Below are 57671 nucleotides of genomic sequence, written 5' to 3' on the forward strand. Positions count from 1 at the left end.
GTGGTTTATGCCTCCCACGCTGTTGCCGACTATTTAATCAACGAAGAATCTCACGGTTTGTTGGCTGAGTTGGAAGTCTTTATTGGTAAACAAATCCAAGTAAAAACCGAACCGTTTTACACCCAAGAGCAGTTTGATGTGGTGGTGATGTAAAAGTATCAGTAGTATTAGGATGAATACATTACAGGGGAATAAGATGAAACCTCTTTGTGTCGTATTAAGCGGCGCAGGCATTAGCGCTGAAAGCGGTATTCCGACATATCGCGCGGTGGATGGCTTATGGGCAGGGCATAAAATCGAAGAAGTTTGTACACCGGAAGCCCTGCAACGCAACCGTAAAAAAGTGTTGGATTTTTATAATGAACGCCGCCGTAATTGTGCTGTAGCCCAACCTAACGCAGCACATAAGGCCTTGGTAGAATTGGAGCGAGGCTACAACGTGCAAATCATTACGCAAAACGTAGATGATCTGCACGAACGCGCCGGTAGTGCTAATGTGTTGCACCTGCACGGCGAATTAAACAAAGTGCGCAGCAGTTTTGACCCCGGTTACATCGTGCCTTGCTTTGGTGAACAATCCGTGGCTGATAAAGACCCTAATGGACACCCCATGCGCCCCCATATCGTCTTTTTCGGCGAAAACGTCCCCATGTTAGAACCGGCAATTGACTTTGTTTCGAAAGCGGACGTTGTTTTGGTTATTGGCACCTCATTACAGGTGTACCCCGCCAACGGCTTGGTCAACGAAGCGCCGAAAAATGCCCCAATTTACCTCATCGACCCTAATCCAAATACGGGCTTTATCCCACGCTCGGTGGAAACAGTAAAAATGAAAGCCGGTGAAGGCGTACCGAAAGTAGTGGCGGAGTTATTAGGAAAAGTAAAAAACATTTAGAAAAACGATCGCACTTTTCCTGGAAAATAAGAATGTATTTCTATTCCATCTGTGTAGATGATGAGCCACGTGCAGTTACCTTTGCAAAAGTCTATTGATATGTTTCTAGATTTGCTGGTGGCGTTGCCGTCATTGGTGATTGACTTGAATTTGTTTGTTGTTTAACTCGCAAAGTCTATTGAGCCAATTGATTCTGAATGTTAATTAGCAGATTTTTGGTCGAAAGGCAGCTTCGATTGCATTTAGGACAATTTATTTAAGGAGAACACATGATTTATTTTTCAGATAAAGAATTAGACGATTTTTTATTGGAGGATATTTATCGTGGCGATTTGACGACGCGTGCGCTCGGTTTGGACAATGTGCCGGCGAGAATTTTATTTAAACGCAAAAATGCCGGTATTGTGGCGGGAATTAGCGTGGCAGAAAAATTGCTAGGAAAATTGGATATTGAACCGCAGGTTTATGTGCAGGAAGGCGAAGCCGTTGACGCCGGCACGGTGCTGTTAAGTGCGGTGGCTTCCGGCGATAAATTACATCAGGCATGGAAAGTGGTTCAGTTGGTGTTGGAGTGGTCTTGTGGCGTGGCGCAATACACGGCGGATATGATCGCTAATGCCAAAGCCATCAATCCCCATGCGGTGGTCGCCTGCACCCGTAAAAGCATTCCGAATACCCGAAAGTTAGCGACCAATGCGGTGTTGGCGGCGGGCGGGCATATTCATCGGCAAGGTATTAGTGAAACGCTGCTGGTGTTTACCAATCATCGCAACTTGCTTGCGGAACCCGATAATTGGACAGCAATCGTGGAACGTTTAAGACGGGAAGCTCCGGAAAATAAAATTACCTTGGAAGCGGATAATTTCAGTCAATTTGAACAAATGTTGGATGCCGAACCGGATATTATTCAGTTGGATAAGTGGTCGGTGGATAACGTGAAGCGGGCATCGTCTTTGGTGGCGGCAAGCGGTAAAAAAATCATTCTGTCTGTTGCCGGTGGTGTGAATAAAAATAATGTTGCTGATTATGCTAAGTTAGGCATTCATTTATTTATCACCTCTGCGCCTTATTATGCCCCGCCGGAAGATATTAAAGTGGTGATTGAACGGCAACCTTAAAAACACCGCAAAAAACGACCGCACTTTTCGATTAAAAGTCTCATTCTGTATTCACGATGTGGCGGTTAAATGCAACCGCCACAACTGCCACAACGCCAGTCTTCCGGATTCACCGCTTGATAAAACGCCCGCATGTAGTCTTCTTCCAAGGGAATGTCGTATTGAATAAATAAATCTGACAGCCAATCCATATTGGCTAAAATCCAGTCGCTTTCATCTAAGCCTTCTAAATAAAGCTCATCTTCGGGATCAATAAAATTATAGATATTTCTGGTACCCATATCTTTATCACGGCGTTCAGCGGGGAGGACGAGAGGAATGTCGTTATAGTGAATATCCCAATGTCCTAAGCAGAGCGTATGCCCTTTTGCCGTCCATTCGGCTTTAAATGGATTTTGCATAATTTGTTACTTAATTGGAAAAATAAGGGGTTCAGTATAATCCCCTATAAAAAATGAGCCATACTACAAAGAAGGTAATCCGGCTGTTCTGGTGAAAAACAGATCTACACCAATCATATCAAAAAGTGATTAGCCTTTCCCCGAGAGCGCGAATTCGCTATAATTTGCGCATTTTTTATCAATCTATTTTTCGATGTAAGTAAATATTTCATGTTAAAACAAGTTACCGAGTCTTTATTAACTCAAAGTCATTTGGTTTTATCCGATTTATCCAACGTATTTGATACGTTAGCGCAACGCAACGTGGATTATGGCGATTTATATTTTCAGCTAAGTCAGGATGAAAACTGGGTATTGGAAGACGGGATTATTAAAGAAGGCGGATTTCATATTGATCGCGGCGTGGGCGTGCGTGCGGTAAGCGGTGAGAAAACCGGTTTTGCCTATTCTGACCAAATTAATTTAGCCAATTTGCAACAATGCGCACAGGCAGTGCGTGGTATTGCGCAACCTTCTCAGTGTAATTTTATTCTGCCGGTGAGATTTAATCCGGTGGACGCACCGTTGCGTTATCAGCCAATTAATCCGCTATACAGTTTAAGCCAAGAGCAAAAAATTGAATTATTGCGCTTAGTGGACAAAACTGCCCGCGCGGAAGACCCGCGAGTGGTGCAGGTGAATGCCGGCTTGAGCATGGTGTATGAAGAAATGTTGGTGGCAGCCACTGACGGCACTTTGGCGGCAGATATTCGCCCACTCATTCGTTTATCGGTTTCCGTGTTGGTAGAACAAGACGGTAAGCGTGAGCGTGGCAGTGCGGGCGCAGGCGGTCGTTTCGGTTTGGAATGGTTCTTTGAAAGCTATCAAGGCGAACAAAGAGCGGTCTATTTTGCGAAAGAATCGGTGCGTCAAGCATTGGTGAATTTAGGCGCGGTGGCGGCACCGGCAGGATTGATGCCGGTGGTGTTGGGCGCAGGTTGGCCTGGCGTGTTATTACACGAAGCAGTAGGGCACGGCTTGGAAGGCGATTTTAATCGTAAAGAAAGCTCCTTATTTACCGGTAAAATCGGTGAATTAGTCACATCGCCTTTATGCACGATCGTGGATGACGGCACTTTAATGGATCGCCGAGGCTCGGTCAGCGTGGATGACGAGGGCGTGCCAGGTCAATATAACATATTGATTAAAGACGGTATTTTGCAGAAATACATGCAAGATAAAATGAATGCCCGTTTGATGGGCGTGCAACCGACAGGCAATGGACGTCGTGAATCCTATGCCCATTTGCCAATGCCACGCATGACCAATACTTATATGCTGGCGGGTAAAGATAAATTTGAGGATTTGGTGGCGTCCGTAGAACACGGCATTTTTGCACCGCACTTTGGTGGCGGCCAAGTGGATATTACCTCCGGCAAATTCGTGTTTTCTACTTCAGAGGCTTATTTGATCGAAAAAGGTAAAATCACCAAGCCGGTGAAGGGCGCAACGTTAATCGGCAGCGGTATTGAAGTGATGCAAAATGTGTCCATGGTTGCTGATGAAGTGGCATTGGATCATGGTGTCGGTACTTGCGGTAAAGAAGGACAAAGCGTGCCGGTGGGCGTAGGGCAACCGGCATTGAAAATCGATCAAATTACAGTAGGCGGAACGAATTAATGATAATGGTAAATAACAGCGTCAATTTTAAAGTTAATCAAGGGAGCATCTGATGCAAGACAAAACCAAATTTTCAGTGCTTGGTGCACTCGTATTAGCCATAGCAGCCGGTGGTGGCAGTTATTGGTATCAGCAGCAAAAGGGAAATGAAAACAATGCGGTTCATGTGAAATTTAATCCCATTGAACCAACTTATTACGGGGAAGAGGGGACATCAAATACCGTTTATCCACTGAACATTGAATTTAATGGCGCCGCCGCACCGATTGATAAACTGAAAACTGAGATCACGCAAGGCATTAAAATGGAACCTGCCCTTGAAGGGAGATGGGTTTGGTCGAGTGATAATTTACTGAGTTTTACGCCCGCACAGGATTGGCCAACAGGGCAAGAATATAAAATCACGTTAGATAAAACGGCATTAAACCCAGGGTTAACCTATGCGAAATCGGTCACCACGCCTCATTCTGTAAAAACCCAGCCTTTTAGTGTTGTCGACTCCGATGCGGACTTTTATCAGGATCCGAATGTCTTTCATGTTCGTCATGCGTTAACGCATTTGGTGTTTTCCAATCCGGTTGATCCGAAGGCATTAGAAAGTGCGGTTGAAGTAAATTTAGTTCGCAAAAATCAGGATCAATCGCTCAATTTGATTAATCCGTTGAAATTTAAGATTCGTTATTCCGACAATAAATTGGAAGCGTGGATCAGCTCGGATGACCTGTCTTTATCGACCCAACCGAATCAATTTGTGCAAACCAAAATTAGCCAAACGTTGCGTGCGAAGACCGGTGTGAATACCTTAGATAAAGACATCACTAAGCTCGTGCCAGTGCCGACGAAATACAGTCTGCAAAACGAGGATAATAGTTTTAAGGTTATTAACAATCAGCAAAATGAAGCAGAACAGGTTCTAACCTTTAATTTCAACTATGGCGTGAAAGGCAAAGACATTGCCGAGAATCTTATTGCGATCTTATTACCGGCATTACCTGAAGGACAAAGTTGGGAATCGGAAAAATTAACGGAAGCGGCTGTTAGACGTGGCGAACGCGTTCAACCGGAATTAATTCCAAGCGAACATCCTTACTCGGCGCAACAATCTTTTCGTTTTGATATTCCGGAAGGCCGTTGCCTTTATTTGCAACTGAATAATAAATTCACTGCCTTGGGCGGTTATCAACTGAAAAAACCGATTGGCAGCTTAGAATGTGCGCCAAATTACCCGACCTATGTCGGCTTTGTGGGCAAAGGTTCTTTATTGTCTCAATATGGCGACGGCAAATTAACCCTTGCTGTACGTAACGCTGACAGTGTGCAACTGGATATTGGCCGCGTACAGGCTGAGCAACTTCGTCATGTGGCAAATTTAAATAGCAACAGCTTCCAAAAACCGGATTTAGGCAATTTGAAATTTGATGATATTGCTACGTTTAAAACGGAAACCCTTACCGTAGCTAACGATAATCCACGTAAATCAGATTATCTCAGTGTAGATTTATCGCAAAAAGGTTTGCCAAAACAAGGGATCTTTTGGGTGAAAGCAAGTGCGGTCTCTTCTGGCAGTGAATCTGATGGCGATAATTTAAAAGATAGCAAAGATGAAGATGGCTATTATTATTGGAATTCCGATCCGGATTCGCAAACCAGTGATTACCGTTTAATCGTGTTGACGGATTTAGGCATTATTGCGAAAAAAGCTGCGGATGGTACGCAATCTGTTTTCGTGCAATCCATTGCCAGTGGGGCGCCGGTATCAAATGCGTTAGTGAAAGTGATTTCTCGCAATAACACAGTGATTGCCAGCCAATTTACTAACAAACTCGGGGTGGCTCAGCTTCCGTCTTTAGAAAACTTCAAGCAAGAACTTGAGCCGGTTATGTATTTGGTGACACGCGGGCAAGATCAGTCTTTCTTACCTATTGATAAATCAGACCGCACTTTAGATTTCTCCCGTTTTGATATTCGCGGTCAGGAAATTTCGCCGGAACAAAACGCCATTAAGACCTTCTTGTTTAATGATCGAGGTATTTATCGTCCGGGTGAGTCCGTGTATATCGGCATGATCAGCAAGGCGTTGGATTGGAAAAAATCCTTGGCAAATGTGCCACTCACTTTAGAAATCACGTCACCGTCCGGTAAAACACAATGGCAAAAAACGATCCGAGTGAGTGAAAGTGGTTTTAATGATTTGACTTATCCGTTGTCGGAAAATGCAGAAACCGGTGAATGGACGGCACATATTTCTATTGGTCAACAGCAAGAACAAATTGATGTTGGCTCTATGACGTTCCAAGTGCAGGAATTTGAACCGGATACGTTGAAAATCAATACGATGTTTAATCGTAGCCAACAAGCCGGTTGGGTTTCTCCGCAGGATTTAAAGGCGACCATCCATTTAACGAATTTATTTGGTACGCCGGCGCAAAAACGCCGAGTGAGTGCAAACATCATGTTGCATTCTCTCTTCCCGAGCTTTCCTGAATACAAGAACTATCAGTTCTATGATAATCAACGCAATAAAAATGCGATTTTGTTGGAAACCGAATTACAGGATCAAACCACGGATAATAACGGTGATGCCGTTTTTGCCTTGAATTTAGCGCAAGAAGCGGAAAATACCGTACAGATGTTGTATTTCACGGCGGACGGCTATGAAAATAACAGCGGTCGTGGCGTATCTAAAGTGCAATCGGTGTTGGTTTCTGCGCAACCTTGGTTAGTGGGCTACAGCAGTGCGCAAGACTTGAGTTATTTAAGAGAAAACGGCGTAAGCCAGGTGAACTTAATTGCGATTAATCCAAGTCTGCAAAAAATTTCCGTGCAAGGGCTAAGTGCGGTCTTAATGGAACGTAAATATGTTTCCGTGCTGACCGAACAACGCTCCGGTGCTTATAAGTACGAATCTAAACTGGTGGAAAATCAAATTGATGAAAAACCGTTGGATATCGATCAAAGCGGGTCTGATTTTGTTTTGAATACCGAGCATAGTGGTGATTTTGTATTGGTCATTAATAACCAATACGGTGAAACCGTCAATCGCATACCTTATACGGTGATTGGCAACAGCAACGTCTCTGTCGCCATGGATAAAAACACCGAACTTAAATTGAACTTGAACAAAAAACAATTTATGCCGGGTGAAGAAATCGAGGTGGCAATTAATGCACCTTATGCGGGGAGTGGATTAATCACCATTGAACGTGATCGTGTATATGCCCATCAATGGTTTAAATCCACGACTAACCGTTCTGTACAAAAAATCAGAATTCCTGAGAATTTTGAGGGAAGTGGTTATATTAACGTGCAATTCTCTCGTGATATGCAATCCGATGATATTTTCACCAGTCCGCTAAGTTATGGCGTTGCGCCGTTTAGCGTCAATGTGGATAACCATCGTTTGAATGTGACGTTAAATGTACCGCAGCAAGTGAAGTCCGGTGATAAAGTGCAGTTTACGTTATCTTCCGATAAACCAAGTAAAGCAGTAATTTATGCGGTAAATGAAGGCATCTTGCAAGTGGCTGGTCATAAACAAGAAGATCCGTTGAAGTTTTTCTTCCCGAAATATGCCCTTCAAGTGGAAACCTTGCAGATTTTGGATTTGATTTTGCCGGAATTTCGTAAAGTATTGCAGTTTGCACAAACCGGTGGTGACTCGGAAGAAATGGCAATGTTGGAAAAAGCCTTGGCGGCGAATACCAATCCATTTAAACGTAAAACCGATAAACCGGCGGTGTTCTGGTCAAATATTGTGGATGTGGACGGAAGCAAAACGGTAACTTACCAAATTCCATCGGGCTTTAATGGTAATTTGAAAGTCATGGCGGTTGCCGTAACAAATGACGGTTCACAAATGAATATCGCACAAGCGGAAACTTTGGTGCGTGACGACATGATTTTATCGCCAAGTGCACCGATAACCTTGGCACCGAATGATGAAAGTAAAGTCAGTTTGACCGTTTCGAATAATACGAAGAGTAAACAAAATGTGCTTGTTCAGCTCAATGTTGCACCGCAGTTCCAAGTATTAAGCAATGCGCAAACCTCCATTGTATTAGCTCCGATGAGTGAAGGCGTGGTGGATTTCCAATTAAAAGCAACTGATTTGCTTGGTAGCGGTATTTTATATTTCACCGCGGCTTACTTAGATGAACTGCAACAACCGGCACAGGTTGAACGCAAATACGGTATTTCCGTGCGTCCACTGACGGCGAAACAGCAATTCATCAAAGTGGGTGATGTGGCGGCAAATCAACAGGTACAAGGCGAATTACCGAATCTGTTGTTCCCACAACGCCGTGAGCAATACGCGCTGATCTCTTCCGCTCCGTTAGTCTTAGCGAAAGGTATCACAAGTTATTTAGGCAACTATGACAACTTCTGTACGGAGCAAATTATTAGTGCGGCAATGCCTAATCTGTTATTGGCGAATAATCCTGAGTATCAAAGTTTACTTGGCGTTTTATCACAAGCGGGCGACAAGCAAGCTATTGAAGCCACTAAACAGCAGTTACACAATAATTTGAATCGTGTCTTTAATTTATTACCGGCACGCCAAACTGAGAACGAAGGCTTTGGCGTATGGTCCGGTTTAGATGAAGATGATGCCTTCTTAACGGCTTATGTGGCGCATTTCCTCATTGAAGCGCAAGAGCACAACGTGCAATTACCGGCAGCATGGATTGCACCAAACGGCTTGTTTAATCAAACAATTGCGGCATTAGAACGTTTAAGTCGTCCGGAAAGTGAAGATAATTTAGCCATGCTGCGTCAACGCGCTTATGCGACGTACTTATTGGCGCGTTTAGGTCAAGTGCCAAGCGACAGCTTAATGTCTATCCGTAGTTTATTGGAGCGTCATTTCAAAGCGGAAGAATGGCAATCTGATTTAGCCGCGGCTTGGTTGGCTGGTGCCTATCAGTTGGTGAAACAGGACGAGGATGCAAACACGCTGATGAACAATCTAATGGCAAACTTTGCTCATCCGCAGGCGAAAAGCGAATGGTTCTATCGCGATTATTTAGATCCGTTGATTGAGAAAAGTTCGGTGTTGTATGTGTTGTCACGTCATTTCCCGAAACAGGCAGCGCTATTATCTAACGGATTGTTTGAAGGCATTGTGCAAGATTTAAACGACGACCGTTATAACAGCTTGTCTTCCGCAATGGTGCTTTTAGCCTTAGAGGCTTACGGTAAGCAATACCCTGACCAACTTGAAAAATTACATATTCAGCAAGAAGGTCAAAATATCGGCGGTGTACAAGGTTCTTTTGTGTTAGCCAATATCAATGCAGACAAAGCTGCACTTAACTTTGTTAACCAAAGTACGCAAAGAGCCTGGTATGCCATTAGCCAATCCGGCTATGTACAACAGCCGTCTGCTGAGGCGATTAAAAACGGCGTGGAAATCGACCGCACTTACTTAGATAAAGACGGAAAACCGGTGTCTTCTGTGAAACTTGGCGACATCATTAACGTACAAGTCAATGTGCGTTCATTGCAAAATGTGCAAGACAACATGGTGATTACCGACCTTTATCCGGCTGGATTTGAAGTAGTAACGGGGAATGGTGACATGAGCGCCCAAGAGGAAACTCAACAACGTTTTAACTGGGTACACCGTGATTTGCGTGAAGACCGTATGTTGAGCTACGGTTCCGTGGGTGAGACCACCACCGTCATTCAATATCAATTAAAAGCAGTGAACGTGGGTAAATTCAAAATTCCACAAGCTTATGCAGAAAACATGTATAACCGTGCGGTTAATGCGCAATCTGCTGCGAAAGGGGATATTGAAGTGATTCAATAATCGCTTAAAAAATAAAAAACTCTCCCTCGTTTGATGGAGAGTTTTTTATTGTTAACGGTTTACAAGCCTAAAGTGCGGTCAGAATCAACTCCATTTTTCGCTGTTCTCAGCGTATAATGAAGCCTCATTTCCCTTTCATGACAAACCAAATGAAAAATCGATCATTCTATTTCGGGCTTATTTGTGTGGCGTTTTTAGCATTTATTGCACAACAAATAAGTCAAACACCATTTGCTCAGCAGGCGCATTTTAGCGCGCTCATTATTGCCATTTTGCTGGGGATGCTCTTTGGTAATAGTGTTTATAAACGTTATGAAAGCCATATTGAAAAAGGCGTTTTATTTGCTAAAGGGCCGGTTTTACGTGCTGGGATCGTGTTGTATGGTTTTCGACTCACCTTGCAAGATATTACTGACGTGGGAATAAACGCAATTCTGACCGATGCCCTGATGTTACTTTCCACTTTTTTGCTGACCTGTTTTATTGGCATTCGGTATCTCAAAATAGATAAACAGCTTGTTTATCTCACGGCTTCCGGTTGTAGTATTTGTGGGGCGGCTGCGGTAATGGCGGCTGCACCCGTGACAAAGGCAGAATCACATAAAGTGTCGGTGGCGATTGCGGTGGTGGTGATCTTCGGCACGCTGTCCATTTTTTTGTATCCGCTTTTTTATCCTTGGGCCACCACATTAATGACACCACACCAATTCGGTATTTATGTGGGCTCCAGCGTGCATGAAGTGGCGCAGGTTTATGCCATTGGCGGCAACATTAGCCCTGTTGTCGCAGATACAGCGGTGATCACGAAAATGATTCGGGTCATGATGTTGGCCCCTTTCTTATTGGGGCTGTCTTGGCTGTTGACTAAAGAGGCGCAAGCAGGAGAACAACGGAAAATTACTATTCCCTGGTTTGCTCTTTGGTTTATTGCTGTTGCGGTGTTCAATTCGTTTAATTTGTTGCCGCAAACGCTAGTAAAAAGTTTGGTTGAGCTTGATACATTTCTGCTTGTTTCTGCGATGGCGGCCTTGGGGTTAACAACACATATCGGCGCCATTAAACAGGCGGGTTTTAAACCGCTGATCCTCGGCACTTTGGTTTACCTTTGGTTAATTGTGGGTGGTTTGTTAGTCAATTATGAAGCAGGTCTCTTTTTGTCATAGGTAGAAAAGGAATTTAATTCGTAAGTTAAGTAAAAAGGGCGGAGGTGTTTTGGCGATAAAACACATTGAAAATCTACCGCACTTTTTGTTTTTAATCATGTTTGATGGTTATGTCACAGAAATTTCGTCAATGCTTGTATGTTGTTTTATGCGGTTTACTGCTTACGGCCGTAGTGGTTCATTTTTTACCTCATGAACCCTTGAAGCAACGCTTTCCCTATTCTGTTGCCGTGTATGACGAACAGCAGAATTTATTACGCCTAACCACAGCAAAAGATCAGAAATATCGTCTTTGGACGCCATTAGAAGAACTCTCGCCACAATTAGTGGATGCCGTGCTTTTTCAGGAAGATGAATGGTTTTATTACCATTTTGGGGTGAACCCTTACGGTTTGTTGCGTGGCGCGGCACAAACCTATCTTTTAGGTGGCTCAGCGCAGGGCGGTTCTACCATCACCATGCAATTGGCGCGGATTCTATGGAATATTGACAGCCGCACTATCCACGGGAAAATCGAGCAAATTTTCCGTGCCGTTCAATTAGAATTGCAATATTCCAAACAGGATATTTTAGAGGCCTATTTCAACTTTGCGCCTTATGGTCGGAACATTGAAGGTGCCGGGACGGCAAGCCTGATTTATTTTAACCGAGCCAACAAAAACTTGAATTTAGCGGAAGCCATGACCTTAGCGATTTTGCCAAAAAATCCAAACGGCTACATTCAACAGAATAATCAGCAACTGAATCCGCAACTGTTCAATGCGCGTAATAAACTGTATGCCCGTTGGATGGAAAGTCGTCCGCAAGATCGCCAATGGCAATCCCATTTCAAATTAAATTATCCTTTACGCCCCATTGAAAAACTTCCTTTTTTCGCACCGCACTTTACCGACCAAGTGTTGCAACAATATGCGGAAAAAGAGGAGGCTAAAAATGGGCGTCTTATCACCAGTTTAAACAGCGGCTTACAACGTTTGGTTGAGCGAATCAGCCAACGCTATTTGCAACAACAAAAAACCTATGGCGTGAATAATCTGGCGGTATTGTTGGTGGATAATCGCACCATGCAAATTAAAGCCTTGGTAGGTTCCGCTGATTATTTTAATCCGCAAATCAGCGGGCAAATTAACGGCACATTGGCAAAACGTTCTTATGGTTCGACCTTGAAACCGTTTATTTATGGCTTAGCCTTTGATCAAGGGCTAGCCCATCCTAAAACGATATTAAAAGATTTGCCGACGAATTTTGCCGATTATCAACCGGAGAATTATGAAGGTAATTTTCTCGGACCGGTCAGCGTGACGCAGGCGTTATTGCAAAGCCGCAATATTCCTGCCGTCGAGATGGCACAACGTCTGAAATATCCTGATCTTTACGATTTGCTGAAACAAGCGGAAATTGTTTTGCCGAAGGAAAAAGCCCATTATGGCTTGTCGTTGGTGTTAGGCGGTGCAGAGCTTTCCATGCAACAGCTGGCCGGTTTATATACTGCCCTTGCCAATGGGGGAAAATGGCAACCGTTGCAATCCCTGAAAGAGATTTCAGCGGAACAACGTGTCTCGCTATTAAGCCCGGAAAGCAGTTATATGTTGGGTGACATTTTAGCGCAAAATATTCGCACCGATATTTATAACAAAGCCATCAAAACCAAGTTACCAATTTATTGGAAAACCGGCACGTCTAACGGATTGCGCGATGCTTGGACAGCCGGCTACTTCGGCAATTACACGTTGGTCGTGTGGTTTGGCAATTTTAACAATAAAAGCAACCCGCACTTTATCGGGCGTCGCCTGGCGGCACCGTTATTTTTACAGCTAGCAGATGCTATTATTGCGCAATCTCCGACGATGCAAGATCCACTTAGTCGTGAAAAGTTAACTTTAAAAGATGTACCGGTATGTGCCGCTGACGGCAACTTACCGAATAAATACTGTCAACAACTCACCAATACCCTGTTTATTCCTGGTAAATCGCCGATTCAAGTAAGCAATATCTATCAGCAGTTACGCGTACGTAAAGGCACGGATGTTTTAGCTTGTGCAACAGATCCGATAGAGGAAACGGAACAAAAAATTTATGAGATCTGGAGCAGTGACTATCAAAAATTGTTTGCTCAAGCCGGAATCATGAAACGTAGCCCGATGGTCAATGCCGAATGCCCTTATGAACAGCAAACTCAGTCTTTACAACAGATTACGCATAATCCGCTGAAAATTACCTCACCACTGGAAAATCGGACTTATTTTATTAATGCGAATAGCGTAGAAGACCATATTCCGTTAATTGCCACGACCTCAGGCGAGGTTCAGCATCTTTATTGGTTTGTGAATAACGCGTATTTAGGTGAGAGCAGAGCAGACGAAACATTTTTATGGAAACCGGCAGGCATCGGCACCTATCAAATAACGGTTGTTGATGAAGCCGGCTATCGGACAACCATTAATGTGACAGTGAAAATCACCCGTTAAGGAAATGAAAGTGCGGTCGAAAAAATAGGTAAATTTTCTACCGCACTTTGAGATTTGAGATAGGGTTTGGGGATTAATTATTAATACCCAGTGTTTTAGTATTTTTATCGAATTTTAAACCGGAGTGAGAACCTTCGGAGCCATTAAAATAAATATCTTTTGGCTGAGAACAGGCGGTGATGGTTAAAATTGCCGTAAAGACTAAAATAAGTTTTTTCATGCGATACCTCTATGTGTCAAAAATATGGTTGTAATTATAGCATAGGGAAGGCAGATTTAAGGTGGCGAAACAAGGAAACCAATAATTAAAAGTGGGAATATTGATTTGATATAAAAAAACAAAAGGCTTAGTTTTCTAAGCCTTTTGTCATTTAAAGTGCGGTTGATTTTATATGTATTTTCGCTTATTCATCAAACATTGCAGAGATGGATTCTTCGTTGCTGATACGGCGAATCGCTTCTGCAAGCATTTTGGATAATGTTAATGAGCGAACTTTACCTAATGCGATAATTTCGTCCGTCAACGGAATGGTGTCTGTTACGACAACTTCATCTAACGCATCGCTGGCAAGGTTTTTCGCGGCAGAACCTGAGAATACCGCATGTGTAGCGTAAGCGAAGACGCGTTTAGCACCACGTTCTTTTAAGGCTTCAGCCGCTTTGCATAAGGTGCCGCCGGTGTCGATCATGTCATCAACTAAGATACAATCACGATCTGCTACATCACCAATGATGTGCATTACTTGAGAAACGTTAGCACGTGGACGGCGTTTGTCGATAATCGCCATGTCGGTGTCATTTAATAATTTAGCCACAGCACGGGCACGTACGACACCACCGATATCCGGAGACACAACGATTGGATTCACTAAGTCGGTTTTTTTCAAAATGTCATCGATTAACACCGGGGAACCGAATACGTTATCTACCGGCACATCAAAGAAACCTTGGATTTGTTCTGCGTGTAAATCGCAGGTTAACACACGGTCAACGCCAACGCCGGATAAGAAGTCTGCCACGACTTTTGCTGTAATCGGTACACGAGCAGAACGAACACGGCGGTCTTGGCGGGCGTAACCGAAATAAGGGATTACGGCAGTAATACGACCGGCAGAAGCGCGACGTAATGCATCAACCATAACCAATAATTCCATTAAGTTGTCATTTGTTGGTGCGCAGGTTGATTGAATGATAAATACATCGCTACCGCGAACATTTTCATTGATTTGCACTTGTACTTCACCATCGCTGAAACGACCAACGGTTGCATCGCTTAATTTCGTTTTTAAGCATATTGAAATGCGTTTGGCGAGTTCCGGTGTAGCGTTACCGGCGAAGAGTTTAATATCTGGCATTGTAAGTTTGACCTCAGGTGTTAGATGATAAAATTAGGGGGTTAACGGAGAAACCGGGTTTTCACTTTTAAGCTGTTTCAACATCGTGCGTAACGGTGAAACGTTTAATCCTTTGGCGACAAATCCAAAATACGCTTTTGGCATGTCGTCGAGCACGGATCGCGCGGATCTTTCATCGTCAAATTCCGCAAAAACACAAGCGCCGGTTCCTGTTAATCTTGCTGGAGCATATTCTACCAACCAGTTCAGTATTTCTTCAACCTCTGAATAGTGATCTCGTACAACTTTTTCGCAATCGTTTACATATTCTTCGGACAATAATTGTTGTAGTGATTTTTTCGGGGTATTTCGCGGCAAATCGGGTGAGGAAAAAACCACGGCGGTAGAAATAGACACATTTGGCTTGATCACGAGATACCACTTCTCCGGTGGTTCGCAATAGGTGATTTTTTCGCCTACGCCTTCGGCAAATGCGGCTTTGCCATGCACGAAAATGGGAACATCTGCACCTAAGCTTAAACCAAGAGCGGCAAGTTGCTCGGTGTCTAAATGGGTTTGCCATAAATGATTTAAGGCAACGAGAGCCGTTGCCGCGTTAGAGGAGCCGCCACCCACGCCCCCACCGATAGGCAGAATTTTATCTAATTGCAAGTCTGCGCCGAGTGAGCAACCGGTTTTTTGTTGTAATAAATGTGCCGCACGATAAATCAAATTATCTTCAGGTGCCAAATCAGCGATTGGCGAAATTAAATTGATTTTGCCGTCATTTCTTACCTTAATCGATAGCCAATCGCCAAAATCCACAAATTGAAACAGCGTTTGTAATTCGTGATAACCATCCGGGCGTTTTCCGTTGATATACAAGAACAGATTTAATTTCGCCGGGCAAGGGAAACGCAGGCCGGCTTCATTATTTAAGCTTTCTGGCACTAAAAGTGCGGTGGAAAATTGGTATGTTTTCATTTTAAGTTCCATTCATCCACACGAATCTTCAGGGTTTGCCCTTCGGTTTTCAGCAAGATATTTTCCGGCATTGGTGGCTGTCGATTGAGGTGATAGGACAAATAATCTGCCGTCCATGTTTTGCCGTCAACGAGATGAGTAAAAGAACCGAGGAAATGATTTTCCGCCACTAAATAGTCGCTGTTATCTTTCGGTTGGCCTTTTAGCCAAAAGACAAATTCATCCAATGGGAAATCCATGCCGATAATTTCTCTGAGTAACATTTTTGCATCGGCTGCAGAACGTTGACGACCTTTATTGTCGGAAATCGTCATGCCTTGTGGGTGCATTTGAATTTGCAGGGTTTCGCTGCTGAGCGTGGAATAAAGTTTCAACGTGTAATTTTGTTGATTTTGGTATTGCCAGTCAAAACGGGTAGAGAAACGTTCTTTCGTGCTGATATAGCCCAGTTGGCCTAAAGCTTGGTAACTTTTGATTTGTTGTAACTGTTTTAAATGCTGTTGCCATGTGGGATCTGTTTTTTCGATGTATTTTACATCGGTAGGGCGTTGCTGATCGACGGTACAGCCGCACAATAACAGTCCGGCGAAGAGAATCCAAAGAGAAAATTTAATGGTTTTCATACATGACCTGTTTGATAAAAAATAACGCTGATTTTACGGCTCGATTTTTATGGCGTAAAGCATTCAACGCCGGTTTAGGGTTTAAAGTGCGGTAGGATTTCTTGGCGTTTTTGTTTGACGGCAAAAATACGTCCGCGATTAAGTTGATCACGAATGGCTTTGTTTTCAAAACCGGCAGCAATAATAGATTGAATATCTACTTTTAATGCGGCTTGATACAAGGCGATGGCAAATTCCTGTTGAGGGTATTGAATGTGTTCAAATCCTTTACGGCCTCGTGTATCGGCAAAACAAACAAGAAGAAACTCCATAAAACGCAATGGCTTACGCCATACATCAAAAGTATTAAACAGTTTTACAATGGTTTCCGGGCGTAGCTCAAACACTTTGTGAACATGTGAATGATATTCGCAGGTGAGTTCTGCCAGTTGTTGATAATATGTTGGTACTTTTAAACGTTTACACAGGCTTTTTGTCGGTACAACGCCTAATTTTTCGTGGCCGTGGTGATGGGGCCAGTTTTGTTTTGGGGTACAGGCTTTGCCTAAATCATGACAAATGGCGGCAAAACGGACCGCACTTTTATGGCAATCGACCTGTTCTGAAAGCAGAGTTGCTTGTTGTAATACCATCATCGTATGCACGAAGCTGTCGATTTCCGGATGATATTTTGCCGGATTTGGCACGCCATAAAGGGCATCCAATTCGGGAAAGAGCACTTTGAGTGCACCAACTTGACGTAAGGTTTCAAAGTAAATTTCAGGATTTTTTTCATTTAAGGCTTTTTCAGTTTCAGCCCAAACGCGCTCGGCTGTCAGATGTTGCAGCTCGCCTTGCGCACTAAGTGCGGTCATTAATTGTAGAGTTTCATCAGCGATGTTGAAGCCTAAGTAATGATAGCGAGCAGCAAAACGGGCGACCCGCAAAACGCGTAAAGGATCTTCCGAAAATGCGGGGGAAACATGGCGCAAAACACGTTTTTCTAGATCTTCCACGCCATGATATGGATCGTATAAATTGCCGGCTAAATCTTGCGCAATAGCGTTAATGGTAAGATCGCGACGAACTAAATCTTGTTCTAACGTGATGTCAGCAGAAAAATCGCAAATAAAGCCGGTATAACCGTTGCCCGCTTTGCGTTCAGTACGCGCCAAAGCATACTCTTCTTTGTTTTGTGGATGGAGAAAAACCGGGAAATCTTTACCGACTTGTTGATAGCCTTGATTCAGCAAATCTTGTGGCGTGGCGCCCACAATCACCCAATCCCGATCTTTGACGGGAAGGTTGAGGAGCTGATCGCGAACTGCGCCTCCGACTAAATAGACGTGAAATTTTTCCGCCATTATGACCAACTATCGCGACGACGGCGTTTAGGCATAATAAACGGTAATACTAAGCCGAGAACCAATCCCACGCCCAGTACCGAACCGCCGTAGATAAACCATTGAATGGCAATTTCGCGTTTGCCGGCATCTAACATGGCTTCTAAATCACGATTTTTATTTTTGGTCATTTCCAATTCCCGTTTTAGTTGGGAGTTTTGTTCCAATAATTCGCTGCTTTGTTGCTCCGCCTGTTTGGTACGACGTTGCATTTCTACGGTGCGTTTTTGCCAATCTCCGTCTAAACGATTGAGTTTTAGACTCAACTCTTGAATTTGATTTTTTAATCTCGGATTTTCATCTTTGCTACTGGCGTTAGTACTGAGTTCACTGCTTAAAATCCAGGCTTCACGGTTTTTACTGTCGCGAACCAGCGTGTAACGATCTTTTTTATCTAATACGGTAACGGCTTCGCCTGCTTGAATGGTGCCGGCAATTTTAAATTGTTCACCGGCGCCTTTGCGTAAAAACGTGGAGAGGTTTTCTGTGACGTATTTTGTTTCTCCTTGTGCGGCAGACATGCCAACGGTGAAGCAAAATAGTGCAAGCAGTGTAGATAAAGCTTTTTGCATAGGGAAATCCTTTATAAAAAAACGAAAAGTGCGGTGAAATTTTAATGTAAATATTGACCGCACTTTTCAGACAGGATTAATGGAAAATAGTTGTTAAGAGGTAATAAATAATAATAGCGAAGAACGCACCGGCCGGTAGCGTAACCACCCAAGAAACAACAATATTACGAATAACGTTTAAGTTAATGGCCGCGATACCGCGCGCAAAACCGATACCTAACACCGCACCAACAAGGGTTTGCGTAGTGGAAATCGGTAATCCGGTACCTGAGGCGATAACCACCGTGGTCGCGGTAGCAAACTGGGCTGCAAAACCACGGCTTGGTGTGAGATCCGTAATGCCGGTGCCGATGGTTGCCATCACTTTATAACCCATAACAATTAAACCAACAACAATCCCTGCGGCGCCTAAAGGTAGAATCCACCAAGCAAGGGGAACGTTGTTAACAATCTGACCGCCACTTTCAATAATGGCAACAACCGCAGAAAGTGGGCCAATCGCATTGGCTACATCGTTTGAACCATGGGCAAATGCCATGGCGCAAGCGGTCATCAACATCAGAATACTGAAGACTTTTTCTACGCCGCCGAAGGAGCCGCCTTCCAACATTTTGTATTTAAATTTGATGCTACGGAAATAAAAGTGGCTGTAAATAATGGAAATAATGCCGATAGCAAAAGAAATCAGTAAGTTCTCTGTGCTACTTAAATTCAATCCAACGTGTTTTAACCCTTTGTTTAAGGTCACGATACACAAAATAAAAATGGTGATGCCCATGTAGTAAGGGCCGTATTTTTGTGCATTTCTAAAAGGGCTTTCTGTATCGAAAATCAGTTTTTGTGTGCTGATAAAAATAGCGTAAGCGAGTAAACCGGCAAGTAAGGGGGTGATAAACCAGCTACCTACAATATTTTTAATGTTGCTCCAGTCAACAGAGTGCGGTCCTGCAGTCACGCAAGCGAAACCGATGATCGCACCGACGATAGAGTGAGTTGTGGATACCGGCCAGCCCATACGGGAGGCAATTAATAACCATGCGCCTGAAGCGAATAAAGCTGACATCATGCCAAAGACCAGAACTTCCGGCTCAGCAACAAATTGCATGGTGTCGATAATGCCGCTTTTGATGGTTTCGGTGACTTCGCCACCGGCAAGATAAGCACCTGCCGCTTCAAAAATCATTGCAATAATAATGGCTTGTTTTGCTGTGATTGTTCCTGAGCCAACGGATGTTCCCATTGCATTTGAAACATCGTTGGCTCCTACGCCAAAGGCCATAAAAAAGCCAAAAACGGCTGTAATGAAAATCAATAATGAGCCGTATTGATGAAGTAGTTCCATTGAAAAATACCTAAGTAAATGGAAATTATGAGCGAGCCAGCATTAATTCAATGCGTGAACCGACTCGTTGTGCTTGGTCAGCAAGCACGCCAACCCATTCAATAATTTTATATAAGAACATGACATCGATTGGGTTGTAACGACCTTCAACCTCATAAAGCATTTTTCTTAATTTGATTTGCATTTGATCGGTATCATCTTCAATGATATCTAACTCGTTAATCATTTGATTAACAAAGTTTAATTCACGACCTTTGAAACCGGTTTCTAATAATTGATCCATTTCTTCGATCACTTTATGGGCTTGTTCGGTAGCATCTAAGCTGCGTCTCACATAGCTCATAAATTCATCATGCATTTCCGGTGGAATGCCAAATTGACGTCCAACCATACGACCGGCGATGTCCTTTGCGTAATTCGCTAATTTGTCTTGTTGTGTGACCAATTCTAATAAATCGGTACGTTCAATTGGCATGAATAAACCGCGTGGTAATTTCAAACGGATCTCACGTTTTAATGCATCGGCTTGACGCTCATGTGCGGAAATATCTAAACGGAATTGTTCAGCAGCATTCCAGTCTTCACGGAAGATTGCTTCAAAGAAAGGAACCAATAATTCACAGCATTCAGTGACTTTATTGGAGTGTTTTTGTAACGGCTTTAAAGGGGAGTGGGCAAATAATCCAAGGATATTATTCATTGCCATGAAGATGACTCCTAATTAAGGTTAATAATTCACGCGCATATTACCTGATGTAAATGAAAAATTCACGATTTTAATCGAAAAAATCAGGCTTTTATTGGATAATAAAACCCGTGAATTTAGAGTAAATACAAAACTTTATGATCTTAAAGGATTTTATCATGGCAAACGAAATCGAATTAAAATTAGCGGTCGGTGATATTCATGAGGAACAGCTCAATACCCTGCTACATCATTTTCACATTATTGAGCAGCAAAAAGCCTTTTTAGCCAATACCTATTACGACACTGCCGATAACTATTTCACTCAACAGAAAATGGGCTTGCGTGTGCGTCAGCAAGATGACCATTACACCTTGACCTTAAAAACCGATGGTAAAGTATCCGGTGGGTTGCATGTTCGCCCGGAATATAACGTGGAATTACCGACATCAGAACCTAATTTAGCGGCGTTAATCCGTCAGCACGGGCTTGTATTAGAAAATGTTGATGAGCCCTTACAGCCGATTTTTAGCACCGACTTTGAACGCCAAAAATGGCTGGTTCAATATACGCCCGATTGTCAAATTGAAGTGGCATTCGATCAGGGAAATGTTATAGCAGGTGACAAACAACAGCCTATTCGTGAAATTGAGTTTGAAGTGAAGTCTGGTGAATTGGGGCCATTTTTTGCCTTTGTCGCTGATTTTTTAACCCATTATGCAGACAAGGTACATTTTTATTCTCTCAGCAAAGCAAAACGTGGATATCAGTTAGCTCAAGGAAAAACCACGAAGTCCAGTGAGTGGATTGAGCAGTGGCGGGGCTTTTTGTATTCGGAAAAACGGATGCCAAAAACAACGGAAAAATTGACCGCACTTTTAGCTTATGAGCAGTCTTTAGTCGAAGAAACATTGGCTTTAGGGGCTCATTTTTTTGCATCAGATTTTATTAAAACTGTAGAACGGGTAGGGGCTTTTTTCAATTTATATCATTATTACGAAGATAATAAATCTTTGTTAGAAGCAGCGTTGAATGAACAGCTGGCAGCGAATCAACATTATGCACAGGAAAATGTGTTGAACGATTTAACCGAAGCGAACGCGGATGTTTTGGCGAAACTGCATGACGTCATTCGTTTGCACAGTGAGACGAAAGATAATGCGCTGGCGATGAATAAATTGCTCGACCTTATTCAAACGCCGCAATATGCACAACGCATGCTTCACCTGATTACGTTAACGATCGGCGGATAACCCTATGGCGAAAACAAAAACGGCTTATGTTTGTAACGATTGCGGCGCGGAATATTCCCGTTGGCAAGGGCAGTGTGGTGCCTGTAAAGCTTGGAATACCATTACCGAAGTGCGGTTGGTTTCTACGCCGAATAATAAAGCGGATCGATTTAGTGGCTATGCCGGTGAGACTCGCGCCAAAATTCAAACGTTAAGTGAAATTAGCCTACAAGAAACCCCGCGTTTTAGCAGTGGTTTTTATGAACTGGATCGCGTGCTGGGCGGCGGGGTCGTGCCGGGCAGTGCGATTTTAATCGGGGGACATCCGGGCGCGGGGAAAAGTACGTTATTGTTACAGGTGATGTGTTATTTGTCGCAAAAAATGACCGCACTTTATGTGACCGGTGAAGAATCTTTGCAACAAGTCGCCATGCGTGCCAAACGCCTCGGGTTGCCGCCGGAAAAACTGAATATGCTGTCGGAAACTTCCGTCGAGCAGATTTGTAATTTGGCGGATCAATTAAAACCGCAAATTATCGTCATTGACTCTATTCAGGTGATGCATTTGGCGGATATTCAATCGTCACCGGGCAGTGTGGCACAGGTGCGTGAATGTGCTTCTTTTTTAACGCGTTATGCAAAAACTCGACAAGTGGCAATCATCATGGTGGGGCATGTCACCAAAGATGGTACCCTTGCCGGGCCGAAGGTGTTAGAGCATGCCATTGACTGTTCCTTATTATTGGAAGGCGAAACAGATTCCCGCTACCGTACCCTGCGTAGCCACAAAAACCGCTTTGGTGCCGTGAATGAGTTAGGCGTATTTGCCATGACAGAACAAGGTTTGCGTGAAGTGAAAAACCCATCGGCGATTTTTTTAAGTCGCGGTGATGAACAAACGCCCGGTAGCTCAGTGATGGTGCTATGGGAAGGTACGCGCCCGTTGCTGGTGGAAATTCAAGCGCTAGTGGATCATTCTATGCTCGCTAATCCACGCCGTGTCGCTGTGGGGTTAGAACAAAACCGTCTTGCTTTATTACTGGCTGTGTTGCATCGCCACGGGGGATTGCAAATGGCGGATCAAGATGTGTTTGTGAATGTCGTTGGCGGCGTCAAAGTGACCGAAACCAGTGCTGATTTGGCTTTGCTTCTGGCGCTGATTTCCAGCTTCCGCAATCGTCCGTTACCGCAAGATCTTGTGGTGTTTGGCGAGGTGGGATTAGCCGGTGAAATTCGTCCTGTACCAAGTGGGCAGGAACGTATTAGTGAGGCAGCAAAACACGGTTTTAAACGTGCGATTGTCCCGTTCGGGAATAAGCCAAAACATGCGGTGGAAAACATGCAAGTGTTTACAGTGAAGAAATTAGTTGATGCGCTGGGAATCTTAGATTCGCTTTAAAAAAGCACCGCACTTTTGAAAATGCGACTGAATGAAAAACGATAGATAAAAAATAGCCCTTTTGAGAAGGGCTATTTTTATGTAGAAATGTTTCTTAAATCACTTCAACGTCAACTGCTGTCGGACCGCGTTGGGAATCTTGTACGTTAAAAGCAACACGGTCGCCCTCGTTTAAAGTACGGAAATTATTGCCCACGATGCCGGAGAAGTGTACGAAAACATCTTTAGAACCATCTTCAGGTGCGATAAAACCGAAACCTTTTGTTGAATTGAACCATTTTACGGTGCCGTTTAATTTAGACATGTTGTCTTCCTTATTTGAAATAATGAAATTGTGTGCTCATGTTCAGCACGAATTGCTAGCGATTTAACTTAAATAGAGATGGATAAATTGAATCTTCAAAGCACAAATTCAAAACTTGAATGAGGAAGAACCGAAATAACTAACTTACTGAAGTGATTGTCTAGCGGGTGCTCATTAGAACACGCAAAGGGAATGAAAACAATCTCTTTTTACTTAGATCTGCATTGTTCTTTGATTGAATGCAAAATAGAGTTAAACAAATTAAATTTTGTATTAAATGAATATTGGAGAGCTTTCTACTTTCTTACTGCAATATTGGGTCAAATAAGCTAGAATTAATCACTATTTTCTCTCATTCATACGAACGTCACACATGGAAAAGAAATTAACAAAAGCTTTAGATGCCATTGATATAAAAATACTCAATGAATTACAACGCAACGGCAAAATTTCCAACATTGATTTGTCAAAAAAAGTGGGATTGTCCCCAACGCCTTGTTTAGAACGTGTAAAACGTTTGGAGAAACAAGGGGTGATTATGGGATATCGCGCCTTACTGAATCCGGAATTATTAGATTCGCCATTGTTAGTGATCGTAGAAATTACTTTAGTGCGCGGTAAACCCGATGTCTTTGAAGAATTTAATTTGGCAGTACAACAGTTGGATGAAATTCAAGAATGCCATTTAGTTTCCGGTGATTTCGATTATTTATTGAAAACCCGAGTGGCGGATATGGCAGCGTACCGTAAATTGCTGGGGACCACTTTACTACGGTTGCCCGGCGTAAATGACACCCGCACTTATGTGGTAATGGAAGAAGTCAAACAAACCAATTTTTTACAGTTGAAATAGAGATAAAGTCGTAACGCATGATTAAACGTATTACCGAACATTTTTCCCCGAAATATTATTTATTAAATTTGTTGCTAGGTATGACCGCACTTTTCGGGTTTTATCTGATCATTGCTTGGTCGGGATACACACCGTTGGATAATTCTTGGGCGACCTCCAGTTTTGCACCGGATACTATCAACAAAGCCGGCGCATTCGGTGCATGGTTTGTAGATTTATTTTTTGTACTTTTCGGTTACGTGGGGAATGTTATTCCGTTCATGTTGTGTTTTATTCCCGCGTATTTAATTCGTACTAAACGAGTGACTTCGCTGACATGGACGAAATTTAGTTTGCGGACATTCGGTTTTATTTTATTGCTTTGCGGGTTAACGGTCATTTGCACATTGTCTTTTAACAACACGGCAAATTATTTATCCGGTGGCGTGTTAGGCGGCTGGCTCACTTTAACGTTCTATGAAGCGGCCGGAAAATTTGGGTTGCTTGTCTTCGCGGGCATTTTTGCCCTCGCTGGCTTTATTTTGTGTTCCGGTGCTTCGTTTATTCGCCTGTTGCTTCGTTTCTATCAATGGTTAACCATGCAAACGCCACTAGCGGAAGAAACGCAACCGCAAGCAGAAGAAAATGCTCCTGCTGAAGCGAAAGAAGAAATTATTTTGGTTTCTCAAGAAAGCCTAATGACGCAGGCAAAAGGCTTGGCTGAAGAAAATTCAGCAGAAACAAATACGGAATCAAATCATCAGCTTCATATCACCGGACTCTCTGAAGAAACGACATCAGTGTCTTCCGACAATATGACTATTGCTGTGGAAAAAGAGGGTGATACTTCTGACACGTTCATTCCTTATGACTTTGAGCAGCAAGAGGTATTACCGAATGTGACCATTGCTACACCTGCCCAAGACGCTCTACCACTGACACAAGTACCTGTTGAGCCAAAGACTGAGATCCAAAGTGCGGTGGATTTTTCCCATGATTTTTCAGAACGGGAAATAATGCCAACGGTGTCTTTAGCATCGCCACATGCGAATGCGCATGAAGAGACGTCACAACTGACTCAAATTCATCATGAAACAACCGTGGTTACTCCGTCAGTGAGTGACACAGAAGAAGTCGAAGCAGGCGTACCTCACATTACACCACAATATAAACCTTATGGTGATTCTCTTGTTCATCCGGCATTTCAGCAGCATAAAGCTAACGTAGAAAAACCGACCACACCATTGCCGAGCTTGGATTTATTGGAGCGTCACCAAAGCAAAGCTCAAAATATTACTCAAGAAGAAATTGTGGAAACCTCGCAACGTATTGAACAACAGTTACGCAATTTCAATGTGAAAGCCAAAGTAAAAGATGTGTTGGTTGGGCCTGTGGTAACCCGTTATGAATTGGAGTTAGACCCAGGCGTAAAAGCCGCCAAAGTCACCAGTTTGGATACAGACTTGGCACGCGCGTTGATGTTCCGCTCAATTCGTGTGGCGGAAGTCATCCCAGGTAAACCTTATATCGGCATTGAAACGCCGAATGATCATCGTCAAATGGTACCGCTTCGCGATGTGCTGGATAGCGATGAATTCCGTAATGCCAAAGCGTTGCTTTCCATGGCGTTAGGTAAAGATATTAGTGGTAAACCAATGATTGTGGATCTCGCAAAAATGCCTCACTTATTGGTGGCGGGAACCACCGGTTCCGGAAAATCTGTTGGCGTGAATACGATGATTTTAAGCTTGCTTTATCGCGTGAAACCGGAAGAGGTCAAGTTCATCATGATTGACCCGAAAGTTGTCGAACTTTCTATTTATAACGACATTCCACATTTGTTGACGGAAGTGGTGACCGACATGAAAAAAGCCGCCAATGCGTTGCGTTGGTGCGTGGATGAAATGGAGCGTCGTTATCAATTATTGTCTGCTTTACGAGTGCGTAACATTGAAGGGTTTAATGAAAAAATCGATGAATATGATGCGTTGAAAATGCCGATTCCAAATCCATTATGGCGTCCGGGCGATTCTATGGATCAGCTTCCGCCTCCGTTAGAGAAGCTGAGTTATATTGTAGTCGTTGTGGATGAATTTGCCGATTTAATGATGGTTGCCGGCAAACAGGTGGAAGAACTGATTGCGCGTTTGGCGCAAAAAGCCCGTGCAGTGGGGATTCACTTGATTTTGGCAACGCAACGTCCTTCTGTGGATGTCATTACCGGTTTAATCAAAGCCAATGTGCCGAGCCGTATTGCTTTTACTGTGGCAACGAAAATTGACTCACGTACGATTCTCGATGCAGGTGGTGCGGAATCTTTGTTGGGCAAGGGCGATATGTTGTATTCACCGCAAGGTTCTACCGAATTAATCCGTATTCACGGTGCCTTTATGACTGATGATGAAGTTAGCCGTGTCGCAGACGATTGGAGAGCGCGTGGCAAACCGAATTATATTGAAGGCATTTTAGACGGCAATGAAGACGAAGATGCCTTAGAACGCTTAGGTGATAATTCGGGTGAGACCGATGAGTTGTTTGATGAAGTGGTCGAGTTTGTTGTCAGCACGGGCACAACCTCCATTTCTGCGATTCAACGTCGTTTCCGTGTGGGCTTTAACCGTGCAGCGAATATTATGGATCAACTGGAAGAACAGGGAATTGTCTCGCCATTGCAAAATGGCAAGCGTGAGATTTTGGCGCGCGGGGCGGATTATTAGAATTAATCTCTCCTTTTGAGGTCAAAGGGTTACTTTATTTTTGGCTGTTTATCGGTGCATAAACTGAAGCGGCTAAAGGTAATCGGTTTAAACAAGGAATTGAATAACATGAAAAAAACGTTTCAAAAACTCACCGCACTTTCTCTTTTGGCAATGGCGACCCTTGCTTGGGCAAATGCTGATATTGAGTTACAGAATCGCTTAAATAAAGTGGATACGTTAAGTGCCGATTTTGCACAAACGGTGAGTTCGGCAAATGGTAAAAATGTGCAACAAGGCAACGGAAAGTTACAAATTAAGCGTCCGAATTTATTTCGCATGGATACCAAATCACCACAAGAAACCCAAATTATTGCCGATGGACAAACCCTTTGGTTCTATGATCCCTTTGTGGAACAAGTGACGGCCAATTGGGTAAAAGAGGCGGTAAATAATACGCCGTTCGTGTTGCTCACCAGCAATGACAAAAGCCATTGGGCGCAATATTCGGTAGAACAAAAAGATGACACTTTCGTGTTAAAACCGAAAGCTAAAAACAGCAATATCAAGCAATTTGATATTCGTATCGATCAAAACGGCGTATTAAAAGGTTTTAGTACCATTGAAAAAGATGGGCAGTCTAATCAATATATTTTGCGCAATATTACTAACCAACATTTAGATGGCGGTTTGTTTAAATTTAGCATACCCAAAGGCGTAGAATTGGACGACCAACGTAAAAAATAAGCGAATTGAACCATGTCTAACTTTAGCTTTGATTTCAACGAAAATGACTTTCGCCCTTTAGCGGCCAGAATGCGCCCAACCACCTTGGCGCAATATTGTGGCCAGTCTCATTTGTTGGGCGAAGGTAAACCGTTGCGTAAAGCGATTGAGGCAGGCTATGTTCATTCCATGATTTTCTGGGGGCCACCCGGCACCGGCAAAACTACGTTGGCGGAAATTATCGCGCAACGCATTCAAGCGGAAGTCGAGCGTATTTCTGCTGTCACCAGCGGCATTAAAGAAATTCGTGAAGCCATTGAAAAAGCGAAACAAAATAAATTGGCGGGTCTGCGTACCATTTTGTTTGTGGACGAAGTGCATCGTTTCAATAAAAGCCAGCAAGATGCGTTCCTGCCTCATATTGAAGATGGCACCATTATTTTTATCGGTGCCACCACCGAAAATCCCTCCTTTGAATTAAATAACGCGCTGCTTTCCCGCGCACGGGTTTATATTCTCAAACCGCTTTCCACGCAGGAAATTGAGCGTGTGTTGCAACAAGCCATTGATGATCCGGAAAACGGCTTGGGCAAAGTGCGGTTAGATTTGCAGGCGAATTTGTTGTCGCTTTTGGCGGAATATGTCAATGGCGATGCACGCCTTGCGTTGAATTGCCTCGAAATGATGGTGGACATGGCCGCCGAATCGAAAAACGGTAAAATTTTAGACCGCACTTTACTCACGGAAGTCTTAGGTGAACGCCAAGCGCGCTTCGACAAACAAGGCGACCGATTCTACGATTTCATTTCTGCGCTACATAAATCCATTCGCGGATCCGCACCGGATGCGGCACTCTATTGGTATGCCCGCATTATCACTGCCGGCGGTGATCCGCTTTATATAGCGCGCCGTTTATTAGCAATTGCCTCGGAAGATGTGGGCAATGCTGACCCGCGGGCAATGCAAGTCGCCCTTGCCGCCTGGGATTGCTTTACCCGTGTAGGTGCCGCCGAAGGTGAACGCGCCATTGCACAAGCTATCGTGTATTTAGCCGTTGCACCGAAAAGCAATGCGGTTTACCTTGCTTTTAAAGCAGCGAAAAAATTGGCGACGGAATCAGCTGATTTTGATGTGCCGGAACACCTCCGCAATGCGCCAACCAATCTCATGAAAGACCTCGGTTTCGGTTCTGAATATCGCTATGCCCACGACGAACCCAATGCCTACGCTGCCGGTGAAAATTACTTCCCGCCAGAACTTAAAGACGCACAATTTTATTTTCCGACTACAAGAGGGATGGAAATTAAGATGAAAGAGAAATTGGACTGGTTAAAAGGATTGGATCAGGAAAGCCAGAAGAAACGTTATAAGTAGGGTTTCTATTGGCATTCGAACCAGATAAAAGTGCGGTTGATTCTAGAATTGTTTTTTGATTTAAACACACATAAAAAAGGCTACTTCCAACGAAGTAGCCTTTTTATTTGGGATTAAATCTAATCTAAATTACAAGTATCCAAACAGGGTTGTGAAAATATAACCGAAGATACAGGAAGTAATTACACCAATTAAGCCCGGTAAAATAAAGCTGTGATTGATGACAAATTTACCGATGTGGGTGGTACCGGAGCGGTCAAATTGAATTGCTGCCAAGTCGCTTGGGTAGGTTGGTAAAATGTAGTAACCGTAACAAGCCGCTGCGAAGGCAAGAATAATCGCCGGGTCAACACCGATACCTAATGCAAGTGGTACGAATGCCACCAATGCAGCAGCTTGGGAGTTAACGAATTTAGAGATTAATAGTAGCATCACAGCATAAGTCCAAGGGTGCGCTTTTACGACGTCCCCTAATGCTGCTTTCATCATCGGTGTATGGACGGTAAACATGGTTTCTGCCATCCAAGAAATCCCGAATACTGCCACTAATGCAATCATACCGGAGCGGAAGATTTCATTTTTACTGATTTTGCCGGCATCGGTTTTTGTAAAGATGATGATTAATGAACCGGCCAATAGCATGAAGATTTGGATAACGTGGACCATGCCTAAAGTGACTTTTTTCTTCGCCGTGTCTTTTAAACCGATTGTTGCGTTTTCAATGGTTTCTGTTTTATCGCCAGCAGTAATGACAACATTGTTATCTTGTAAAGCAACAGTTTGGGTTAATGTACCTTTGTTGTCGTAAATCTCAACGCTGTCATAAGCGGTTTTTGCTTTGGCTTTGTTGTCTTTAACATCAAGCGCGACTTTACCGTCTTTGGCTACGGCAAGAATTTTACCGTCTTTTACGTTAAAGCTTTTGACTGCTTTATCACCTGAAAGCACTTCAACTACTTGCGCTGGTGCACTTTTCTCAAAAGATGGACGCAATTCTTTGAAATAACCTAATAAGGCAACCACTAAAATGGCACCGAAGAAAATCCACATCGCGTTCCAGCTAGATTGTGGTAATTTTTTATCGAGTAGGGAAGCACTGTCGCCATACACATATTTTTTGAATTCAGGATCTTTTAATTTTTCTTGGAATTCTTGGTCTTTATCTAAATCTTTACCGCGGAACCAGCTGAAGATACCGATAGCTAAAACACCACAAAGGGTGGATGGCACAGTGATTTTTAATAAGTCTAAGTAACCGTCAAAACCGGCTAAATGGTTTTGTGCATTCACTAAGAAAGCCGTTAAGGTGACTACTGCAACGGAAACCGGGGAAGCGATGATACCCATTTGTGAGGCGATAGAACTGGCTGCCATTGGGCGTTCCGGACGAATATCGTTTTTAATCGCGATATCGTAAATAATCGGTAACATGGTATAAACCACGTGTCCGGTACCGCAAAGAATAGTCAGGGTGCAGGTAACGAACGGAGCGAGAATACTGACGTATTTCGGGTTTTTACGCAGTAATTTTTCTGCGATTTGCAACATAACATCCAAACCGCCACTGGCTTGTAACGTTGCAGATGTTACCACCACCGCAAGGATGGTTAACATCACATCGATTGCCGGTTTACCCGGTTCAATGCCGAAGCCGAACACCAAGACAATAAGACCGATACCGCCTAATAAACCGAGAGCGATACCGCCTTTTTTGGCGCCGTAGAATAAACAGATTAAGACGATCGCAAGTTGAATAGCAAATTGCGAACCTTCACTTAAGTTCATTAGAAATTCCATAGATACTCCAGAAAATAATTTCATTTGGTGATGAGAAAATCAGCGCTAGTCTAACATTAAGGCTACTTATTAAGTAGTAGAATTAGGAAAATTGTTGCGTTACATCAAAATTTTATTGGCGTACTTTTAAACTCATAGGGAGTATCCGATGACCTCTTTTTGAGTAGAAAATAAAGTAGTACGAAAAAACACGGCGATTTCTGACCGCACTTTACTCCATGTTTTTGCTAGTTTATTGGTTGAATACGATATAGAATAAACGCAATTTTTAACACGGTATTAATAAACAGAAGAAGAAAGGTAAAAGTATGATCGATCCGAATTTACTTCGTAATAATTTGGCAGAAGTTGCAGAAAAATTAAAAATTAAACGTGGTTTCACGCTTGATGTGGCAAATATCACGCAATTAGAAGAACAACGCAAAGCCTTACAGGTAAAAACCGAAACGTTACAAGCAGAACGTAATGCCCGTTCTAAAGCAATCGGTGCGGCAAAAGCCCGTGGAGAAGACATTGCGCCGTTGTTGGCAGAAGTAGACCACATGGCAGCAGAATTAGAGCAAGGTAAAGTTGAGTTAGAAAAAGTACAAAATGCCTTAAATGACATTGCCTTGAACATCCCAAATATTCCAGTAGATGAAGTGCCTTTGGGGAAAGATGACAGTGAAAATTTGGAAGTATCCCGTTGGGGTGAACCACGCAAATTTGATTTTGAGGTAAAAGATCATGTTGCGTTAGGCGAAAATTTACAAGGCTTAGATTTTGCTTCTGCGGTGAAATTAACCGGTTCCCGCTTTGTGGTGATGAAAGGCCAAATTGCCAAATTACATCGTGCTCTCGCGCAATTTATGTTGGATTTACACACGGAACAACATGGCTACACGGAAGCTTATGTGCCTTATTTAGTGAACCATGATACGCTTTATGGCACAGGTCAATTACCTAAATTCAGTGAAGATTTATTCCACACGAAACCGCTAGAAGGGCAAGATCCAAATGAAGTGCAACGCACTTATGCATTGATTCCGACAGCAGAAGTGCCGGTTACTAACTTGGTACGTGGTGACATTTTAGAGGCGGAAAATTTACCGTTAAAAATGACCGCACATACGCCATGTTTCCGTTCTGAAGCAGGTTCTTACGGTCGTGATACACGCGGTTTAATTCGTATGCACCAATTTGATAAAGTGGAATTGGTACAAATCGTAGAGCCGGAAAGATCTATGGAAGCGTTGGAAGAGCTTACCGGTCACGCGGAAAAAGTCTTGCAATTACTTGGCTTGCCATATCGTAAAGTGTTGCTTTGCACCGGTGATATGGGCTTTGGTTCTTGCAAAACTTACGACTTAGAAGTTTGGGTACCGGCGCAAAATACGTACCGTGAAATTTCTTCTTGCTCTAATATGTGGGATTTCCAAGCGCGTCGTATGCAAGCACGCTGTCGTTCAAAAGGCGACAAGAAAACCCGTTTGGTGCACACCCTTAATGGTTCCGGTTTAGCCGTGGGGCGTACCTTAGTGGCAGTTTTGGAAAACTATCAAAATGCTGACGGTTCGATTACCGTACCGGAGGTTTTACGTCCTTACATGGGCGGATTAGAGGTGATTGGTAAATCTGCAAACTAAATCAGTTAAAAAATAAATATGGGTGCGGTTATACGCACCCATATTTTTTCTCTTAAAAACGCACTGAAAATTCACCGCACTTTTATACCTCAAAATATTCTAATTTCACCTCACATACGCTGGCGAGTAAGGCTTCTGCCATTGCTTTGTAGTTTAAGGTATGCGATTTTTCTACCATCACAGCACGGGTAATATTTTCCACAGCTTCACCACTCAATATCAGATAATTCAGCGCCACTTGCATAGCCGGTAGGCTAGGGTTAAATGCCGCATTTTCAGCATAACTGCCGTGATAAATGTGTTGATCTTGCGTTTGTAATGCAATGCCATGGAAGGCGTTTGAATAAGGCGCATGCGCTTGGTTAGCCATCGCAAGGGCTTGTGAAATCACCGGGTCGTTGCTGTTTAAGGATAATTGATTGTCATGTTGATCCAGCAAATGTAGCTGAATGTTTAAGTTTTTTGGCCCGAATGCATCAGGTAAATATTGGTGCAACGGATTATTCTGGCTATGCGGTAAATGAATTTGTAATTTTTCTGCGCTATTTAATTCATTCATAAACTGACGACAATGACCACATGGCGTGTAGTTGACGCTAATATCGGTGATTTGTTTTTCTCCACGCATCCAAGCATGAGTAATCGCACTTTGTTCGGCGTGGATGGTTTGTTGGATATCCGTTTGGCAAAACTCCTGATTCGCACCGAAATAAAAATTACCTCTCCCCCCTGTGGCGATCGCGCCGACATTAAAATGTGAGATGGGCGTGGTGGCATAAAAAGCGGCAATAGGGAGCAGTTGAAGGGAGAGTTGTTGAGGAGTGATTTGATGTTTGTTGCACAAGTGCTGTACGGCAAAGTGCGGTAGAAATCCCACAAATTTTTGCTCTTGTAAAATAAGCCAAATATCCTGAGCTAACAGTTCATTATCAATTTGGGACAACGCGTGGTGAATTTTGTCTGAAATTGGTGTTGTCATAATCCTCTCCTTTTTCGTTTTTAATGTCCTTATCTTAGCACCGGATAAAAAAAGTGCGGTTGAAAATTAATATAAATTTCGACCGCACTTTTGTGATGGCTATGAGAACAAATTATTTCGCTGCTTTCAGCTCTTGATAATATTGTTCGTAGTATTGAATCGCATCACCCACATCATCTTGCCAGTGGCTATTTTTTAATACTTCAGCCGTTGGATAGATTGCCGGATCTTCAGTGATTTCTTTTGGTAACACTTTTTTCGCTTCAAGGTTAGCGGTTGGGTAACCAATAGCCAGTGTCAATTTTTCTGCCGCTTTCGCACCTAACATATAGTTGATAAGTTTATGTGCGCCTTCCGGGTTTTTAGATGTTGATGTAATGGCAAGGTTATCCACCCAAAGCACCGGGCCTTCTTTTGGGAATACCATGTTTAGAGGCGCTTGTTCTTTTTTCGCGATGCGCACGGAACCATTCCATAATTGGCCCACTTCTACTTCACCGGAAATAAAAGAGTTCGCCGGGTTATCAGAGTTGAAAGAAAGTACGTTTGGACGTAATTTCAACAATTCTTCGTAAGCCTGTTTGATAATTGCCGGATCTTGTGTATTAGGATCTTGACCAATTTTCAATAAGGCAATGTTGAATACTTCACGGGCATCATCTAATAATTGTACTTTATTCGCAAATTCCGGTTTCCATAAATCGCCCCAAGAGGTGAAATCGGTGCCTTTGTAAATATTGGTATTAAAGGCAATTCCCGGTGCACCTAATAATTGCGGAAGGGAATATTTATTGCCTTTGTCATAAGGTTTGTCGAGCCAATCAGGATCTAATTCTTTAATAACAGGTAATTGGCTGTGATCAAGTTCTTTTAGCATCCCTTCGCGTGCCATTTTAGACACGAAGTAGTTAGACGGTGCAATTACATCATAACCACCGGATGCGCCTTGCGTTTTTAATTTCGCATACATTGTCTCGTTTGATTCAAGACTTGACACAATCACTTTAATACCGGTTTCTTTGGTGAAATCATCTAAAAGACCATCCGGTATATATTCAGTCCATGTATAAAGATACACGGTATCATTTGCAGGCGCTTCAGCTTTAGGGGCTTCCGGCGCGGTTTGCGCTTGTTTGTTGTCTTTCTCGTTACAACCTGTCAGGGCAACAGCGATCATACTTGCGGTGAATAAACCGGCAAATTTTTTCATTTTTGTTTGTTCTCCGTAAAAGAGGTGAAAAAAAACCACCTGCATAAAATGCAGGTATAAAAAAACGCCTTGATTGTGCGTCAAGGCGTATTGTATGTGATATTAAATTATTTGTGAAACATTATTACCGCTAGATGTCTTTGTGTTTTCTGCCGATAAATTGGCTGGCAACTACGAGTAATAATGAAAGCACGATCATGATGGTTGCAAGCGCGTTTACTTCCGGTGTCACACCAGTTTTCACCAAGGAGAAAATACGCAATGGCAGGATTTCATAGCTTACACCGCTCACGAAAGAAGACACCACAACATCATCGAGCGAGATGGTAAAGCTTAATAACCAACCGGATACTACAGCAGGTAATGCAAGCGGCAGGATGATTTTGCGTAAAATCGTCACTTCACTGGCACCCAAATCTTTCGCAGCTTCTAACATTCTTGCATCGAAACCGTTTAATCGAGAGAAAATGGTGACGGTGACATACGGCAAACAGAAGGTGACGTGGGCGAGTAATAGCGACCAGAAACCTAAAGAAATACCAACTACCATGAATAAGGCAAGCAAAGATACCGCCATGACGATATCCGGCGACATCATCACGATAAACAACATACCACTCACAGCTTGTTTGCCACGGAAACGGTAGCGATAAAGGGCGATAGCAGTTAAACCACCGATAATTGTCGCTAAGGTTGCGGAAAAGAAGGCAATCGTCACAGAGTGTACTGCCGCTTGAATAAGCGTGTCATTATTGAAAAGACGCTCATACCAGTTCCAGCTAAAGCCTTTCCAACTTAAACCATAACGGTCTTCGTTGAAGGAGTTAGTCACTAAAATAATAATCGGGATATACAAATAAGCGTATACCACAAACATAAAGATATTACGTAGTAAACGGCTCATTATTCTAACTCCACTTTCTTATTCAATAGTTTATTTGCACGGTAGTACACGAAAATCAACAATGCCATGAGAATGGTCAATCCGATACTGATGGCAGAACCGAACGGCCAGTTGCGGGAAATTAAGAATTCACTCTTAATCACGTTACCCACAAGCAACACTTTCGCACCGCCAAGTAAGTCGGCTACATAGAACATGCCCATTGCCGGCAATAATACCAATAAGCAACCGGCAATAATGCCCGGCATGGTTAACGGTAGAATCACACGGAAGAAACGTTGGAACGCATTCGCACCTAAGTCTTTTGCCGCTTCTAATAAACGTCCGTCTAATTTTTCAATCGCGGAGTAGAGTGGCAAAATCATAAACGGTAGAAGCAAATAGACTAAACCGATGATCACCGCCACTTCTGTGTTTAGAATACGAATCGGTTCACTCAAAATGCCCATGTCCATCAACATGGTATTCAACACACCTTTCACACCGAGGAACACTTTCATGCCGTAAATACGAATCAGCGAGTTTGTCCAGAATGGTAACACCACAAGGAACAATAAGAGCGGTCGATATTTCGGGTGAATTTTGCTGACCATAAAGGCGAACGGATAGCCAATGAGTAAGCAAACAATGGTGGCAATGCCCGACATATACAATGAGTTCCACACCACCTGCGCATAAAGCGGATTAAACAGGTTGATGTAGTTATCAACGTTAAATGGCAAGGCATAAAAGTTGCTACCATCTCGGGTTAAAAAACTTACGACTAATACCAATAAGTTTGGGATCAGCACGAAGAAGATTAGCCAGCTGAAGATAATCGCAACAGTAATTTTTTGGAATTTATTATTGATTATCTTCATCGTTGAGTACAACCTCCCAACCTTCGTGCCATGTAATGCCTACGCGTTGACCGACACTGTGATCCATATGTGGGTCATCTTCATTAAAGAATTCGCTGACCAATACGCGTTTACCGTTATGTTCGAATTCCACGGTAGATTCCAATGTCATGCCTTTATAAGTGCGGTCGATAATATGACCGATAATGGCTTTGGATTGTTCGTGTTCATCTAATTCTTCAATCACGATATCTTCCGGGCGAAGCAAGACTTGAAGTTGCTGATCTTTTTCGACCGGAATATCGGTATAAATATCGCAAATGCGACCTTCCACATTAGCAAGGACCACGTTGTCTGATTTGCGTTCAATGACAGTCGCATCAAAAACGTTAATTTCGCCGATGAAACGCGCCACAAACAAGTTTGCCGGATCTTCATAAATCTCACGTGGAGAGCCGTCTTGTGCAATTTTACCTTTACGCAATAAGACAATACGATCAGACATCGTAATCGCTTCTTCTTGGTCGTGCGTAACGAAAATAAAGGTAATGCCTAATTGGCGTTGTAATTGTTTTAACTCGTATTGCATTTTTTTACGCAATTTGTAGTCCAACGCAGAAAGAGATTCGTCAAGCAATAAGACTTTAGGTTTATTGACGACCGCACGAGCAATCGCAATACGCTGTTGTTGTCCGCCTGAAAGTTGGGTTGGTTTACGTTCCGCCATTTCTTCCAACTGTACCATACGCAATGCCTCTAACACACGAGGTTTGATCTCGCTTTCCGGCACTTTTTGCATACGCAAACCGAAAGCTACGTTTTCAAAAATCGTCATGTGCGGGAACAAAGCATAGCTTTGGAATACGGTGTTGATGTGACGTTTTTCTGCCGGCACATTGGTAATGTCTTCACCGTCCAAAATAATGTTGCCTGAATCTAATTCTTCCAATCCGGCCAATAAACGCAATACGGTAGTTTTACCACAACCGGATGGGCCAAGAATGGTGACAAATTCACCATTATTAATGGTTAAATTAAAATCGTTAATAATGGTATTGGAACCGTAGGATTTTTTGATTGAACGAAGCTCAATAATTGGCTTGTTTTGAACCGAGTTTTCCACTTTCTTTGGTTTTCTCCCTAATGTACCGAAATTTTTCGGTAAAAATTAGAAACAAATGCCCACAAAAATGTAGGCGGCGACTGTAAAATAAGCGCTAATGATATAGTGAACGGGAGATAATGAAAAGGAATTAATCAGGTTTTTTCATAAAAACTAAAATAGTTGTGATATATCAAGGATTTTGGCCCTATTTATCGCTAGACTTAGCGCAGTTTTTTATTGTTTTTTCGGAAAGTCAAATTAGATAAAAATAAGGGAGAAAAAGAATGCAAGATTTATTATCTCGAGAACTGGTATTGGAGCGTTTTTTTAATTATGTGAGTTATGATACGCAAGCCAAACCCGGTGCTAAAATTTCTCCTAGTTCGGCAGGTCAATTAGCCTTAGCCAAACTGTTACAGCAAGAATTGGTGGCACTCGGGTTGCAAGAAATTGAGCTTAATAAACACGCTGTATTAACCGCATTTTTACCCTCCAACATAGATCCTCACGCGCCGACAATTGGTTTAATTGCCCATCTTGACACCTCGCCGGATTGCAGCGGCAAACATGTACAACCTGAAGTGATTGATAACTATCGTGGTGGTGATATTGCTTTGGGGATCGGCGAAGAGTTTATCAGCCCGGTATATTATCCTTTCTTACACCAACTAGTCGGCAAAACCTTAATTGTCACAGACGGCAAAACGTTGTTAGGCGCGGATAATAAAGCCGGAATAGCGGAAATTATGACCGCACTTTATCGCTTAAAAACTGAGAATTTACCTCACTGCAATATTCGGGTGGCGTTTACCCCGGATGAAGAAATTGGTTTAGGAATGCAATTTTTCCCGTTTGATCGTTTTTCTTGTGATTGGGCGTATACGATAGATGGTGGCGCAGTCGGTGAATTGGAATATGAAAATTTCAATGCGGCCTCTGCAAAAATTACTTTCCACGGATGCAACATTCATCCCGGTTATGCAAAGCACAAAATGATTAATGCGCTTGCTTTGGCCTGCGAATTTCAAAATGCGTTCCCGGCGACGGAAGTGCCGGAACAAACGGAACAGCGAGAAGGTTTTTTCCATTTGCATCACTTTGACGGCACGATTGAAAAAGTGGAATTACAGTATTTAATCCGCGATTTTGACAGCGCTAATTTTGAAAAGCGTAAACAATTTATCCGTGATTTAGTGGAAAAATTTAACCGGCAAAAACGCTTGTTAAAACCGATTGAACTGGTTTTAACCGAAAACTATAAAAATATGTATGAGGTGGTTAAACAGGTTCCGCAAGCCATTGAGCTAGCCGATTTAGCCATGAAACAATGTAATATTACCCCTAATCATAAATTGATTCGTGGTGGTACAGACGGCGCGTGGTTGGCGGAAAAGGGTTTGGCTTGTCCGAATATTTTTACCGGCGGTTATAACTTCCATAGTAAGCATGAGTTGATTACGCTGGAAGGTATGAAAGATGCCGTGAATGTGATTGTGAAGTTACTTGAATTAGCGACACAGAAATAAAATAAATTCATCTCAAAAACAGACCGCACTTTGGTTTTTTAAGTCAAAGTGCGGTTTGTTTTTTGGTGTGTTTGTTGAATATAAAAAAACACCGCCGTAAAGGCGGTGCTTGAGTGAATTATTGAATTTTTTGAATTTGATGTACTTCAATACTTGTCGGTTCACCAAAATCTTTATCAACGGAACCTTGAATGCGAATGCGATCGTTTGGCGTGACATTGACGCCTTTCCATGCGTGATCATCAACATCCACTTTGATTTCACCGGTGCTATCACGGAAAATAAATTCATCGTCATCGATTTGACGAACAAAGTTGCCTTCTAAAGTGACTGGTGCGTGATCAGCCATTTTTTGTGCCGCTTGTACGGTGGTTAGATTATTACTTGCGTTAGTGTCTTGAAAACCGGCAAATGCGGTGGAAGACATGGCTAATAATGCTACTAAGGTTACGATTTTTTTCATAAAGACTCCTAAATAATACCAGATGGAATAGTCACGCCACATCGCTGTTTGTGTCGGATGTGGCGCATTATAAGTGATGTTTCTTAAGAAATTCTTAAAATATTAAATATTTTTATTCAACATTTAAAATAAAAAACACTTGGAAAAATGACCGCACTTTAATGGCTTGGTGGCAATGCACCCTGATTCCATTTCTGGCTATCTTGCGGACGTTTTATTTGCAATAAGAAACGTTGATTCGCCTTTGCCGGTTCCTGAACGACTGTGCCGGATGGTGTAGAGAAAGAAATTCCGCCTTTGAGCAATTGCTGCACACTGCCTGTGTTAAATTGTGCCCCAGACAAGCTCAGATTGAAATCATAGCCCGAAGCAATCCAGAATTCAGAGTTTTTGCGGACTAAATGTTGGTATTTTGACGCAATGACAATATGAATTAATACGCGATCGCCGAGGGAGTTTAGCTCTAAATTTTTAATTGTACCTACTTCTACACCGCGATACATGATCGGCGAACCGGTAGTAATGTTTAACGCATCTGTCGTTTCCAAGACAAGCGGCAAGCCATTGGTGTATTTGATGTTATTGTTGACGGATTGGGTTAAGGCAAATTGGGTTTTCGTTTTGCCGGAACCAATCTCCACATCAATATACGGTTGCAATAGGCTGTCGATATTTTCAATACCACCAGCGGAAATTTGCGGTGAAATCACTTTGAAACGGGAGCCTTCTTTGGCAATTAATGCCATATAGTTCGGATGAATCAACGCTTTGCTGATGATTTTATTATTCTTTTGATCTAATTGAACGCTGTCAATTTCGCCGATCGTTAAGCCCAAATAACGTAGCGCCATGCCTTTACTTAAATTCGTCGCATCTTCTGCCGTGAGGATAATTTGTTGTCCGGCAGATTTTGCTCGAAGTTCATTCGGATAAAGGGTGCGATTATGTTTGCTACCACTGTTATCAAAACTGATTGCGCCTTTTAGTGAACGGGTAATCGGTGTTGCTTGAATGCTGATACCTTTCGGCGTAATGTCAATTTGCGCCGCACTTTCCACCCAGAACAGGCTTTTATCAGTTAATAAGTGTTGGTATTTCGGATAAATAAATACATCAACTGCAAAGTTTTGCTGTTGTGGACGGATATCTAAAATTTTGCCCACTTCATATTGGCGATAAAGTACCAATGAGCCTTTGTTAATACTTGGCAAATTAGACGTCGTCAGGGTGAGTGTTGGGGTTGGGCGATTATCGGTAATGCCAGCTTCTGCACTAGCTAAATCGCGATAAAGTACGTAATTTTCTTTTGCTTTACTTTGTTCTTTGCCCGCAATGACTCGAATGCCGCCTTGTAACCATCTTTCTGGCGTGGCAGCTTCAAAGCGTAAGCCATCAACGCCAATACTCACATCAAAATTGGATGCTGCAACAAATAACGTATCACTGTGGATCAAATGGCGATAATCAGCGGCAACGGCAACTTTAAATTGCACCCCATCGGAAGCGACATGTTGCGCGACCACTTCACCAATTTGAATATTGTTATAGATCAGCGGTTGTCCTTCACTAATGCCGTAAGTTTCCGGCGCGGTTAAGTTGAGTACTAAGGTATTCGGTTGTTTGAGCAATAACTCGCTTTCTTTAATTACATTAAAGGCGGTTTGAGTATCGCCATTGCCCGGCAGAACTTCAAAATATTGACCGCGTAAAAGTTTTTGAATATCGGTTAAATCGCCTAAGCCACTTTTTTTCGCACGCAATACAATGTGAGTATTCGTTTTAAATAAATTGGTTAGGTTGGGATCAATGAGCAAGGTGCCACTTAACATTTCATCGTTATTTTCTACCGCACTTAATTTGGATAGCACACCAATCTCGGTGTTTTGGTAATACACTTGTGTTTTACCTGCCTCAAGCCCGGCGACATTCGGAATATTCACGCTGATATTAATGCCGCGTTTTGCCGCTTGTAAGTTGGAATAAAGCGTATAGGTTTCGTTCATTTCTGCAATCGGACTGTCGTGCGGTGAGTCAAAAGCGGCGGCACCTTGCACAACAGCATTCAGACTATCTATGTTCACATTTAAACCGGATACACCGATATTGGCATTGATGCCGCTGATGTTCCAAAAGTGGCTGTCTTTTTTCACAAATTTTGCATAAGGTTTATCGATGACAATATCGATTTCTACTTTTTTACCGTCTTCGGTGAAATGGTAGTCATAGACTTTCCCCACGGGCATTTTTTTGTAATAAATGGAGGCGCCAATAGAGATAGAACCAAGATCATCAGCAATTAAATGGATCAATAAATCGCCCGGGTTTAATTGCGCAATAGGGCCTTCTGTTTCTGCAATAAATTCGTGTTTAGCATCGCCATCACCAGGTTGTAACGTGATGTAGTTACCTGACACCAAGGCATCCAGCCCTGAAATCCCGGCTAAAGAGGCACTTGGCTTGACCAACCAAAATTTAGTGTTTTCGCGCAGGATGCTTTTGGCCTCCGGATAAATATTGGCCACTACATCGACTTTTTGCAGGTTGTCGGTAAAGTTAACTTTCTTCACAACACCGATTTGTAGCCCCTGATAGCGAATTTGGGTTTTATCTGCGACTAAACCTTCACCGTTTGCGAAAGTAATACGAACGCTGACACCTTGTTCTTGAATTATTTGAAAGAACAAAATAGCACCGATACAAAGCGCAATGAAAGGAAGAAGCCAAAAAGGTGAAATACGTCTATTTTGAGTGACGTTGGCATCGACTTCAGTGTGTGTTGTGTGTTTTGTGTTGTCTGTCATAAATTTCCCAAATTAAGCGGCTATCAAATTGTTCCGCTGCAATCATTGTTAAGAAAACTGCGGCGCCAAAATACAGCGCAGCAGTGCCTACAGAAAAATCAATAATTTGCCCTCTGGTGACTAAGGACATCATGAGTGCTAAAACGAATAAATCCAACATCGACCAGCGACCGACAAAATGGACCACATGCAATAAACGCATTTGCCAGCGGATGGAGTGTTTCAGCTTAAAATGTACACAAATCAGTAAATATAAAATAATCAATACCTTACTGACGGGCACGAAAATACTGGCGGTGAAAACGACAAAGGCAATGAAATAGCTTCCCATGTCAATAAAACTTAGCACGCCGGACATTAGCGTATCGGCACTTGGTGCGCCATTGACATAGATTACCGAGATGGGCAGCAGGTTTGCCGGGAAGAGCATGATAATACCGGCTAACAATAACGCCCAAGTCCGTTGTAATTTTATGGCAGAAGGAATATCAATTTGCGAATAACAACGCGGGCAAATTTCTTTGCCTTTATTATCCGTCAAGGGATTAAGGAAACTGTATTGGCAATAATGACAGTAGCGCAAATCCTCTGCTTTGGTGATGTCGTTGACCGCCTTACTTTGTGGGTAAAAATCATTCCACACTTCTGCCGGGTTAATTTTGATAAATAATAACGTGGTTAAAAGTGCAGTAAAAATAAAGGCGATTAAATAAATATCCAATTCTAACGTGGCGTATTCTTTTACTTTGAACATCGTCACCCCCAGCGCCACTAAATATACATCAAACATGACCCACGGTTTAATGTAGCCTAAGGAGATTAAAAGGTTGCGAGGTTTGGCTTTGACCATTTGCGCTAAGCGCAACAAAATGACTAAAAGCGCAAAGGCAATAGGCATAAAAACAGCACAAATAAAAATTAAAAATGCCGTATAAGAGAAGCCTTGTGTTGCCATTTTCCAAACCCCTTGCCATACCGAAGCATTAATTTTTTCACCGAGCAGGTGAATGCTCAACAGCGGGTAGGTGAGCGCAAAGGGCATGAGTATCAAAATTGAAAGGGCTATAATGGAACAGCGTTTAAGGCTCCAGCGGTTGGTTGAGTACAACACATTATGGCAGCGCGGACAGACAGCGCGTTGGCCTTTTTGTAAGGGCAGAATTTTGATCACGGCATTACAATCGCCGCAGCGGGCTATGCGGGAGTAATTTGCCTTGGTCAAATCGGTTTGTAACTTGCCTGTCATGAATTGTTATTCCTCATTAAAGAAACGCGTATTTTATACTGGTTCTTTTCTTTTGGCACGGATTTGCTGAAGATGGCATAAAAAAGTGCGGTCGTTTTTGCCGGCGTTTATGATTTCTCCACGCTAAAACTGATTATTCATTGTCATTTTTAGCCAAAGTGGCTAAAATGTGGCAAGTTTTTTCTATTCAAAATCTATATAGGATGTCTACAGGATTTCGTCATGACAGAAGTACAAAAATTAACTAATAATAAAGAAATAATTGCTTATTTGGCGGAAAAATTTCCGCTCTGTTTTTCTCTTGAGGGCGAAGCAAAACCATTAAAAATCGGTTTGTTCCAAGATTTAAGTGAAGCATTAAAAGATGATGAACGCGTAAGTAAAACACAATTACGTCATGCTTTACGTCAATATACGTCTAACTGGCGCTATTTACATGGTTGTAAAGTGGGTGCCGTGCGTGTGGATTTACAAGGTAATCCGGCTGGTGAATTAGAACAGGAACATGCGGATCATGCTGCTCAACAATTAGCGGAAGCTAAAGCATTGGTTGCACAAAAACGCGCAGCGGAAAAAGCCGCCAAGCCGGCAACGGAGAAAAAGCGCCCGGCGCGTCGTACTCCAAAACAGGGTGAAAAAATGGCACGTAAACCTAAATTAGCGCTGACCAGCGTAAACATGGCAGAGTTACAAGAAGGTCAGCTGGTGAAGGTCAAAGTGGGCGACAGAGCGCAAAATGCTAAAGTGTTGGAATTCTCCAACGAGGCCGCCCGCGTAGAATTAGATAACGGTTTGGTCGTAAACGTCACAGCAGATCGCTTATTTGCTTAAACCAACTTTTAATGAAGTTATCTGTGCAGATAACTTCATTTTGTTTTTGCCGTATATATTAGGAAAGTTTGAATGAAATTGACTAAAACGAAAAATTATTTGACCGCACTTGTATTAGGAACATTGTTTCTTAATGTGGGTGTTGTTGACGCGGTGCAACCTAAGTTAAAGCCTTCAGATATTGTTGCACTGCAACCTTCTGAAGCGAATATGTTTGCCACGAAACGGGCAACAACACGTTTGACACAGTCTCATTATCGTAAATTTCAATTAGATGACGAATTCTCTGAGAAGATTTTTGAGCGTTATCTCAAAGGATTAGACTTTAACCGTAATACTTTTTTACAGTCGGATATTGATGATTTACGCGCAAAATATGGCAAAAAAATTGATGATGAATTGAATGCAGGCAACTTGGATATTGCGTTTAATATCTATGATTTAATGATGAAACGTCGTTATGAGCGTTATCGTTACGCATTGTCTTTGTTGGATAAAGAGCCTGCTTTAAATGACGATACGCAAATTGAAATTGATCGTGAAAAAGCCGCATGGCCTAAAACGGAAGCGGAAGCCGATAAATTATGGGAAGCGCGTGTTAAAAATGACATCATCAATTTGAAATTAAAAGACAAAAAATGGCCTGAAATTAAAGAGAAATTAGTTAAACGCTATAACTTGGCCATTCGTCGATTGACTCAAACCAAAGCGGATGATGTGGTACAAACCTACTTAAACGCATTTGCCCGTGAAATCGATCCACACACCAGTTATTTGGCACCTCGTACGGCAAAAAGCTTCAATGAAAGTATGAATCTTTCTTTGGAAGGTATTGGTGCTACGTTACAGTCTGAAGACGATGAAACCAGTATTAAATCGTTAGTGCCTGGCGCGCCGGCAGAACGCAGTAAAAAACTTAAAGCTGGCGATAAAATTATTGGTGTGGGCCAAGAAAAAGGTGAAATTGAAGATGTAGTCGGTTGGCGCTTAGAGGACATTGTTGACAAGATCAAAGGTAAAAAAGGGTCTAAAGTTCGTTTAGAAGTTGAATCGGCTAAAGGTGGCAAGTCCCGCATTGTTACCTTGGTACGTGATAAAATTCGTATTGAAGACCAAGCAGCAAAATTAACGATTGAGAAAATGGATGGCGTTGATGTTGCGGTGATTAAGATTCCTAGTTTTTACTTGGGATTAACAGAAGATGTCAAAAAATTACTTAACGACATGAAAGCGAAAAAAGCGTCTGCATTAATCGTTGATCTTCGTGAAAATGGCGGTGGTGCTTTAACGGAAGCCGTTGGTTTGACCGGTTTATTTATTAGCGATGGCCCGGTTGTTCAGGTTCGCGATGCTTATCAACGTATTCGTGTACATGAAGATCCGGATAATGCGCAACAATATACCGGTCCGTTATTGGTTATGATCAATCGTTTTAGTGCATCAGCCTCTGAAATTTTTGCTGCGGCAATCCAAGATTACAATCGTGGTATCGTTATTGGGCAAAATTCTTATGGAAAAGGCACCGTTCAACAAAGCCGCTCTTTGAATTTTGTTTACGACTTGGATCAAACGCCACTGGGTTTATTGCAATATACGATTCAAAAATTCTATCGTATCAATGGCGGTAGCACACAGTTGAAAGGTGTTGCACCGGATATTCAATTCCCAGATGTCATTGATAGTAAAGAATATGGTGAAGAAAAAGAAGATAACGCATTGCCATGGGATAAAATTCCGTCAGTGAATTATTCTGAGGTGAGCGAAGCACGCGAACCGGTCTCTGAATTGGTGCAAAAACATAATGCCCGCATGGCGAAAAATCCGGAATTTATTGCACTTAACGAAGATTTAAAAGTGCGTAATGAACGTCGTGAACGTAAGTTCTTGTCGTTAAATTATCAAAAACGCAAAGCGGAAAATGATAAAGATGACGAGAAACGTTTGAAAGACATTAATGAGCGTTTCAAACGTGAAGGTAAAAAGCCATTGAAAGATATTGATGATTTGCCGAAAGATTATGAAGCGCCGGATTTCTTCTTGAAAGAGGCCGCTGCAATTGCGGCAGATATGGTTAAATTTGAGCAGAAAAAGGCTGAAATAAAACAGGCTGATAAGTCTGCAAATCAATAAATCTCTTGTTTTTGGATCGCACTTTTATAAGTGCGGTCGTTTTTAAGAAAGTTTATAAAAATTAAGGTAAGTTGATGAATACTCGAACGTTTAAATTAGTTACTCTCGCGATGATAAGCGCGCTTTATGTGGGGAATGTCGCTGCAGAAGAATTACAGCAAAGTGATTTAACTCTCGCCACACAGCAGTTGGAGCTAGAAAATAAGGTCGAGGAAGCGCGTTTAGCTGCTGAGAAAAAAGCCGAAGAAGAACGTTTGGCGATTGAAGCTGAAAAACTTTTCTCTGAGCGTTTTGGTGATATCTCTCTTCAATTTAAACCTTTAATTGCCAAAATTTATGTTGAGAATCATTTTTCTCCAATTTGGACAGATAATCAGGCCAAGCAGCAATTTTTACACGATTATGCCTTAGCGATTGCCGGGGGAATTTCAAAACGCTCAGCAAATGCTTTAAATGCGATCTATGAAGCCGCTGGAAAAGGCGAGTTAATTGAAGATGTTCTGTTAACCGATGCATTTTTAGATTATTTGTTTTATGCCACCAATGTAGCGGAATCCGCCCAAAAATGGTTATATGCAGGCAATAGCTATAAAGCCGGTCAGTTAAGTGATGAGCAAGTGTCTGCATGGTTAAGTGCGGTCAAAAATAATGATAATTTCACTTTTGTGAAAAATCTTTCCGGCGAAAATGCGCTCTTTAAGCAAACATCGGCGCGCGTTGCTCATATGATTGAAGCGGGTGTTGATAAGCATAATATGGTTGAATTGCATCGTTTGGCGATTAATGCTCAACGTTTACGCATTTTACCGGTATTCCAAGATGGTATTTTCGTGAATATTCCAAGTTACGAACTTAATTATTATCGCGATGGACAAGTGATTTTAAGTTCTCGTGTGATTGTTGGACAATCAAGCCGTAAAACGCCGGTGATGTCTAGTCGTTTGAGTAATGTGGTAGTGAACCCGCCTTGGAATGCGCCAACCCGTTTGATTAACGAAGACATTATTCCAAAAGTACGTAAAGATCCGAGTTATATTTATCGCCATGGCTATACGATTATTGATGGTAGCGGCAATACTATCGATCCTTACACTATCGATTGGGAAAATATGTCGGCGAAAAGATTCCCATATCGCTTGCGCCAAGCACCAAGTGATAACAGTGCATTAGGAAACTATAAATTCAATATGCCGAGTTCTGAGGCAATTTATTTGCACGATACACCGAAACGTAATTTATTCGGCAATAAAAACCGCGCTTTGAGTTCCGGTTGTGTCCGTGTGGAAAAATCTGATCAGCTAGCGACAATTTTACTCAAAGAAGCCGGTTGGACGGATGAAACAAAACAAAATGTACTGAAAAGTAAAAAAACAACCTCAGCGGGTATTAAATCGGATAATCCGGTCTTTTTGTATTATGTCACTGCATGGGTGGATAAAGATCAAGTTCACACATTGCCGGATATTTACGGTTATGACAAAACGCCTGATTTAAGTTATATTAATTGGGATATTTTAAAACACTATATTCAACGTTAATCCGTGGAATTTAGCTTGGTAACCTTAATCAAGTAAGCGGATTGTTATCATATTTAGGAAATACATAATGAGTCATATTAACCATGGTCGACGTAAATGGTTATCGCTAGGAGGAATTGTATTAGGCGCTTCACTTTTGCCGAATACGGTTTTAGCGGCTGTATCAACGCCAAAACCACGCCTACTAAGTTTTCGTAACATTAATACCGGTGAGAAACTGAGTGCAGAATTTGCGCTTGGACGTGGTTTCAGTAATGCCACGTTGCGATTATTAGACCACCTTCTACGTGATAAGCGTACCAATCAGGTTCATCGAATGGACCCAAATCTTTTTACCAAATTCTATAAGGTGCAGCAAAATCTCGGCTTACGCAACACGGAAATTCAAATTATTTGTGGTTATCGTTCTGCTGCCAGCAATGCGGCAATGCATCGTCGTAGCCGTGGAGTTGCAAGTAATAGCTATCATATTCGTGGACAAGCCATTGATTTTCGCATTGATGGCATTCCGTTAGCGAAAGTACGTGATGCGGTTGATGCGCTACAAAATGGTGGTGTTGGCTTTTATCCACGCAGTAATTTTGTGCACATGGATACCGGCCCGGTGCGTACTTGGCGCGGTAGTTAGTAAAAACATCTGATATTTAGACCGCACTTTTGTGCGGTTTTTTTACCGAAAAATATGGCGAGTATCGTATGAACATTGAAATTATCCCTGTAACGACATTTCAACAAAATTGTTCTTTAATTTGGGATGATGAAAAAAAAGCGGCAATTATTGATCCGGGTGGCGAAGCGGAAAAACTGATTAAACGGATTGAAGAACTTGGGTTGAATTTACAAGTGATTTTATTAACTCACGGCCATTTAGACCATGTGGGGGCGGCAGAAAAATTAAAACAGCATTTTAATGTCCAAATTTGGGGGTCTAATTCGCAAGATGATTATTGGTTTAAAAACTTGCCACAACAGTCAGAAAAATTTGGCATGCTGTTTGAGGTGTCTGCTTTTGAACCGGATCGTTGGTTAAATCAGGAAGGTGAAACGCTCAATATCGGTGATTTCACGTTTGAGGTTTTACACTTGCCGGGACACACGCCAGGGCATATCGGTTTTATTGAACATCAAAAACGTATTGCTTTTACCGGTGATGTGTTGTTCAAAAATGGCATTGGACGCACGGATTTCCCGGGAGGCAGTTATGAAGAGATTCTGTCGTCTATTCGCAATAAATTATACCCTTTGGGGGATGATATGATTGTGGTACCCGGGCATGGGCCTTATACCACTATTGGTGAAGAAAAACGAACCAACCCTTATGTCAAAGCGAGCGAGTAAATTACCTCTTTAATTTTTTAGAAAGTGCGGTGAGAAATGAAAATATTTTCACTGCTCTTTTTTTACACAAAAGTTAATTTTTTGTAAAAATTCAAACCTAGATCACAGTATCAAATGAATGCTTTTGGCATAATGCAAGCATTCAAAGCGCAGAAAATTCTTCTGTATTTTATTTACCGTTACGTTGTTTGTTAGCGTATTTAAATCTTAAGGTGGTATGTATGCAGCATTCTTTACATGAATGGCTCTCCTCCAGTGCACTAGGTGGGGCAAATCAGTCTTATATTGAGGATCTTTATGAAAGTTATCTTGAAGACCCGAACAGTGTGGATGCCAGTTGGCAGGAAATTTTTAAAACGCTGCCAAAATCCACCGCACTTGAGCAACCCCATTCAACGGTGCGCGATTATTTCCGCCGTTTAGCGCGAGAAAATCATGGGCAGAGCGTGACCGTGATTGATCCGGAAGCGAGCGCCAAATTAGTCAAAGTTTTACAATTCATTAACGCATACCGTTCTCGTGGTTACATTGAAGCCACACTCGACCCTCTCAATTATTACCGTTGGAAAACTTCCTCGGTGCCTGAATTAGACTATCACCAACATGGATTAACCGACGCTGATCTGGACGAAAGTTTCAATATTGACTATGCCGTTTATGGCAAAGAAAGCATGAAACTGCGTGATTTAGCCCGCGACTTGAAAGCGACCTATTGTGGCAATATTGGGCTGGAGTTTATGCACATTCATGATATGGAACAGCGTAATTGGTTGCAAAGTAAACAAGAAAAATGGATTCAACAGCCACTTTTCACTAAAGACGAAAAAATCAATTTGTTGAAAGAATTAACGGCAGCGGATGGCTTAGAGCGTTACTTAGGCGCGAAATTCCCAGGCGCGAAACGTTTCTCGTTGGAAGGAAGCGATGCGTTTATTCCGATGATGAAAGAGATTATTCGTCACGCCAGTCGTAACGGTATGGACGATGTGGTCTTGGGCATGGCTCACCGTGGTCGTCTAAATATGTTGGTTAACGTGTTTGGTAAACGCCCGAGCGACTTGTTTGATGAATTTGCCGGTAAACACGCGGAAGATAATCGCACCGGTGATGTGAAATATCACCAAGGTTTCTCCTCCGATTTTGCGGTAGATGATAAAAAAGTACATTTGACACTTGCCTTTAACCCGTCTCACTTAGAAATTGTGAGCCCGGTTGTGATTGGCTCCGTCCGCGCAAGACAAACCCGTAAACAAGACACCGAACATAACAAAGTGTTGGCGGTAACGGTGCACGGTGACTCCGCAGTTACCGGTCAAGGTATTGTGCAAGAAACTTTGAATATGTCTAATGCACGGGGTTATAAAGTGGGCGGCACGATTCGTATTGTGATCAATAACCAAATCGGTTTCACCACCTCTAACCCGAACGATACTCGTTCTACCGAGTTTTGTACTGATATCGCCAAAATGATTCAGGCGCCGATTATTCATGTGAACGGCGATGATCCGGAGGCCGTTGCTTTTGCTGCCCGTATGGCGGTGGAATATCGTGCGGTCTTTAAGCGAGATATTTTCATTGATTTGATTTCCTATCGCCGTCATGGTCATAACGAAGCAGATGAACCGTTGGCCACTCAGCCGATGATGTATGGCATTATCAAAAAACATCCAACACCACCGAAAGTATACGCCAATCGTTTAATTCAAGAAGGCGTGATTACGGAAGAAGATGCTACTGAAATTTCCAATTTATACCGCGATGCCTTGGATAATGGCGAATGTGTCGTGCCGGAATGGCGTGCGATGGATATGGCAAAAGTGGACTGGTTGCAGTATCTCAACTATGACTGGACAGCGCCGTATGAAAGCAAATTCCCGGAAGAGCGGTTTAAAACCTTAGCAAAACGTGTATCTCACTATCCGGATTATGTGCAACCGCACCCTCGTGTTGAAAAAATCTATGCCGACCGCCAAGAAATGGGGCGAGGCGAAAAATTATTAGACTGGGGGATGGCGGAAACCATGGCGTACGCCACCTTGTTGGATGAAGGCATTCATGTGCGTCTATCCGGTGAAGATGCCGGTCGTGGTACGTTCTTCCATCGTCATGCCGTTGTACATAACCAAAAAGACGGTACCAGCTATGTGCCATTGACCCAATTACACGCCAATCAAGGTCGCTTTGAAGTATGGGATTCCGTTTTAACCGAAGAAGGGGTGCTTGCCTTTGAATATGGTTATGCCACCACGGATCCGAAAACTTTAACCATTTGGGAAGCGCAGTTTGGTGATTTCGCCAACGGGGCGCAAATCGTGATTGACCAATTCATCAGCTCCGGCGAACAAAAATGGGGCAGAATGTGTGGCTTAGTGATGTTGCTACCACACGGTTACGAAGGACAAGGCCCGGAACACTCATCTGCCCGTTTAGAGCGTTATTTGCAACTTTGTGCACAACAAAATATGCAAGTTTGTGTGCCTACAACGCCGGCGCAGGTGTATCACATGTTACGTCGCCAAGCTATTCGTAAAATGCGCCGTCCGTTGATTGGTATTTCACCGAAATCCTTGCTACGTCATCCGCTAGCGGTGTCCAGTATGGATGAATTGCTTAACGGCACATTCCAAACGGTCATTGGTGAAATTGACAACCTTGACCCGAAAAATGTGAAACGTGTGGTGATGTGTGTCGGTAAAGTGTATTACGATTTATTGGAACAACGCCGTAAAAATGAACAGGATAACGTGGCTATCATTCGTATTGAGCAACTTTATCCGTTCCCGCATGACGATGTGAAAGCCGCTTTAGCGCCTTATTCACATGTAACGGATTTTGTATGGTGTCAAGAAGAGCCACTGAACCAAGGGGCTTGGTATTGTAGTAAACATAACTTTGAGGCTGTGATTCCGGACAATGCCAAATTGTCTTATGCCGGTCGCCCGGCTTCTGCTTCACCGGCGGTAGGTTATTTGTCATTGCATGCCAAACAGCAAAAACAATTGGTGGAAGATGCATTGACTCTTTAATCCGTTAAAGTGCGGTGTGTTTTTCGTTTGTTTTAAAAAACACCCTAAAAAACGACCGCACTTTATGCTTAACAACATTGATACTTAGCTAAATGAATACAAAAAAAGGAATGAAATTATGACTATTGAAATTCTTGTCCCGGATTTGCCCGAGTCGGTTGCTGATGCAACAGTCGCTACTTGGCATAAAAAAGCAGGCGATGCGGTGAAACGCGATGAAGTGATTGTGGAAATTGAAACAGACAAAGTGGTGCTTGAAGTACCGGCGCAAGCAGATGGCGTGATCAGTGAAATCGTGCAGGATGAAGGTGCCACAGTGGTGAGCAAGCAGTTGTTGGGTAAATTGGAAGCTTCCGCAACAGCCGCTGCAGCAGCCATGGAAAAAACGGCAGAACCGACACCGGCGGATCGTCGCACCGAAGTGCCGGATGAGCCTCATAGCACGGATGCGTTAAGTCCGGGAGTTCGTCGTTTATTGGCGGAACACGATATTCAAGCTTCCGAGGTGAAAGGCACCGGTGTGGGCGGTCGTATTACCCGCGAAGACGTTGAAGCGGTTATCGCAAAACGTGCAGCAGCGCCTAAACCAGCAGAAACAACAGTCAGCACAATGGCATATTCCGCACGCAGTGAAAAACGCGTGCCGATGACCCGTTTACGTAAACGTATTGCAGAGCGTTTGTTGGAAGCTAAAAATAATACGGCGATGTTAACTACGTTCAATGAAGTGGATATGAAACCGATCATGAATTTGCGTAAACAATACGGTGAAAAATTTGAAAAACAACACGGCGTACGTTTAGGTTTTATGTCTTTCTACATCAAAGCCGTGGTGGAAGCCTTGAAACGTTATCCGGAAGTGAATGCCTCCATTGACGGTGACGATGTGGTTTATCACAATTATTTTGACGTGAGTATTGCGGTTTCCACGCCACGTGGTTTGGTGACCCCGGTGTTGCGTGATTGCGACAACCTTTCTATGGCAGACATTGAAAAATCGATTAAAGCCTTAGCGGAAAAAGGACGTGATGGTAAGTTAACCGTGGAAGATTTAACCGGCGGTAACTTTACGATTACCAATGGTGGTGTGTTTGGTTCTTTGATGTCCACCCCAATTATCAACCCACCGCAAAGCGCGATTTTGGGTATGCACGCCATTAAAGAGCGTCCGGTTGCTGTGGATGGTCAAGTGGTGATTCGTCCAATGATGTATTTGGCATTAAGTTATGACCACCGTTTAATTGATGGCCGTGAGTCTGTCGGTTTCTTGGTCACCGTGAAAGAATTGTTGGAAGACCCAACAAGATTATTGCTAGAAATCTAAAGAAAGAAGAACCGCGTGTGCGTAAGACAGGCGGTTCTTTGTTTCAACAGACGATAAAAATTAGGGCATTTAACAGAGGATTTTCTATGAATCTACATGAATATCAAAGTAAGCAAGTTTTTGCCGAATACAAATTGCCGGTGGGCAAAGGCATTGCCTGTAAAACCGCAGATGAAGCGGCAGAGGCGATTAAACAGTTAGACGGTGATGTTTGGGTGGCGAAATGTCAAGTGCATGCCGGTGGACGTGGTAAAGCGGGTGGCGTGAAACTTGTACGCAACGAAGCGGAAGTCAGAGAGTTTGCGAATAAATGGTTAGGGCAACGCTTGGTCACTTTCCAAACGGATGCTAATGGTCAGCCGGTAAACACGATTTATGTAGAAGAAGGCTCACAAATTGAACGTGAATTGTATCTAGGCGCGGTGCTCGATCGTGCTTCTCAACGTGTTGTGTTCATGGTGTCCACTGAGGGTGGAATGAATATTGAAGAAGTCGCGGCAAAAACACCGCACTTATTACACAAAATGGCGATTGATCCGCTTACCGGTGGTATGCCATATCAAGGGCGTGAGCTGGCGTTTAAATTGGGTTTAAAAGGCGATCAAGTGAAACAATTTGCCCATATTTTTACCCAAATGGCAAAAATGTTCGTCGAAAGAGATTTGTCCTTATTAGAAGTGAATCCGCTGGTAGTCACCAAAGAAGGCAATCTCCTTTGTTTAGATGCCAAAATCGTGGTGGATGGCAATGCGTTATATCGTCAGCCGGCTTTAGCGGCAATGCAAGATCCAAGCCAAGAAGACCCGCGCGAAGCCCTAGCGGAAAGTTTCCAGCTTAACTATGTGGCATTAGACGGCAATATTGGTTGCATGGTGAACGGCGCAGGGCTTGCCATGGGGACTATGGATATTGTGAAGTTACACGGCGGTCAACCGGCGAACTTCTTAGATGTGGGCGGCGGTGCAACCAAAGAACGTGTTGCGGAAGCCTTTAAAATCATCCTTTCTGATAAAAATGTAAAAGCGGTACTCGTCAATATTTTCGGTGGCATTGTACGCTGCGATCTGATTGCTGAAGGGATTGTAGCGGCTGTGAACGAAGTGGGTGTCAACGTGCCGGTGGTGGTGCGTTTAGAAGGTAATAATGCCCCGTTAGGCCGTGAAATTTTAGCGAAGAGCGGTTTGAATATTATTGCTGCCCAAACGTTGACTGATGCGGCGGTAGAGTCGGTGAAAGCGGCAAAGGCTAACGCATAAGGAGCAATAGCATGTCAATTTTAATTAATAAAGATACAAAAGTGATTTGCCAAGGTTTCACCGGCGGTCAAGGTACATTCCACTCCGAACAAGCATTAGCTTATGGCACTAAACTGGTGGGGGGCGTTTCACCAAATAAAGGTGGCACGACCCATTTAGGATTGCCTGTGTTTGACACCGTACGCGATGCAGTCGAGGCAACCGGTGCCACAGCAACGGTGATTTATGTGCCGGCGCCGGGCTGTAAAGATGCGATTTTAGAGGCCATTGATGCCGGGATTAAATTGATTATTTGTATCACCGAAGGCATCCCAACCTTGGATATGCTGGTGGTGAAACAACGCTTGAACCAAACCGGTGTACGCATGATTGGGCCAAACTGTCCGGGCGTGATTACACCGGAAGAATGCAAAATCGGCATCATGCCGGGCAACATTCATAAAAAAGGAAAAATTGGCATTGTTTCTCGCTCAGGCACGTTGACATATGAAGCCGTGAAACAAACCACTGACGAAGGTTTGGGCCAATCCACTTGTGTGGGTATCGGCGGCGATCCAATCCCCGGTTCCAATTTTGTGGATATTTTGAAACTATTCCAAGAGGATCCGCAAACGGAAGCTATTGTCATGATCGGCGAAATTGGCGGTTCAGCCGAGGAAGAGGCAGCGGCATTTATTAAAGAACATGTGACCAAACCGGTAGTGAGCTACATTGCCGGCGTGACGGCGCCGAAAGGCAAACGAATGGGGCATGCTGGTGCCATTATCAGTGGCGGAAAAGGGACTGCCGATGAAAAATTCGCAGCACTGGAAGCCGCCGGTGTGAAAACCGTGAGAAGTTTGGCAGAAATCGGTTCAGCGTTGAGAGCAATGTTGAATAAATAATTGGGCAGAGCTAAAAAGTGCGGTCGGTTTTAAAAACGTTTTTAAAATAGGCCGCACTTTTTCTTTTTATTATTTCCGCTTATTGAAACACATGTTGATGTTCAAGCAATTGGGCTTTGGTTAAGGCGAATACGCCCACGCCGCCATTGGCAAGTTCAAGCCAGTTAAACGGCACTTGTGGGAATTGTTCAATTAAATGCACCATGCTGTTACCAACTTCGCAGACTAATACGCCATCGTCAGCTAAGTAATTCGGCGCTAGACGTAGGATTTCTTTGGTGATAGTTAACCCATCATTGCCGGAGCCAAGAGCCATTTCCGGTTCGTAGTGAAATTCCTCCGGCATATCGGAGAGATCTTCTAGATCTACATAAGGTGGGTTAGTGACAATGAGATCGTACTGTTCTTCCAATAAACGGGAGAATAAATCCGACTGAATCGGGAAGACACGATGAGTTAAATTGTGGCGTTCAATGTTGATTTCGGCAACATTCAATGCATCAAAAGAGAGGTCAACAGCATCCACATCTGCTTCAGGGAAGCGCTCCGCACAGGCGATGGCAATACAGCCGCTGCCGGTACACATATCTAAAATGCGTTGCGGTTCACGCGTTAATAAGCCGGCGAACCCTTGTTCAATCAAGGCGCTGATGGGAGAGCGAGGAACGATCACGCGTTCATCCACATAAAATTCTAAGCCGCAGAACCAAGCACGGTGAATTAAGTAGGCGACAGGAATGCGTTTTTCAATGCGGATGATAACCAAACGGATGATTTCAAGCTTTTCTGCCGTCGTGAGTCGAGTGTCATACAATTCGCTTGGGAAATCAGCAGGGAGGTGAAGGGTGGTTAAGACCAATTGTTGTGCTTCATCCCAAGCATTGTCGTAGCCGTGTCCGTAGTAAATGTCGGCACGATTGAAGGTACTGTAGCACCAACGTAGAAAATCTTTGATCGTGTGTAGTTCTTCTTGTACGTTGGCGGAATAAATATCGTCAATAAGTTCCTGATTGAAGGTAATTTGGTTCATGATTTGCTCGTATCAATGTTAAAATTGCGCGTAGTTATACCATATTTGAGATAGGAAACGAAATGTTAGATGAGGAAGCAATTTCCCTGTTTCGTGCTGAAATGAAAGGCGTGAAACCGTTAAAACAGGATACTTTTGTGGCTGCACGCCCCCATAAAAAGAAAGCACTGGCAACGATAAAAGAACAGCGTGAACAACAAGACACGTTATTTTATTTTTCTGATGAATATGAGCCGTTATTAAATGAGGAAAGTGCGGTCAAATATTTGCGTGAAAATGAAGATTCCCATTTGTTGAAACAATTACGGCGTGGCGATTTTTCACCGGAGATTTTTTTAGATTTGCATGGCTTAACACGTGAACAGGCAAAATTAGAGCTGGCGGCATTAATTCAAACCTGCGAGAAAGAACATCTTTATTGTGCCAGCGTGATGACAGGTTATGGCACTTATACGTTAAAACGCCAGATTCCCCGTTGGTTAGTACAACATCCGAAAGTACGGGCATTGCACCAAGCCCCAAAAGAATGGGGCGGTGAAGCGGCTATTCTGATCTTGATTGATGTCTAGCAACATTTCTGAATGGCTTGGTAAAGCAGCGGTAAAATTTGATTGATCATGCTGAGTTGCTGCATTGGAATGTGTGCTTGCAGCTGTGCCGCTTTATTATTTTTTTCAAAATGGCTTTGAGCCTGTTTCAAACTCACTTCAATATTATTGTGCAACGTCTCAAACTGTGTTGGTGTCAGTTGCTCAATATTTTCTAGGATATGAATGATTTTCTTCGCAGCAGGATAGAATTCCGCTAAAAAGAAGGTG

The 57671-nt window shown here is 42.9% G+C and carries 46 protein-coding genes (2 of these 46 cut by a window edge); 25 read left to right on the forward strand and 21 right to left on the reverse strand.

All coding sequences use genetic code 11. The features are described 5' to 3' along the window. From rng to modD, 3 genes are all read left to right on the forward strand, one after another. On the forward strand, positions 1-153 hold the 3' end of the coding sequence (gene rng / locus HMPREF9064_RS06635; protein WP_006717483.1) for a ribonuclease G. 1323 nt of this gene lie to the left of the window's left edge; the window shows 153 of its 1476 coding nt (coding positions 1324-1476); the start codon falls outside the window, past its left edge; its stop codon occupies positions 151-153. A 43-nt stretch (positions 154-196) separates the two neighbouring features. Beyond that, entirely contained in the window at positions 197-895 is a 699-nt protein-coding gene (locus HMPREF9064_RS06630; protein WP_032997795.1) for an SIR2 family NAD-dependent protein deacylase, read from the forward strand. A gap of 269 nt (positions 896-1164) precedes the next feature. Continuing rightward, positions 1165-2013, forward strand: a complete 849-nt coding sequence (modD, locus tag HMPREF9064_RS06625; RefSeq protein ID WP_006717487.1) for a ModD protein — start codon at positions 1165-1167, stop codon at positions 2011-2013. Between the two features lie 65 nt (positions 2014-2078). Here the strand turns inward: modD and HMPREF9064_RS06620 are convergent, their stop codons facing one another. Then, entirely contained in the window at positions 2079-2414 is a 336-nt protein-coding gene (locus tag HMPREF9064_RS06620; protein WP_006717489.1) for a hypothetical protein, read from the reverse strand. A gap of 210 nt (positions 2415-2624) precedes the next feature. Between HMPREF9064_RS06620 and tldD the strand changes: the two genes are divergently transcribed. From tldD to pbpC, 4 genes are all read left to right on the forward strand, one after another. Next, positions 2625-4073 (forward strand): metalloprotease TldD, encoded by a 1449-nt coding sequence (gene tldD, locus HMPREF9064_RS06615; RefSeq protein ID WP_006717490.1) that lies wholly within the window; start codon positions 2625-2627, stop codon positions 4071-4073. Positions 4074-4125: 52 nt separating this feature from the next. Then, on the forward strand, positions 4126-9885 hold the full coding sequence (locus HMPREF9064_RS06610; protein WP_006717492.1) for an alpha-2-macroglobulin family protein: 5760 nt from the start codon (positions 4126-4128) through the stop codon (positions 9883-9885). 149 nt (positions 9886-10034) lie between these two features. After that, positions 10035-11048, forward strand: a complete 1014-nt coding sequence (locus tag HMPREF9064_RS06605; RefSeq protein ID WP_032998097.1) for a YeiH family putative sulfate export transporter — start codon at positions 10035-10037, stop codon at positions 11046-11048. Between the two features lie 110 nt (positions 11049-11158). Then, the gene (gene pbpC, locus HMPREF9064_RS06600) at positions 11159-13516 is read left to right on the forward strand and encodes a penicillin-binding protein 1C (protein ID WP_032998099.1); all 2358 of its coding nucleotides are present in this window, start codon (positions 11159-11161) and stop codon (positions 13514-13516) included. 73 nt (positions 13517-13589) lie between these two features. Here the strand turns inward: pbpC and HMPREF9064_RS09960 are convergent, their stop codons facing one another. From HMPREF9064_RS09960 to HMPREF9064_RS06565, 8 genes are all read right to left on the reverse strand, one after another. Beyond that, positions 13590-13736 carry a putative periplasmic lipoprotein gene (locus HMPREF9064_RS09960; RefSeq protein WP_006717498.1) on the reverse strand — a complete coding sequence of 49 codons (147 nt, stop codon included), beginning with the start codon at positions 13734-13736 and terminating at the stop codon, positions 13590-13592. A 184-nt stretch (positions 13737-13920) separates the two neighbouring features. After that, positions 13921-14871 carry a ribose-phosphate pyrophosphokinase gene (locus HMPREF9064_RS06595; RefSeq protein WP_006717500.1) on the reverse strand — a complete coding sequence of 317 codons (951 nt, stop codon included), beginning with the start codon at positions 14869-14871 and terminating at the stop codon, positions 13921-13923. Between the two features lie 33 nt (positions 14872-14904). Then, positions 14905-15834 (reverse strand): 4-(cytidine 5'-diphospho)-2-C-methyl-D-erythritol kinase, encoded by a 930-nt coding sequence (gene ispE / locus HMPREF9064_RS06590; protein ID WP_032997796.1) that lies wholly within the window; start codon positions 15832-15834, stop codon positions 14905-14907. After that, positions 15831-16457, reverse strand: a complete 627-nt coding sequence (gene lolB / locus HMPREF9064_RS06585; protein WP_006717504.1) for a lipoprotein insertase outer membrane protein LolB — start codon at positions 16455-16457, stop codon at positions 15831-15833. The genes ispE and lolB overlap by 4 nt, the downstream gene beginning before the upstream one ends. 74 nt (positions 16458-16531) lie before the next feature. Next, positions 16532-17800 carry a multifunctional CCA addition/repair protein gene (locus HMPREF9064_RS06580; RefSeq protein ID WP_006717505.1) on the reverse strand — a complete coding sequence of 423 codons (1269 nt, stop codon included), beginning with the start codon at positions 17798-17800 and terminating at the stop codon, positions 16532-16534. Further along, complete coding sequence (locus HMPREF9064_RS06575) at positions 17800-18411, reverse strand: TIGR04211 family SH3 domain-containing protein (protein WP_006717508.1); 612 nt, start codon at positions 18409-18411, stop codon at positions 17800-17802. Before HMPREF9064_RS06575 ends, HMPREF9064_RS06580 begins: the two co-directional genes overlap by 1 nt. A 76-nt stretch (positions 18412-18487) precedes the next feature. Beyond that, positions 18488-19753, reverse strand: a complete 1266-nt coding sequence (locus HMPREF9064_RS06570) for an inorganic phosphate transporter (protein ID WP_006717510.1) — start codon at positions 19751-19753, stop codon at positions 18488-18490. A gap of 25 nt (positions 19754-19778) precedes the next feature. Beyond that, positions 19779-20459 (reverse strand): TIGR00153 family protein, encoded by a 681-nt coding sequence (locus HMPREF9064_RS06565; RefSeq protein ID WP_006717512.1) that lies wholly within the window; start codon positions 20457-20459, stop codon positions 19779-19781. Positions 20460-20617: 158 nt separating this feature from the next. On the opposite strand from HMPREF9064_RS06565, the gene HMPREF9064_RS06560 reads away from it, so the two are divergent. Both HMPREF9064_RS06560 and radA read left to right on the forward strand, forming a co-directional pair. Then, positions 20618-21691, forward strand: coding sequence for a CYTH domain-containing protein (locus tag HMPREF9064_RS06560; RefSeq protein WP_032997798.1), 1074 nt, complete (start codon positions 20618-20620; stop codon positions 21689-21691). A gap of 4 nt (positions 21692-21695) precedes the next feature. After that, complete coding sequence (gene radA, locus HMPREF9064_RS06555; protein WP_006717515.1) at positions 21696-23069, forward strand: DNA repair protein RadA; 1374 nt, start codon at positions 21696-21698, stop codon at positions 23067-23069. A gap of 94 nt (positions 23070-23163) precedes the next feature. Here the strand turns inward: radA and cspE are convergent, their stop codons facing one another. Further along, positions 23164-23373: a transcription antiterminator/RNA stability regulator CspE gene (gene cspE, locus HMPREF9064_RS06550; protein WP_006717517.1), complete on the reverse strand. Its 210-nt coding sequence runs from the start codon at positions 23371-23373 to the stop codon at positions 23164-23166. A gap of 373 nt (positions 23374-23746) precedes the next feature. On the opposite strand from cspE, the gene lrp reads away from it, so the two are divergent. From lrp to HMPREF9064_RS06530, 4 genes are all read left to right on the forward strand, one after another. After that, positions 23747-24226, forward strand: a complete 480-nt coding sequence (gene lrp, locus HMPREF9064_RS06545) for a leucine-responsive transcriptional regulator Lrp (RefSeq protein ID WP_006717519.1) — start codon at positions 23747-23749, stop codon at positions 24224-24226. Between the two features lie 17 nt (positions 24227-24243). Beyond that, a complete protein-coding gene (locus HMPREF9064_RS06540) occupies positions 24244-26922 on the forward strand; it encodes a DNA translocase FtsK (protein ID WP_006717521.1) in 2679 nt (892 codons plus the stop codon). A 108-nt stretch (positions 26923-27030) separates the two neighbouring features. Next, positions 27031-27648 (forward strand): outer membrane lipoprotein chaperone LolA, encoded by a 618-nt coding sequence (gene lolA, locus HMPREF9064_RS06535; protein ID WP_032997800.1) that lies wholly within the window; start codon positions 27031-27033, stop codon positions 27646-27648. A gap of 12 nt (positions 27649-27660) precedes the next feature. Beyond that, entirely contained in the window at positions 27661-29001 is a 1341-nt protein-coding gene (locus tag HMPREF9064_RS06530) for a replication-associated recombination protein A (RefSeq protein ID WP_006717524.1), read from the forward strand. A gap of 129 nt (positions 29002-29130) precedes the next feature. Here the strand turns inward: HMPREF9064_RS06530 and HMPREF9064_RS06525 are convergent, their stop codons facing one another. After that, complete coding sequence (locus tag HMPREF9064_RS06525; protein ID WP_032997801.1) at positions 29131-30798, reverse strand: anaerobic C4-dicarboxylate transporter; 1668 nt, start codon at positions 30796-30798, stop codon at positions 29131-29133. Between the two features lie 308 nt (positions 30799-31106). Between HMPREF9064_RS06525 and serS the strand changes: the two genes are divergently transcribed. Then, positions 31107-32423 carry a serine--tRNA ligase gene (serS, locus tag HMPREF9064_RS06520; RefSeq protein ID WP_006717527.1) on the forward strand — a complete coding sequence of 439 codons (1317 nt, stop codon included), beginning with the start codon at positions 31107-31109 and terminating at the stop codon, positions 32421-32423. A gap of 82 nt (positions 32424-32505) precedes the next feature. Here the strand turns inward: serS and cdd are convergent, their stop codons facing one another. From cdd to potA, 5 genes are all read right to left on the reverse strand, one after another. Next, entirely contained in the window at positions 32506-33402 is an 897-nt protein-coding gene (gene cdd / locus HMPREF9064_RS06515; protein WP_006717528.1) for a cytidine deaminase, read from the reverse strand. 112 nt (positions 33403-33514) lie between these two features. Further along, on the reverse strand, positions 33515-34612 hold the full coding sequence (locus HMPREF9064_RS06510) for an extracellular solute-binding protein (RefSeq protein WP_032998100.1): 1098 nt from the start codon (positions 34610-34612) through the stop codon (positions 33515-33517). A 130-nt stretch (positions 34613-34742) separates the two neighbouring features. Next, positions 34743-35516: a spermidine/putrescine ABC transporter permease PotC gene (potC, locus tag HMPREF9064_RS06505; RefSeq protein WP_006717530.1), complete on the reverse strand. Its 774-nt coding sequence runs from the start codon at positions 35514-35516 to the stop codon at positions 34743-34745. Further along, positions 35516-36376, reverse strand: a complete 861-nt coding sequence (gene potB, locus HMPREF9064_RS06500) for a spermidine/putrescine ABC transporter permease PotB (RefSeq protein WP_006717531.1) — start codon at positions 36374-36376, stop codon at positions 35516-35518. The genes potC and potB overlap by 1 nt, the downstream gene beginning before the upstream one ends. Continuing rightward, on the reverse strand, positions 36360-37478 hold the full coding sequence (potA, locus tag HMPREF9064_RS06495) for a spermidine/putrescine ABC transporter ATP-binding protein PotA (protein WP_006717532.1): 1119 nt from the start codon (positions 37476-37478) through the stop codon (positions 36360-36362). The genes potB and potA overlap by 17 nt, the downstream gene beginning before the upstream one ends. A 266-nt stretch (positions 37479-37744) precedes the next feature. Between potA and pepT the strand changes: the two genes are divergently transcribed. Further along, positions 37745-38986, forward strand: a complete 1242-nt coding sequence (gene pepT / locus HMPREF9064_RS06490; RefSeq protein WP_006717533.1) for a peptidase T — start codon at positions 37745-37747, stop codon at positions 38984-38986. A 118-nt stretch (positions 38987-39104) separates the two neighbouring features. On the opposite strand, the gene HMPREF9064_RS06485 is transcribed toward pepT, so the two are convergent. The 3 genes from HMPREF9064_RS06485 to HMPREF9064_RS06475 form a co-directional block, all read right to left on the reverse strand. Further along, positions 39105-39449, reverse strand: coding sequence for a YgiW/YdeI family stress tolerance OB fold protein (locus HMPREF9064_RS06485; protein ID WP_032997803.1), 345 nt, complete (start codon positions 39447-39449; stop codon positions 39105-39107). Positions 39450-39607: 158 nt separating this feature from the next. Next, the gene (locus HMPREF9064_RS06480; protein ID WP_006717536.1) at positions 39608-42250 is read right to left on the reverse strand and encodes a PqiB family protein; all 2643 of its coding nucleotides are present in this window, start codon (positions 42248-42250) and stop codon (positions 39608-39610) included. Next, positions 42216-43496, reverse strand: coding sequence for a paraquat-inducible protein A (locus tag HMPREF9064_RS06475; protein WP_032997805.1), 1281 nt, complete (start codon positions 43494-43496; stop codon positions 42216-42218). The genes HMPREF9064_RS06480 and HMPREF9064_RS06475 overlap by 35 nt, the downstream gene beginning before the upstream one ends. A gap of 222 nt (positions 43497-43718) precedes the next feature. On the opposite strand from HMPREF9064_RS06475, the gene proQ reads away from it, so the two are divergent. The 9 genes from proQ (at position 43719) to sucD (ending at position 55823) form a co-directional block, all read left to right on the forward strand. After that, positions 43719-44327 (forward strand): RNA chaperone ProQ, encoded by a 609-nt coding sequence (proQ, locus tag HMPREF9064_RS06470; protein WP_006717539.1) that lies wholly within the window; start codon positions 43719-43721, stop codon positions 44325-44327. 72 nt (positions 44328-44399) lie between these two features. Next, a complete protein-coding gene (gene prc, locus HMPREF9064_RS06465; protein ID WP_006717542.1) occupies positions 44400-46457 on the forward strand; it encodes a carboxy terminal-processing peptidase in 2058 nt (685 codons plus the stop codon). Between the two features lie 74 nt (positions 46458-46531). After that, positions 46532-47995, forward strand: a complete 1464-nt coding sequence (locus tag HMPREF9064_RS06460) for a L,D-transpeptidase family protein (RefSeq protein ID WP_006717543.1) — start codon at positions 46532-46534, stop codon at positions 47993-47995. A gap of 67 nt (positions 47996-48062) precedes the next feature. Beyond that, on the forward strand, positions 48063-48623 hold the full coding sequence (locus HMPREF9064_RS06455) for a YcbK family protein (protein WP_006717545.1): 561 nt from the start codon (positions 48063-48065) through the stop codon (positions 48621-48623). Positions 48624-48691: 68 nt separating this feature from the next. After that, positions 48692-49333 carry an MBL fold metallo-hydrolase gene (locus HMPREF9064_RS06450; protein WP_006717548.1) on the forward strand — a complete coding sequence of 214 codons (642 nt, stop codon included), beginning with the start codon at positions 48692-48694 and terminating at the stop codon, positions 49331-49333. Between the two features lie 221 nt (positions 49334-49554). Then, positions 49555-52359, forward strand: a complete 2805-nt coding sequence (gene sucA, locus HMPREF9064_RS06445) for a 2-oxoglutarate dehydrogenase E1 component (protein WP_006717549.1) — start codon at positions 49555-49557, stop codon at positions 52357-52359. A 118-nt stretch (positions 52360-52477) separates the two neighbouring features. Next, the gene (odhB, locus tag HMPREF9064_RS06440) at positions 52478-53683 is read left to right on the forward strand and encodes a 2-oxoglutarate dehydrogenase complex dihydrolipoyllysine-residue succinyltransferase (protein WP_006717551.1); all 1206 of its coding nucleotides are present in this window, start codon (positions 52478-52480) and stop codon (positions 53681-53683) included. Positions 53684-53769: 86 nt separating this feature from the next. Continuing rightward, entirely contained in the window at positions 53770-54939 is a 1170-nt protein-coding gene (gene sucC, locus HMPREF9064_RS06435; protein WP_006717553.1) for an ADP-forming succinate--CoA ligase subunit beta, read from the forward strand. Positions 54940-54950: 11 nt separating this feature from the next. Further along, the gene (gene sucD, locus HMPREF9064_RS06430) at positions 54951-55823 is read left to right on the forward strand and encodes a succinate--CoA ligase subunit alpha (RefSeq protein WP_006717554.1); all 873 of its coding nucleotides are present in this window, start codon (positions 54951-54953) and stop codon (positions 55821-55823) included. A gap of 79 nt (positions 55824-55902) precedes the next feature. Here the strand turns inward: sucD and prmB are convergent, their stop codons facing one another. Continuing rightward, entirely contained in the window at positions 55903-56853 is a 951-nt protein-coding gene (prmB, locus tag HMPREF9064_RS06425; protein ID WP_006717557.1) for a 50S ribosomal protein L3 N(5)-glutamine methyltransferase, read from the reverse strand. A 62-nt stretch (positions 56854-56915) separates the two neighbouring features. On the opposite strand from prmB, the gene smrB reads away from it, so the two are divergent. Beyond that, complete coding sequence (smrB, locus tag HMPREF9064_RS06420) at positions 56916-57422, forward strand: endonuclease SmrB (protein ID WP_006717559.1); 507 nt, start codon at positions 56916-56918, stop codon at positions 57420-57422. Here smrB and yccS read toward each other — a convergent pair. After that, positions 57419-57671: the final stretch of a YccS family putative transporter gene (yccS, locus tag HMPREF9064_RS06415; RefSeq protein ID WP_006717562.1), read on the reverse strand. The gene runs 1889 nt beyond the window's last position; the window shows 253 of its 2142 coding nt (coding positions 1890-2142); its start codon lies beyond the right edge, outside the window — the gene reads right to left on this strand; the stop codon is at positions 57419-57421. The genes smrB and yccS overlap by 4 nt on opposite strands.

This window comes from Aggregatibacter segnis ATCC 33393 (assembly GCF_000185305.1).
Classification (GTDB): Bacteria; Pseudomonadota; Gammaproteobacteria; order Enterobacterales; family Pasteurellaceae; genus Aggregatibacter; species Aggregatibacter segnis.

What these genes read in the sequence shown, in the direction of transcription:
- HMPREF9064_RS06560 (WP_032997798.1), top strand. Translation starts at nt 20,618, where the DNA reads ATGGCAAACGAAATCGAATTAAAATTAGCGGTCGGTGATATTCATGAG.
- cspE (WP_006717517.1), bottom strand. Translation starts at nt 23,373, where the DNA reads ATGTCTAAATTAAACGGCACCGTAAAATGGTTCAATTCAACAAAAGGT.
- serS (WP_006717527.1), top strand. Translation starts at nt 31,107, where the DNA reads ATGATCGATCCGAATTTACTTCGTAATAATTTGGCAGAAGTTGCAGAA.
- HMPREF9064_RS06475 (WP_032997805.1), bottom strand. Translation starts at nt 43,496, where the DNA reads ATGACAGGCAAGTTACAAACCGATTTGACCAAGGCAAATTACTCCCGC.
- HMPREF9064_RS06460 (WP_006717543.1), top strand. Translation starts at nt 46,532, where the DNA reads ATGAATACTCGAACGTTTAAATTAGTTACTCTCGCGATGATAAGCGCG.
- potB (WP_006717531.1), bottom strand. Translation starts at nt 36,376, where the DNA reads ATGAAGATAATCAATAATAAATTCCAAAAAATTACTGTTGCGATTATC.
- HMPREF9064_RS06540 (WP_006717521.1), top strand. Translation starts at nt 24,244, where the DNA reads ATGATTAAACGTATTACCGAACATTTTTCCCCGAAATATTATTTATTA.
- potC (WP_006717530.1), bottom strand. Translation starts at nt 35,516, where the DNA reads ATGAGCCGTTTACTACGTAATATCTTTATGTTTGTGGTATACGCTTAT.
- smrB (WP_006717559.1), top strand. Translation starts at nt 56,916, where the DNA reads ATGTTAGATGAGGAAGCAATTTCCCTGTTTCGTGCTGAAATGAAAGGC.
- HMPREF9064_RS06480 (WP_006717536.1), bottom strand. Translation starts at nt 42,250, where the DNA reads ATGACAGACAACACAAAACACACAACACACACTGAAGTCGATGCCAAC.
- proQ (WP_006717539.1), top strand. Translation starts at nt 43,719, where the DNA reads ATGACAGAAGTACAAAAATTAACTAATAATAAAGAAATAATTGCTTAT.
- lolB (WP_006717504.1), bottom strand. Translation starts at nt 16,457, where the DNA reads ATGAAAACCATTAAATTTTCTCTTTGGATTCTCTTCGCCGGACTGTTA.
- HMPREF9064_RS06565 (WP_006717512.1), bottom strand. Translation starts at nt 20,459, where the DNA reads ATGGCAATGAATAATATCCTTGGATTATTTGCCCACTCCCCTTTAAAG.
- HMPREF9064_RS06570 (WP_006717510.1), bottom strand. Translation starts at nt 19,753, where the DNA reads ATGGAACTACTTCATCAATACGGCTCATTATTGATTTTCATTACAGCC.
- sucA (WP_006717549.1), top strand. Translation starts at nt 49,555, where the DNA reads ATGCAGCATTCTTTACATGAATGGCTCTCCTCCAGTGCACTAGGTGGG.
- sucC (WP_006717553.1), top strand. Translation starts at nt 53,770, where the DNA reads ATGAATCTACATGAATATCAAAGTAAGCAAGTTTTTGCCGAATACAAA.
- HMPREF9064_RS06525 (WP_032997801.1), bottom strand. Translation starts at nt 30,798, where the DNA reads ATGGAATTTCTAATGAACTTAAGTGAAGGTTCGCAATTTGCTATTCAA.
- pepT (WP_006717533.1), top strand. Translation starts at nt 37,745, where the DNA reads ATGCAAGATTTATTATCTCGAGAACTGGTATTGGAGCGTTTTTTTAAT.
- cdd (WP_006717528.1), bottom strand. Translation starts at nt 33,402, where the DNA reads ATGACAACACCAATTTCAGACAAAATTCACCACGCGTTGTCCCAAATT.
- ispE (WP_032997796.1), bottom strand. Translation starts at nt 15,834, where the DNA reads ATGAAAACATACCAATTTTCCACCGCACTTTTAGTGCCAGAAAGCTTA.
- lrp (WP_006717519.1), top strand. Translation starts at nt 23,747, where the DNA reads ATGGAAAAGAAATTAACAAAAGCTTTAGATGCCATTGATATAAAAATA.
- HMPREF9064_RS09960 (WP_006717498.1), bottom strand. Translation starts at nt 13,736, where the DNA reads ATGAAAAAACTTATTTTAGTCTTTACGGCAATTTTAACCATCACCGCC.
- HMPREF9064_RS06620 (WP_006717489.1), bottom strand. Translation starts at nt 2,414, where the DNA reads ATGCAAAATCCATTTAAAGCCGAATGGACGGCAAAAGGGCATACGCTC.
- HMPREF9064_RS06510 (WP_032998100.1), bottom strand. Translation starts at nt 34,612, where the DNA reads ATGAAAAAATTTGCCGGTTTATTCACCGCAAGTATGATCGCTGTTGCC.
- prc (WP_006717542.1), top strand. Translation starts at nt 44,400, where the DNA reads ATGAAATTGACTAAAACGAAAAATTATTTGACCGCACTTGTATTAGGA.
- HMPREF9064_RS06580 (WP_006717505.1), bottom strand. Translation starts at nt 17,800, where the DNA reads ATGGCGGAAAAATTTCACGTCTATTTAGTCGGAGGCGCAGTTCGCGAT.
- HMPREF9064_RS06450 (WP_006717548.1), top strand. Translation starts at nt 48,692, where the DNA reads ATGAACATTGAAATTATCCCTGTAACGACATTTCAACAAAATTGTTCT.
- HMPREF9064_RS06485 (WP_032997803.1), bottom strand. Translation starts at nt 39,449, where the DNA reads ATGAAAAAAATCGTAACCTTAGTAGCATTATTAGCCATGTCTTCCACC.
- HMPREF9064_RS06605 (WP_032998097.1), top strand. Translation starts at nt 10,035, where the DNA reads ATGAAAAATCGATCATTCTATTTCGGGCTTATTTGTGTGGCGTTTTTA.
- HMPREF9064_RS06595 (WP_006717500.1), bottom strand. Translation starts at nt 14,871, where the DNA reads ATGCCAGATATTAAACTCTTCGCCGGTAACGCTACACCGGAACTCGCC.
- odhB (WP_006717551.1), top strand. Translation starts at nt 52,478, where the DNA reads ATGACTATTGAAATTCTTGTCCCGGATTTGCCCGAGTCGGTTGCTGAT.
- prmB (WP_006717557.1), bottom strand. Translation starts at nt 56,853, where the DNA reads ATGAACCAAATTACCTTCAATCAGGAACTTATTGACGATATTTATTCC.
- sucD (WP_006717554.1), top strand. Translation starts at nt 54,951, where the DNA reads ATGTCAATTTTAATTAATAAAGATACAAAAGTGATTTGCCAAGGTTTC.
- lolA (WP_032997800.1), top strand. Translation starts at nt 27,031, where the DNA reads ATGAAAAAAACGTTTCAAAAACTCACCGCACTTTCTCTTTTGGCAATG.
- HMPREF9064_RS06455 (WP_006717545.1), top strand. Translation starts at nt 48,063, where the DNA reads ATGAGTCATATTAACCATGGTCGACGTAAATGGTTATCGCTAGGAGGA.
- HMPREF9064_RS06575 (WP_006717508.1), bottom strand. Translation starts at nt 18,411, where the DNA reads ATGCAAAAAGCTTTATCTACACTGCTTGCACTATTTTGCTTCACCGTT.
- HMPREF9064_RS06610 (WP_006717492.1), top strand. Translation starts at nt 4,126, where the DNA reads ATGCAAGACAAAACCAAATTTTCAGTGCTTGGTGCACTCGTATTAGCC.
- tldD (WP_006717490.1), top strand. Translation starts at nt 2,625, where the DNA reads ATGTTAAAACAAGTTACCGAGTCTTTATTAACTCAAAGTCATTTGGTT.
- radA (WP_006717515.1), top strand. Translation starts at nt 21,696, where the DNA reads ATGGCGAAAACAAAAACGGCTTATGTTTGTAACGATTGCGGCGCGGAA.
- modD (WP_006717487.1), top strand. Translation starts at nt 1,165, where the DNA reads ATGATTTATTTTTCAGATAAAGAATTAGACGATTTTTTATTGGAGGAT.
- pbpC (WP_032998099.1), top strand. Translation starts at nt 11,159, where the DNA reads ATGTCACAGAAATTTCGTCAATGCTTGTATGTTGTTTTATGCGGTTTA.
- HMPREF9064_RS06530 (WP_006717524.1), top strand. Translation starts at nt 27,661, where the DNA reads ATGTCTAACTTTAGCTTTGATTTCAACGAAAATGACTTTCGCCCTTTA.
- HMPREF9064_RS06630 (WP_032997795.1), top strand. Translation starts at nt 197, where the DNA reads ATGAAACCTCTTTGTGTCGTATTAAGCGGCGCAGGCATTAGCGCTGAA.